48 protein-coding genes and 3 tRNA genes are annotated in these 52,152 nt (G+C 56.7%); 27 read left to right on the forward strand and 24 right to left on the reverse strand.

The genetic code is table 11. The features are described from left to right. Positions 1-57 precede the first annotated feature (57 nt). The 5 genes from CSQ86_RS04285 to CSQ86_RS04305 all read right to left on the reverse strand — a co-directional run bounded on the left by CSQ86_RS04285 (position 58) and on the right by CSQ86_RS04305 (position 3,312). On the reverse strand, positions 58-1,197 hold the full coding sequence (locus CSQ86_RS04285; RefSeq protein ID WP_100493892.1) for a 4-hydroxybutyrate dehydrogenase: 1,140 nt from the start codon (positions 1,195-1,197) through the stop codon (positions 58-60). Positions 1,198-1,286: 89 nt separating this feature from the next. Further along, on the reverse strand, positions 1,287-1,685 hold the full coding sequence (locus CSQ86_RS04290) for a DUF1304 domain-containing protein (protein WP_100493893.1): 399 nt from the start codon (positions 1,683-1,685) through the stop codon (positions 1,287-1,289). Between the two features lie 110 nt (positions 1,686-1,795). Then, positions 1,796-2,065 carry a type II toxin -antitoxin system TacA 1-like antitoxin gene (locus tag CSQ86_RS04295; RefSeq protein WP_165773744.1) on the reverse strand — a complete coding sequence of 90 codons (270 nt, stop codon included), beginning with the start codon at positions 2,063-2,065 and terminating at the stop codon, positions 1,796-1,798. A 255-nt stretch (positions 2,066-2,320) separates the two neighbouring features. Next, the gene (locus CSQ86_RS04300) at positions 2,321-2,716 is read right to left on the reverse strand and encodes a hypothetical protein (protein ID WP_100493895.1); all 396 of its coding nucleotides are present in this window, start codon (positions 2,714-2,716) and stop codon (positions 2,321-2,323) included. Between the two features lie 50 nt (positions 2,717-2,766). Then, a complete protein-coding gene (locus tag CSQ86_RS04305) occupies positions 2,767-3,312 on the reverse strand; it encodes a hypothetical protein (RefSeq protein WP_133119263.1) in 546 nt (181 codons plus the stop codon). A 191-nt stretch (positions 3,313-3,503) separates the two neighbouring features. Here CSQ86_RS04305 and CSQ86_RS04310 point away from each other — a divergent pair, with 191 nt between their 5' ends. After that, entirely contained in the window at positions 3,504-4,916 is a 1,413-nt protein-coding gene (locus CSQ86_RS04310; protein WP_165773745.1) for a DHA2 family efflux MFS transporter permease subunit, read from the forward strand. Between the two features lie 48 nt (positions 4,917-4,964). Then, complete coding sequence (locus tag CSQ86_RS04315; RefSeq protein WP_100493898.1) at positions 4,965-5,984, forward strand: lipocalin family protein; 1,020 nt, start codon at positions 4,965-4,967, stop codon at positions 5,982-5,984. Between the two features lie 262 nt (positions 5,985-6,246). On the opposite strand, the gene CSQ86_RS04320 is transcribed toward CSQ86_RS04315, so the two are convergent. Further along, positions 6,247-6,627, reverse strand: a complete 381-nt coding sequence (locus CSQ86_RS04320; protein WP_100493899.1) for a hypothetical protein — start codon at positions 6,625-6,627, stop codon at positions 6,247-6,249. Positions 6,628-6,808: 181 nt separating this feature from the next. Between CSQ86_RS04320 and CSQ86_RS04325 the strand changes: the two genes are divergently transcribed. Together CSQ86_RS04325 and CSQ86_RS04330 are read left to right on the forward strand one after the other, a co-directional pair. Further along, a complete protein-coding gene (locus tag CSQ86_RS04325) occupies positions 6,809-7,444 on the forward strand; it encodes a sugar O-acetyltransferase (protein WP_420838165.1) in 636 nt (211 codons plus the stop codon). A gap of 94 nt (positions 7,445-7,538) precedes the next feature. After that, positions 7,539-8,666, forward strand: a complete 1,128-nt coding sequence (locus tag CSQ86_RS04330) for a zinc-dependent alcohol dehydrogenase (protein ID WP_100493901.1) — start codon at positions 7,539-7,541, stop codon at positions 8,664-8,666. A 111-nt stretch (positions 8,667-8,777) separates the two neighbouring features. Here CSQ86_RS04330 and CSQ86_RS04335 read toward each other — a convergent pair whose 3' ends face one another. The 6 genes from CSQ86_RS04335 to CSQ86_RS04360 all read right to left on the reverse strand — a co-directional run bounded on the left by CSQ86_RS04335 (position 8,778) and on the right by CSQ86_RS04360 (position 15,874). Further along, on the reverse strand, positions 8,778-9,695 hold the full coding sequence (locus tag CSQ86_RS04335; RefSeq protein WP_100493902.1) for a response regulator transcription factor: 918 nt from the start codon (positions 9,693-9,695) through the stop codon (positions 8,778-8,780). Between the two features lie 118 nt (positions 9,696-9,813). Then, positions 9,814-10,503, reverse strand: coding sequence for a hypothetical protein (locus tag CSQ86_RS04340; protein WP_100493903.1), 690 nt, complete (start codon positions 10,501-10,503; stop codon positions 9,814-9,816). A 20-nt stretch (positions 10,504-10,523) separates the two neighbouring features. Beyond that, positions 10,524-11,792, reverse strand: coding sequence for an ABC transporter ATP-binding protein (locus tag CSQ86_RS09900; RefSeq protein WP_240542359.1), 1,269 nt, complete (start codon positions 11,790-11,792; stop codon positions 10,524-10,526). Between the two features lie 244 nt (positions 11,793-12,036). Further along, positions 12,037-12,348, reverse strand: a complete 312-nt coding sequence (locus tag CSQ86_RS04350) for a transcriptional regulator (RefSeq protein ID WP_100493904.1) — start codon at positions 12,346-12,348, stop codon at positions 12,037-12,039. After that, positions 12,335-12,961: a hypothetical protein gene (locus CSQ86_RS04355; RefSeq protein ID WP_100493905.1), complete on the reverse strand. Its 627-nt coding sequence runs from the start codon at positions 12,959-12,961 to the stop codon at positions 12,335-12,337. Before CSQ86_RS04355 ends, CSQ86_RS04350 begins: the two co-directional genes overlap by 14 nt. Before the next feature lie 201 nt (positions 12,962-13,162). Continuing rightward, positions 13,163-15,874, reverse strand: a complete 2,712-nt coding sequence (locus CSQ86_RS04360) for a DNA gyrase/topoisomerase IV subunit A (protein ID WP_100493906.1) — start codon at positions 15,872-15,874, stop codon at positions 13,163-13,165. 250 nt (positions 15,875-16,124) lie between these two features. On the opposite strand from CSQ86_RS04360, the gene CSQ86_RS04365 reads away from it, so the two are divergent. Next, complete coding sequence (locus tag CSQ86_RS04365) at positions 16,125-17,390, forward strand: alkaline phosphatase family protein (protein WP_100493907.1); 1,266 nt, start codon at positions 16,125-16,127, stop codon at positions 17,388-17,390. Between the two features lie 86 nt (positions 17,391-17,476). On the opposite strand, the gene sepH is transcribed toward CSQ86_RS04365, so the two are convergent. Next, on the reverse strand, positions 17,477-18,604 hold the full coding sequence (sepH, locus tag CSQ86_RS04370) for a septation protein SepH (RefSeq protein ID WP_100493908.1): 1,128 nt from the start codon (positions 18,602-18,604) through the stop codon (positions 17,477-17,479). Positions 18,605-18,752: 148 nt separating this feature from the next. On the opposite strand from sepH, the gene CSQ86_RS04375 reads away from it, so the two are divergent. From CSQ86_RS04375 to CSQ86_RS04385, 3 genes are all read left to right on the forward strand, one after another. Next, the gene (locus CSQ86_RS04375) at positions 18,753-19,046 is read left to right on the forward strand and encodes a DUF4193 domain-containing protein (RefSeq protein ID WP_033890131.1); all 294 of its coding nucleotides are present in this window, start codon (positions 18,753-18,755) and stop codon (positions 19,044-19,046) included. Continuing rightward, positions 19,046-19,528 (forward strand): dUTP diphosphatase, encoded by a 483-nt coding sequence (dut, locus tag CSQ86_RS04380; RefSeq protein ID WP_100493909.1) that lies wholly within the window; start codon positions 19,046-19,048, stop codon positions 19,526-19,528. Before CSQ86_RS04375 ends, dut begins: the two co-directional genes overlap by 1 nt. A gap of 131 nt (positions 19,529-19,659) precedes the next feature. Further along, entirely contained in the window at positions 19,660-21,984 is a 2,325-nt protein-coding gene (locus tag CSQ86_RS04385) for a RelA/SpoT family protein (protein ID WP_100493910.1), read from the forward strand. Positions 21,985-22,079: 95 nt separating this feature from the next. Here CSQ86_RS04385 and CSQ86_RS04390 read toward each other — a convergent pair whose 3' ends face one another. From CSQ86_RS04390 to CSQ86_RS04405, 4 genes are all read right to left on the reverse strand, one after another. After that, on the reverse strand, positions 22,080-22,619 hold the full coding sequence (locus CSQ86_RS04390) for a peptidylprolyl isomerase (protein ID WP_100493911.1): 540 nt from the start codon (positions 22,617-22,619) through the stop codon (positions 22,080-22,082). A gap of 80 nt (positions 22,620-22,699) precedes the next feature. After that, positions 22,700-23,779, reverse strand: a complete 1,080-nt coding sequence (locus CSQ86_RS04395; protein ID WP_100493912.1) for a hypothetical protein — start codon at positions 23,777-23,779, stop codon at positions 22,700-22,702. Positions 23,780-23,902: 123 nt separating this feature from the next. Continuing rightward, positions 23,903-24,658 carry a nitroreductase family protein gene (locus tag CSQ86_RS04400; protein WP_243387613.1) on the reverse strand — a complete coding sequence of 252 codons (756 nt, stop codon included), beginning with the start codon at positions 24,656-24,658 and terminating at the stop codon, positions 23,903-23,905. Between the two features lie 72 nt (positions 24,659-24,730). Then, on the reverse strand, positions 24,731-25,666 hold the full coding sequence (locus CSQ86_RS04405; RefSeq protein WP_100493914.1) for a DMT family transporter: 936 nt from the start codon (positions 25,664-25,666) through the stop codon (positions 24,731-24,733). A gap of 233 nt (positions 25,667-25,899) precedes the next feature. Between CSQ86_RS04405 and CSQ86_RS04410 the strand changes: the two genes are divergently transcribed. Further along, complete coding sequence (locus tag CSQ86_RS04410; protein WP_100493915.1) at positions 25,900-26,304, forward strand: pyridoxamine 5'-phosphate oxidase family protein; 405 nt, start codon at positions 25,900-25,902, stop codon at positions 26,302-26,304. Between the two features lie 80 nt (positions 26,305-26,384). Here CSQ86_RS04410 and CSQ86_RS04415 read toward each other — a convergent pair whose 3' ends face one another. Then, positions 26,385-27,659, reverse strand: coding sequence for a THUMP-like domain-containing protein (locus tag CSQ86_RS04415; protein WP_100494259.1), 1,275 nt, complete (start codon positions 27,657-27,659; stop codon positions 26,385-26,387). Between the two features lie 73 nt (positions 27,660-27,732). On the opposite strand from CSQ86_RS04415, the gene CSQ86_RS04420 reads away from it, so the two are divergent. From CSQ86_RS04420 to tsaD, 11 genes are all read left to right on the forward strand, one after another. After that, positions 27,733-28,581: a histidine phosphatase family protein gene (locus CSQ86_RS04420; RefSeq protein WP_100493916.1), complete on the forward strand. Its 849-nt coding sequence runs from the start codon at positions 27,733-27,735 to the stop codon at positions 28,579-28,581. 136 nt (positions 28,582-28,717) lie between these two features. After that, positions 28,718-29,668, forward strand: coding sequence for a magnesium transporter CorA family protein (locus CSQ86_RS04425; protein WP_100493917.1), 951 nt, complete (start codon positions 28,718-28,720; stop codon positions 29,666-29,668). Positions 29,669-29,674: 6 nt separating this feature from the next. After that, a complete protein-coding gene (locus CSQ86_RS04430) occupies positions 29,675-30,550 on the forward strand; it encodes a transporter substrate-binding domain-containing protein (RefSeq protein WP_100493918.1) in 876 nt (291 codons plus the stop codon). Between the two features lie 42 nt (positions 30,551-30,592). Then, positions 30,593-33,556 carry a leucine--tRNA ligase gene (gene leuS, locus CSQ86_RS04435; protein ID WP_100493919.1) on the forward strand — a complete coding sequence of 988 codons (2,964 nt, stop codon included), beginning with the start codon at positions 30,593-30,595 and terminating at the stop codon, positions 33,554-33,556. A gap of 267 nt (positions 33,557-33,823) precedes the next feature. Beyond that, positions 33,824-34,435, forward strand: a complete 612-nt coding sequence (locus CSQ86_RS04440) for a ComEA family DNA-binding protein (protein ID WP_240542362.1) — start codon at positions 33,824-33,826, stop codon at positions 34,433-34,435. After that, positions 34,432-36,129 (forward strand): ComEC/Rec2 family competence protein, encoded by a 1,698-nt coding sequence (locus tag CSQ86_RS04445; RefSeq protein ID WP_100493920.1) that lies wholly within the window; start codon positions 34,432-34,434, stop codon positions 36,127-36,129. The genes CSQ86_RS04440 and CSQ86_RS04445 overlap by 4 nt, the downstream gene beginning before the upstream one ends. A gap of 32 nt (positions 36,130-36,161) precedes the next feature. Beyond that, positions 36,162-37,133 carry a DNA polymerase III subunit delta gene (holA, locus tag CSQ86_RS04450; RefSeq protein WP_100493921.1) on the forward strand — a complete coding sequence of 324 codons (972 nt, stop codon included), beginning with the start codon at positions 36,162-36,164 and terminating at the stop codon, positions 37,131-37,133. Between the two features lie 12 nt (positions 37,134-37,145). Continuing rightward, entirely contained in the window at positions 37,146-37,700 is a 555-nt protein-coding gene (tsaE, locus tag CSQ86_RS04455) for a tRNA (adenosine(37)-N6)-threonylcarbamoyltransferase complex ATPase subunit type 1 TsaE (RefSeq protein WP_100493922.1), read from the forward strand. 140 nt (positions 37,701-37,840) lie between these two features. Continuing rightward, entirely contained in the window at positions 37,841-38,650 is an 810-nt protein-coding gene (gene tsaB / locus CSQ86_RS04460) for a tRNA (adenosine(37)-N6)-threonylcarbamoyltransferase complex dimerization subunit type 1 TsaB (RefSeq protein WP_100493923.1), read from the forward strand. Continuing rightward, complete coding sequence (gene rimI / locus CSQ86_RS04465) at positions 38,650-39,198, forward strand: ribosomal protein S18-alanine N-acetyltransferase (protein WP_100493924.1); 549 nt, start codon at positions 38,650-38,652, stop codon at positions 39,196-39,198. Before tsaB ends, rimI begins: the two co-directional genes overlap by 1 nt. Before the next feature lie 6 nt (positions 39,199-39,204). Then, positions 39,205-40,248, forward strand: coding sequence for a tRNA (adenosine(37)-N6)-threonylcarbamoyltransferase complex transferase subunit TsaD (tsaD, locus tag CSQ86_RS04470; protein WP_100493925.1), 1,044 nt, complete (start codon positions 39,205-39,207; stop codon positions 40,246-40,248). A 14-nt stretch (positions 40,249-40,262) separates the two neighbouring features. Here tsaD and CSQ86_RS04475 read toward each other — a convergent pair whose 3' ends face one another. From CSQ86_RS04475 to CSQ86_RS04495, 5 genes are all read right to left on the reverse strand, one after another. Continuing rightward, complete coding sequence (locus CSQ86_RS04475) at positions 40,263-41,315, reverse strand: LacI family DNA-binding transcriptional regulator (protein ID WP_100493926.1); 1,053 nt, start codon at positions 41,313-41,315, stop codon at positions 40,263-40,265. A gap of 75 nt (positions 41,316-41,390) precedes the next feature. Further along, positions 41,391-43,724, reverse strand: a complete 2,334-nt coding sequence (locus tag CSQ86_RS04480) for a beta-galactosidase (RefSeq protein ID WP_100493927.1) — start codon at positions 43,722-43,724, stop codon at positions 41,391-41,393. A gap of 78 nt (positions 43,725-43,802) precedes the next feature. Continuing rightward, on the reverse strand, positions 43,803-44,801 hold the full coding sequence (locus CSQ86_RS04485) for a carbohydrate ABC transporter permease (protein WP_165773747.1): 999 nt from the start codon (positions 44,799-44,801) through the stop codon (positions 43,803-43,805). 58 nt (positions 44,802-44,859) lie between these two features. Continuing rightward, complete coding sequence (locus CSQ86_RS04490; RefSeq protein ID WP_243387673.1) at positions 44,860-45,810, reverse strand: carbohydrate ABC transporter permease; 951 nt, start codon at positions 45,808-45,810, stop codon at positions 44,860-44,862. A gap of 183 nt (positions 45,811-45,993) precedes the next feature. After that, positions 45,994-47,310: an ABC transporter substrate-binding protein gene (locus tag CSQ86_RS04495; protein ID WP_100493929.1), complete on the reverse strand. Its 1,317-nt coding sequence runs from the start codon at positions 47,308-47,310 to the stop codon at positions 45,994-45,996. Positions 47,311-47,601: 291 nt separating this feature from the next. On the opposite strand from CSQ86_RS04495, the gene CSQ86_RS04500 reads away from it, so the two are divergent. Beyond that, positions 47,602-48,546, forward strand: coding sequence for an AraC family transcriptional regulator (locus CSQ86_RS04500; RefSeq protein WP_100493930.1), 945 nt, complete (start codon positions 47,602-47,604; stop codon positions 48,544-48,546). Positions 48,547-48,596: 50 nt separating this feature from the next. Here CSQ86_RS04500 and CSQ86_RS04505 read toward each other — a convergent pair whose 3' ends face one another. Next, positions 48,597-49,469, reverse strand: a complete 873-nt coding sequence (locus tag CSQ86_RS04505) for a LysR family transcriptional regulator (RefSeq protein ID WP_100493931.1) — start codon at positions 49,467-49,469, stop codon at positions 48,597-48,599. A gap of 169 nt (positions 49,470-49,638) precedes the next feature. Between CSQ86_RS04505 and CSQ86_RS04510 the strand changes: the two genes are divergently transcribed. From CSQ86_RS04510 to CSQ86_RS04535, 6 genes are all read left to right on the forward strand, one after another. Next, a complete protein-coding gene (locus CSQ86_RS04510) occupies positions 49,639-50,499 on the forward strand; it encodes an AzlC family ABC transporter permease (RefSeq protein WP_243387615.1) in 861 nt (286 codons plus the stop codon). After that, positions 50,499-50,834 carry a branched-chain amino acid transporter permease gene (locus CSQ86_RS04515; RefSeq protein WP_100493932.1) on the forward strand — a complete coding sequence of 112 codons (336 nt, stop codon included), beginning with the start codon at positions 50,499-50,501 and terminating at the stop codon, positions 50,832-50,834. Before CSQ86_RS04510 ends, CSQ86_RS04515 begins: the two co-directional genes overlap by 1 nt. 47 nt (positions 50,835-50,881) lie before the next feature. After that, a complete protein-coding gene (locus CSQ86_RS04520) occupies positions 50,882-51,691 on the forward strand; it encodes a PhzF family phenazine biosynthesis protein (RefSeq protein ID WP_207761553.1) in 810 nt (269 codons plus the stop codon). A gap of 153 nt (positions 51,692-51,844) precedes the next feature. Then, positions 51,845-51,917, forward strand: a tRNA-Asn gene (locus CSQ86_RS04525). Positions 51,918-51,960: 43 nt separating this feature from the next. Further along, positions 51,961-52,033 (forward strand) — tRNA-Asn (locus CSQ86_RS04530). A 43-nt stretch (positions 52,034-52,076) separates the two neighbouring features. Further along, a tRNA-Asn gene (locus CSQ86_RS04535) sits at positions 52,077-52,152 on the forward strand.

The following is a 52,152-nucleotide window of genomic DNA, read 5'->3' on the forward strand; positions in this document are numbered from 1 at the left end:
CTCCGTAGGTGAAACTGGAGACAGGCCTGCGTAGCGTATGACTTTATGTTTTGCGGCTCAGTACAGCTCTTCGAAGATCTTGCGCACGCGGGCGGCGTCAAGCGGCACGAAATTGTTGCGCATCAGTCGCGCCTGCGTGGTCATCACGCGCTCGGTGAACTCCGGCAGATCCTCACGCGTCACGCCATACTCGTGCAGCGCCTTCTTCGGCAACAACTGGTTGATGAGTGCTTCCAGCTCGTCGTACACGTTAGCCACGTCGCAGTCAAGTAAATCGGCGAGCACGGCGTTCAACTTTGCGATTTCACCATCCGACTTGATCTCCATATAGTTGCGCAGCACGCCGGTGAACATCGCATAGTTCGATTCGCCATGCGGCACATGATATTTGCCGCCCAGCTGGTAGCTCAGCGCGTGCACGGCCGCACAGCCGCCGGTATCGAAGCTGATGCCCGCGTAATCGGAAGCGATGAGGAAGTCGTTCATCAGTTCGTTGCGCTTGGCGCGGCGCTCGCTGCTGCCGGTCGGGCCCGCTGCGACGATGGCCTTGTAGCCGTTGACAATCATCTTCATGGCCTCATAGCCGAACAGACGTGTGTACGGCGTGGAGTTGGGGGAGAGCGTGGATTCAACCGAATGCACCAGCGCATCCAGAGAGCTCGTCATAAAGACATGATCCGGCAGACCATAGAGCAGTTCGGGAATGAGCACGGCGTGGTCGGCGAACATCTCCGGGCCAGCAATGCCTGCCTTGCAGCCGAGACGTGTGCGATTGATGGCGGCGATTTCGGTGACCTCGCTGCCGGTGCCGCAGGTGGTGGGCACCAGCACGAGCCCAACCTTGCGCTTGAAGTCCGGCAGGTTGTCGATCACATCGTCGATGCTGGCGCCGCCGGCCACGGCCACGATTTTCGACATGTCCATCACCGCGCCGCCGCCGATGGCGACGATACGGTCGTAATCGAACTGGCCGGCATCCTGGATAATCGCGTCGATCATCACATCGGTTGGCTCTTGATTGCCGTACTTGTCCACCAACAGCACGTTCGCACCATTGAGATACGGCTTCAAGAATGCGTCATGAATCATGCCGATGCTGACCACCAGGTCGTTCGGGCCAAGCTCGAACGCTTCAGTGAATTCCTTGACCGTGGCGAACTGATAGATGTCTTTTGGCCCTACGGTGAGCATCTTCATGGTGCGATCCTCCGTTGTCTGGATGATGTTCGGATATTGCGCCCGATGCTAATCCCGGTTCATGTCAGTGATGTTGCCTGTTGTCGTGATTACAGAAGAGCGGAAACAATGAGGAAGACAAGGGAAAGGGCTGGCAGAGTGAACTGTTTGACGGCGGCTGCGCGCTTGTCCGGACTGCCGGTGAACAGTACCATTGCGGCGAGCACCATTGATGCTGTGCCAGTTGCCATCAGTGTGATACCGATGGTCTGTTGAGTCTGCTGACCGAGCAGGGTGACTACTGCGCCGGCTACAGCCATAATGCCGAGGAACAAATTGTAAAACCCTTGATTGTAGGCCATCTCCTTGGTCGCTTCGGCTTCTTCGGCCGAGGTGATGGAGAAGGTTTTCATGGTGCTCGGTTTAGTCCATCGGAATGATTCCAAAACGAAAATCAACACATGCAGCAGGCCTGCCAGCACAGCGAAAACACAGGATGCGATAAGCACGATGATATTTCTCCTCTCTCAATTTGAACGGCATAAGTCTAGCAATGATGCACACTGGGATAGACTAAGAAATGCTCATCAAACACATGGGATTGGAAGAAAAAAGAAGGTCAATTCCATTGTGGATTTCTTGTCATCAGTTCGTTGACTGCAGCAGATGTGGGAACTTTCAGTGCTGCCATGAAAATGTCGAATGATGCGGAGTCCAATTGCAAGGTTGTCTCATTGTTGATTTCGTAGCGCGCTGCATCAATAAGATGTTGTGCGGCCCATTGAGAGAGTGTCAAATCGGTCAGTGAGGCGGCGTGTGCGATTAGCGCATATCGTTCATCGGTGAGAGGAATGCTTAATTGCGATGTTTGTTGTTGGTCTGTTGTCATCACGTTCTCCATTATGCAGTGAAATTGGTAAATGGTGATGTTCCTTTCAAACTAGGCAATAGTTGCTTAGTTTGAAAGGTGTGGTAAATCCGTTAGCCATGATTGCTTCCCTAGTTAGAATGTGCAGGTCGTCGATGGCACGCTCAAGTCAGTTGACTTGGGAGAAGTGCATCAAGATGCAACATTGTGAAAGCCATTACGTCAATTAATTAATGATTCTGATTCGACTGTTTGGGATGACTGAGTAGCCCCTTGTTATTTTGAAGGGTTGATTCGCTGGTTTTCGAGGACTTCATTAGGTGTGTTTTCGTTGCAATGACGCCGTTTAGACGACTTTCGTGAGATTTCGCTGATTGCTGCTGATTTCGTTGTTTTCCGCGGTCGCTGTGTCCCGGTTGTGTCTGCATCGGTTCCAGTGCTCCCCAGTCGAATGCGACATAATGACTGAGGAGCACTGGAGCCGGCGGCGACAACGGCGGCGACCTGGCTGTCGCCCTTCAGCAGCACGGGGATGAGCAGTCCCATGACGATACCGACAAGCTGGAAGACCGCCAGATGCCAGCCGGTCCGGTCGGCGGACACGCCGAAGGAGACCTCGATGGTGGGCAGCCAGGTGACGCACACGTAATAGTTCACGGATTGCAGCCCCATGATGAGAGTATCCGTGTGATGATGCCGTTGATTCGTATAGGGGGTGTTCGTTATCGTCCGTCGGGGATCTGAGCGGCGATGGCGTTGAGGTTTTCGGCGACCGCCGCGATGATCTCGTCGTCGCTTTGTCCGCCCTCCAGCTTGAGCAGTCCGAGCGAGTGGAGCGTCCCGGCGATGGAGAAGACGGCGGCGATGCGCTCGCGCTCGTTCGCCGCATGGGCGGAATACCGTTCGACGAGCATCGACTCGATCTTGCGGAACATGACTTCGGGGCGGTCGCCGAACAGGATGCGCAAATCGTCGATCTGGCTGTCGACGTCCGGTCTCCAGCCGTTGAGGAACGCGAGCGGATCGGACAGGATCTTGTCCTTGGCGGGGTAATGCTCCAGCATCGCGTCGATGGTTTCGTCCTCGAGTTTGTCGTTCAGGTCGTAGACGTCGAGGTAATGCTTGTAGAACGTGCTCGGGTTGACAAGCGCAAGGTCGCAGATGTCCTTGACCTTGACCTTCGATACCGGAACTCCCGATGCCCGCAGGCGCAGAAACGCCTCGCGGATCGCCTTGCGGGTCTTGACGATGCGTAGATCGGTCATCATGCCCCTTTCGTCTGTTCGTTTGCCGGTGGCGTCATTCCCTCGCCGACCATAAGCCGAGTGTTATGCGACGATTCGGGCAAATCGTCGCATAAGCGAGGAATGTCGCATATCGGTGGTTGCCGTCCGTTGCGTTTCGATGATAATTGATGCTCGTTGAATAATCAACAACTATTGTTTATCGGAGTGTTATTGTGAAACTTGGCATCAACAGGAAACAATGGATCATGGTCATCGTGCTGCTCATGGGCACGTTGCTGGCCGTGCTCAACATGTCGGTGGTCACGCCGGCGTTGCCGTCCATCATGAAGGACCTCGGCGTGGACTCCACCACCGTGCAGTGGCTGTCCAGCGGCTATTCGCTGGTCGAGGCGATGGTCATCCCGCTCGCCGCGTTCCTCATGGGACGCTTCTCCACCCGCAGGCTGTTCATCGGCTGCATCTCATTGTTCGCGGCCGGCAGTCTCGTCGCCGCGTTCGCACCGACCTTCCCCCTGCTCATGGTCGGCCGTGTGTTGCAGGCCCTGTGCACCGGCGCCATCATGCCGATGGTCACCGCGGTGATCCTGCTCGTGTTCCCCAAGGAAAGCCGAGGAACGGCGATGGGCATCACCGGACTGGTCGTCGGCTTCGCCCCGGCGCTCGGCCCGTCCATCTCCGGCGTGATCATCGACTCGTTCGGCTGGCGCACGCTGTTCGTCATCATGGCGGCAGTCTCGCTGATCGTCATCGCATTGGCCGCCGTCTACCTGCGCAACTTCGACGGATTCCAGCCGGGCGCGTTCGACCCCGTCTCCGTGCTGCTCTCCTCGGTCGGCCTGGCATGCCTGCTGTACGGACTGTCCACGTTCACATCCACCGGCAACATGGCGCTCACCGTCGCGCTGATCGTCATCGGCGTACTGCTCGTCGCCGTGTTCGTACGCCGACAGCTCAAGGCGAAGGAACCGATGCTGCGCGTCGGCATCCTCGACAACCGCACCTACGCGCATTCGGTGATCATCGTGGCATGCATGCAGGCGGCCCTCATGGGATGCAACGTCATGGTGCCGATGTTCATCCAGACCGTGCTCGGCGCATCCGCCACCGCCAGTGGGCTCGCCATGCTCCCCGGCGCCCTCATCGGCGCATGCTGCGGCATCGTCTCGGGCCGCATGTTCGACAAATACGGTATCCGCAAGGTCGCCCTGCCCGGCCTGACGGTCATGACCATCGGCGGCGTGCTCATGGCTCTGCTCGGCGCGGACGCCTCGGTCATCCTCACGGCATGCGCCTACACCGTGCTCTACGCGGGACTCATGTTCGCCATGACCCCGGTGAACACCTGGGGCATCAACGCGCTCGACAACGAAAACATCGGACACGCGCAAAGCGTCACCAACACCGTCGGACAGATCGCCTCCTCGATGGGCACAGCCCTCATCGTATCCATCTCCGCACTGTCCACTACCCTCGCGCCCACCGCCACCGGACACGCGCAATCCATACTCGGCTCGACGCTGGCATTCGCCGCCATCGCGGTTATCCTCGCGGCCGCCCTCGTCGCGGCACTTCTGGCGACTCGAACGCACCGAGGCACGACGAAACGGACTCTCGTCGGACAGTGACCGAAACGACAACGCATCAACAGACACGGAACCAAAACGAAACGAGACATGATGAACACCACGAACAACTCGCTGACCCACAACATCCGCACCTTCCACCACGGCACCGAACCGCTGGTGGACCCCATCCGGGACACTTTCATCCGCACTGACAAAGCCGGCAACTCATGGTTCTGGGTCGGCCATTTCGAGACGGGCGGCCACACCCTTGACTTCATGTACCACGTCAGCGTCCTGCAGCTCTCCAAATACCTGCCGGTGCGCATGATCAACAGCGTGCTGTCCATCACCGATGAGACCGGACGCATCTACCGCCACGAAGACCGCTTCTACAAGGTCAGGCGAGGACAGGTCGCAGGTCAGGGACTGCACATCCACACCGACAAGGACGTCATCGAAGGCGACCTCGACAACATGCGCATCGCATCGGCCATGCCGGACGGATCCATCTACCTCGACCTGCACGGCACCGGATACCCACTCTACAGCCTCGGCACCGGCTACTTCCAGATCGCCGGGGTACCCAACTACCAACACTCGTTCCCGCACATGGCGGCCAAAGGCGTCATCACCCTCGACGGCCAACGACACGAGGTGGAGGGAATGGTATGGATGGACCGTCAGTTCGCCGGCATGCCCAAAGGCAGAAGCCTCAAGGACGGCTACAACTGCAAATGGCTGTGGATGAACCTCTGTTTCGACAACGATCCCGACGTGATCAGCCTATGGGGTGTAACCGAACTGGCCACCGGCAGCGAACATTGCTGGGCCAGCGTCCTGCACCAAGACGGCACCCAATCTTCCGCCGGCGTCGATCCGATGGCCGGAGACTCCTTCAACGTGTGGGAAAGCCCCGTGACCGGCATGAAATACCCGACCGGATGGAATATCTCCATACCCGAATGGGACGCAAAACTCACCGTCACGTCCATCATGGACGAACAGGAAATCGCCTCGCCGAACCCCTCCGGCCGCAAATACGAAGGAGCAAGCCAAATAATCGGCACCTACCGAGGACACTCGGTGACGGGCCACTGCTGCCTCGAACTCGTCGGCGGATGGAACTGACAACACCAGCTTGCCTTCCTGAATCAACCAGCATCGGACCAACTCCGTCGACCCGCCGAAGAAAAAACCGACGATCCTGTGAACAAGGGATTCGGGATGGATACTAAATAACCTTTAGGTTGGTTCCCACACAAGAAAAAGCCCGTCTCGTGCATGGCAACACGAGGCGGGCTTAAATCATTGAGTGTATTCGGCTTCATGGTCTTTGCTAAGCTTGCCGCTGAGCGCAGGGGGCTGATGTTGGCCAGTTTTCTTAGAGTCCCTACAGCTCAATATCCTGCGCGAGGATGTTGACGGCGTCGGTTTTGTGCTCGATCCACCAGGCGGCGTCATCGCGGCGAAGCACCTGTTTGCGCAGTTCGGCGAAAGCGTCGCGGTCCTCAAAACGGGCATGGGCGGCGAGAATATCCACTTGGTTCAGCGCTCGCCGGCGAATCGGTTCGGCGCGATCGCATTGCGCTTTGCTGCCCCATAATGTGCAGAAACCATCCATCCTGTTGTCCTGCCGGCTGGCGTTGCCGATGCATGCCGCGCATAGTGATTGCTCCACCTTGCGCACACGCTGTTCCACGATTACATATGGGCCGTCCACGTTGATACGTTCCTGATGTCCGCATGCATGCGTAATCAATCTCCAAGCCATAACGCCACCTCAACTTTCAGGCAACCATTCACTTTCATAGGTATAGAACATATGTTCTATACCTATATGGACATTTGTTCGAATGAGTTTAATGGTGCGGTCTGAAGATGTTGCGCGTGCCGCTCGGCTATCATGAAGAGAAGTTCGGGCCGTAGAGGGCTCGGAGAACTCGGCAATTGCAATGAAGCAGGAAGGTAAGCGTATGAGCGTGCCGCAGGAAGTCTTGGATGTGCTGCATTCGGGCGAGGTGTATCTGTGGAACAGCGAACTGATGGATGCTGCGCAGCAGGAGCAGCGGGATATGCTGCGTAGAACCAATGAATTGCCGGCTACTTCGCCGGAACGAGACAAGCTGCTGCACGAGTATTTCGCCGAAATGGGGAAGGATACGTGGATTGAGCCGCCGCTTCGCGCCAACTGGGGTTGCTCCACTCACTTGGGTAGCTTCGTGTATGCGAACTTCAATCTGACGCTGGTGGATGATGGCGAAATCTTCATCGGCGACCATACGATGATTGGTCCGAACGTCACGCTCGTCACCACCGGCCACCCGATTCGCCCTGACCTTCGAGAGAAGCTTGCGCAGTTCTCCGAGCCGATTCATATCGGTCGCAACGTATGGATTGGAGCAAACGTCACCGTGCTGCCGGGAGTCACCATTGGAGACAATTCCGTCATCGGAGCGTGCAGCGTGGTCACCAAGGACATTCCCGCCAACTCGGTGGCGGTTGGCGCCCCGTGCCGTGTTATGCGCGAAATCAACGAACATGACCAGGAATACTACTGGCGCGATAAGCGCATTCCGGAAGGGATGTAGCGTGTTTTCGTAGGTGTTGATGCGGCGTTCTGCAGGGCAATCGGACTAATGTAACCAAGTGAAGGCATTCCCTCATCACAAAGGAGTTATGACAATGTCCGAACCAACCATCCCCGCAGAAGGCCGTGTCGCTGTATTAACGGAGCCCAAGCACATTGACGTGCGCACGCTCCCACTGCCGCAAATCAACGATGACGAAGTGCTCGTCCGCGTTGAAGGCTGCGGCATCTGCGGCACCGACCAGTCCGAATACCGTGCCGACCCGTTCGGATTCGCTCCCATCGTGCTCGGCCACGAAGCCACCGGCGAAGTCGTGAAAATCGGCAAGAACGTCATCACGGATTACTCCGGCAAACCGCTTAAGGTAGGCGACAAGATCGTCACCGGCCTGCGCCCATGCGGCCACTGCGCCATCTGCAAGCGTCGCGCCGACATGATCCATTTGTGTGAAAACGGCGAAATCCACGGACTCATGCCCGGCGAAGACCACTTCTTCAACGGCTGGTATTCCGACTACATGAAGTGCAATCCGGGCGCTGTAATCTTCAACGTGAACGACATGCCCGACCGCGACCTGCGCATCCTAATCGAACCAGCCGCCGTAATCGTGCACGCAGTGGAGGAGGCCAAGAAGATCTACGATTTCAAGCATGGCTCCCATGTGCTGGTCCAAGGCTGCGGCCCGATTGGCCTGCTGCTGGTCGCTTTGCTCAAGACCTACGGCATTCGCAACATCGTAGCCGTGGATGCCAAGGAAGCCCGCCTTGAGATGGCCAAGAAGCTCGGCGCCACCGCCACCGTGAACTTCTCCGACTATGATTCCGTGGACGCCGCAGCCGATGCCGTGCGTGAAGTCACTGAAGGTCTCGGCGCGGAAATGGGCTTCCAGTGCACCGGTTCGCCCGCGGCCGCGGCAGCTTTGTTCAAGTACATTCGCCGTGGGGGCTCTTACTGCGAGGTCGGTTTCTTCACCAACACCGGCGATGCTACCTACAATCCGCATCTGGACGTATGCCAGAAGGAGATCAAGCTCACCGGTTCCTGGACCTATCAGGCCGGCGACTGGCTGGAGGCGCAGGAATTCCTCAAGGAAGCCAAGGACCGTGGCTTGCCCGTCATGGATCTGGTGACTAACGTGTTCCCGCTCGACCAAATCAACGAAGCGATGGAATACGCACTCAGCATGCAAGGCCTCAAGATTGAGGTCGTGCCCGAGCTGTGAGGCAGTAGCACTACCTTCAGCGTGACGATGGCGTCTCGCGATTAAGTTATTCATAAGCAACTTGATCGCAAGCACGCCATCGTATTCAGCGGCGAAAATCAGCTGCAACCGCTACCGAATGCGGTAATTGGAACCACGCTGGGTCATGATGAGGCCCGCGCGCGTGAGCTTCTTATCCAACGTATACAAAGCATTACGCAGTAAGCCCTGCTGCTCAAAATACGGTCCGCCAACAAGCCCTACAAGTTCCTTGGTATTCACGAACTTGCCATCGGCCTTGACCAACGCTTCCAGCAGGCTGTATTCCAAACGGGAGAGCGTGATCGGACTATGTGTGGACGCATAGTAGGCCCGGCGATGGGTGGTGTCCAGTGTGAGATTGCCGCGAATGATCATTGCGGGGGAGTCGGCTGCGAGTGCATTTACATACGAGAGCAGTTCGGTATCGGAGAACGGTTTGCGCAGCACGGCATCCGGTTGATTATCGTTAGTGTGCCCGGCGCTGCCGCTGGATTCACTGGATTGATTGGATGCAGATGATTCGGTCGATTCGGTTGACGTATCCGGCTCAATCGGCGCGTACTCATGTGGTAGCGCTCGCCAACGGTTACCCTCACCGGTTGCGCGGCTCAGCGGGGTAGTGGCAAGCAGCAGAATTTTCAGCGAAGGATCGGTTGTGCGCAGTTCCGCAACGAAATCGTCGTGTGGCGGTTCGACCAGATCCTCGTCGAGCACAATCGCATCATAAGGGATTACGGGTGCTGCATCGGCATCGTTTGCGGCTTGGAATTGCGTTGGGGCAGCGTTCTGGACAGGAGTGCCAGTTTGCGCAGTCTGAGTCTGATTGTCGGCCGGCGCTTCGGTGTCGATTTCGGCCTCGGCTACAACCTGCCCTTGCTGTGCTGCGATAATCGCATGCAATGTCGCTTCCTGGGTGCCGGTTTGGTCAACCTCATGCTGTGCGCCTAGCAATGTGCCGCGAATGGCGCGGGCAAGCGGCTCATTCGATGCGGCGACCAGTAACTTCATAAGACACCTCCTATGTCGCCCAGTGTAAGCCGAGGTATGGCAGAGGTTCCGGATGCCGATATCATCCAGAACCCCTTGCCTAGTCTAGGCCGGAATGTGGTTGATCAGAGAAGCGTGATTACAGAATGGGCCGCAACGTCATAGGATAGCGGCGATGTGTGGAAACAATGGTGAGTGAAGCGGCAAGGATGCCGAATGCAACCAGCATGATGAGCGCCCAAGTCGCAGACGTCATCAGCGTCACAATCATGAATACCAGCATTGGCACAGAAGAAACTAGTGAGATTACCGAGAATGAGCCGACCGATGCCGCATGCGAGGCGAGCAATATTTGCTCCCCTGCGAAAGCAATTACAGCTGGGGTAAGAACAATACACACGATTTTAGGGATTGCATTGTTATTCCAATGAACCAATCCGCCCCAAGCCAGATAACCGAAAATACTCAGCGACATGACTTCGGCAATGAGCATCGGCAACAGGCTTTTGGCGACGCAATACTGCAGCATCGGTCGGCCGGAAGCGCGCCATGTCTCCATAGTGCCATCATTTTCCACTGCAGCCGACAAATCCATCTCATTGGGATTGGCCATCAGCGTGCATATTGCCAATTCACTGCCCAAAAACCCATACCACGGCGCGAGCGTCTGTGCCGCGGATAATCCATCTATGGTGGCGGGGTCCGCTGGGGCACTCATGGAGAGCACGGCGAGCGTCACCGGAATAAACAGCCAAAGACCGATGCCGAACGCCTCATACAGTGGGTTCTTGCGTAACAAGGTCCAATCTTTCCAAAACATTGCTTTCATAAAAAAGACCTCCTTGATGACTATTTGCTGATGCCAAAGTTCACATTGCTACGTTCGTGGCCAAGTGTGGCGGCCTGTTTGAATGCGTCGATGTTTGGGAAATCGCTGATATCGCAATCTTTGACGAGGTGCTTGTTATCGAGGATGATGATGCGGTCGGTGACTTCCCAGCAGTATTCCAAATCGTGCGTGATGGTCAATATCGTGCGGCCATTCGCCTTGAGCTGCTTCATCAAGTCGATAAGTAGTTGGCGGGTGATCGGGTCCACTGCATTGGTTGGCTCATCCAGCAGGATCAGCTTCGGGTTGAACAGCATGCCTGCCACGATGCCTGCGCGTTTCCTCAGGCCGCTGGAAAGATCTTTGACCTTCTTATCGAGATGCTCGCCCAATTCAAACGCCTGTACCATCGGGAGTTCCTCAAGATGCTGCATGTCGAGAGGATGCGGGTTCTCGTGCGTGGCGTAAAGCATCGAACGGAACTTGAGATTTTCGCGAATGGTCATCGTAGGGGAGAGGTTGCCGGAATCGCTCAACTGAAACACTTCGTGCATCGAATGAAATACGTTGCTGTTGATTGCCGCGGACCCATGCCACGGTCGCAACAGACCGGTGATAATGCCGAACAATGTGGTTTTGCCCACGCCGTTATATCCCAGAATGCCCAGCGATTGGCCGGCCGGCACGTCGAGATTGATGTGTTCCAGCACAGGTTTGCGGCGCTTGTAACCGAACGTCATATCCGTGACGCGGATGGCTGATGGATGATTGGCATCGGTAGCGTTGTTACTCGGTGTGAGGGTGGAGCTGGTCATGAATAGAACCTTTCCTTTGATGCAAATGGACCAGAGATAGAGTGCGAATGCCATCAGTGTGGGCGTGAATGCGCTCGCCATTGCTTGCGGAGTAAGGATTGTTGGGTGCAGCGCCGGAGCGATGGCATAGGTGAATGCAGTGAGTATTGCGCTCGCTGCGGTGATGGGGATGAGCGCCCACACCAGTTGCGCGATGATGTATTGGCATAGCGGCCGACCGCAGGCTCGCACGGTGAGAATGGTGCCATTGGCGAGGTCGCTGCGAATGGCATCGATGGAAAGTGTAGGTGCCAGGCAGATGCCTAATGTTGCGACGGCGAATTGGTACATGGCAGTCGCCGCTTTGCCTTGCATGCCGAGCAAGGGGATTATGGTAATGCACAGCATTGGCATGGCAATGGCGATGATGATGACGACTAACATTGCGGTGTTGTGGCGGAGCTGTTGGAAATCCTTGTAGAAGATGGCTTGCATAGGTGCCTCGAATTGGTGTAATAGACCGCACTTGGGTGATTTTGAGTAAGCTTGCGCCCGGCCACGCGTGCAATGGTGTTTTTTGGGGTATGGCTTGCGCTGAGTACTTAGCTTCTCTCCCTCCGGCACTGCGTGCTCATGGGCTCGCCGTCGCTCGTTACATCGACTACAAACAGTCCACTGGACTGTTTGCTTAACGCCGATGTCCTATCAGAAGGAGGCAGAAGGGAAACTAAGAAAAGAACTATTGGCCGGCGACGATTTGGCGTAAGGCGGCTACATGGGATTGGAACGCCTGCTCGCCCTCTTGGGTGAGTTTCACCCAAGTGACCTTGTAGGCTTTGCCGCCCTCTCCAGTCCTCTTATTGAGCTGAACGTAACCATGCTCGGCCAGTGTTTTGAGGTGTTTGGAGCACGTGGCATCGCTGATTTCGAGCGTATCGCGCAGCACATCGAATCGCATCGTGCCATAGGTGTCAAGTAGGCCACAGATACGCAATCGAATCGGAGCATGAATGACTTCGTTGAATACCGGTTGCGGATTATCCGATGTCATGATGCGCTTCCGTTGAAGAATCGAGGGCAGGTAACTCGGGAGCAGTGCGCTGTTGCAATGCGCGGACGGTTTCGTCACATTCCCATGCTTCCATAGCGCCATTGATAACCGCACCAACCAATGTGACTGCCACGGCTGACCACCATGCGGTGGTGGCGAATCCTACGGCAAGTGCCAAAATCGGTGGAATGAAATTGACGAAGAAATGCACGGCAATCGCAATCTTATAGCGGTGGCTCCGCATCGCAGGTTTTGGCGCCTGCCATTGTGGGGCGATGCCTTGGCGACGGCTATTGAGCAGGATGGCCGTAGTGAGAAGCAGCAGACTTATCGCCAGCAGAGCGGCCACAATCCATATGGGATTCCATGGCAGATTGAATCGGTTGAACCATGCTTGTGGGATGAGCCAATACGTGAATGTGAGCAGACCGAATACGATGGCGATCCAAACGATGTTGGATGTGCGACGGGCCGCATAGCCGGTTGCGATTTTCGCGCGATCGGTATCGAGCGCTTGCAAGGCATCAAGTGCGTCCATCGCTTGCTGCTGATTGCGGGCATGGTTGCTAGAGCGTATTTGTTGCGGCTGTTGCGTCTTCTGCGTGTTCGCCATAATGACCCCTCTCACGCGGATTGTGGTTGGCAGGAATAGCCAAACCTCTTTCCGCTACGGAAAACAGTATCACTTTCCATGATGGAAAGAGGTTTGTGCGTGTCGGGGTATATGGGTCTATTGTGAGGACTCCTCTTAGTCAGCTACGCTGACAGCTCCCCTCAGGGGAGGGGAGCCAAGAAGAAATGGTTATTCGGGAAATCAGCCGATAAAGGCGATGGAAGCGGCGAGATCCACGCCGGAGCCATCGCGACGCATATCCGGCTTCGGCAGTTCCACTGCGGTTCCGGACGAGGTGGCCGCGTTGAGCGGGTAGAGGCCCACCCATGCCAGAATCAGCGTGTTCTGCCCCTTGAGGAAGCGCTGCGAGCGTACGCCGCCTGTGGCGCGACCCTTGGTCGGATACATTTCGAGCGGCGTCACCTTGGCGGCGCCATTTTCGGTACCAGGCAGGGCATCCTCGTCGCCGGCCACGGTGAGCACCACCGCACCGGAGGCCGAACTCAAGCCGTTCTCGCCTTCCTCATACGTCCATGCCACCTTGCCGGCCGGCACCACGTTGAACGCCATCACTTGCGCACCGGCAGCCAGTTTGATGCCTGCCATACCGCCTGCGGTACGACCCTGTGGACGCACATTCTTCGCCTCAAACGTCAGAAGCGAAGAATCAGAGGAAATGAACACCAGACGATCATCGTCCTCGGCGGTGGCGGCGAACACCACTTCATCGCCTTCCTTCAGGTCGATGACCGGCCAGGAATCCATCGTGGTGGGCGCTTCGCGGTTCCAACGCTTGACCACACCGTTGCGCGTACCAATGGCCAGCGAGGGGAGTGGAGCGGACTCCGTGGAATCACTGCCGTTATCATCGTCGCTCTTCGGCTGCTCCATGGCGATGGCGGTCACCACATGCTCGCCTGGAATCGGATCGGTGGATTCGGTCATGCCAATCAGCTCGTCGGCCTGAACGCCACCAGTCAGCGTCAATGTTTCCGAAGCGGGCAGCGCTGGCAAATCGACCACATGAGCCAGCACCAAGCGACCTGCGGAAGTGATCAGCGCAAACGTTGCCTGCGTGGAGGTCGGGAAGATCGTGGTGATCTGATCGTTCGGCTGGCGCTTATCGGATGCGGAACGCGCATGATACACATCCAGCGCGCTCGGTGTGGTGCGGGCTATCAGACCAGTGGCGCTCATCATCACCACACAGGGCTCATCATCGATCTTCAATGCGCCGGCCAGCGCGTTCTCTTCACCGCTCTTCTTCGTGGCCTTGGTGGCGGCGGCCACATCGGCTGCGGCGGAGGAGATCGTGGCCGCGGACTTGGCAGCCTCAAGAGCGGACTGGGCAAGTTCGGACGTGCCGGAACCATGTGCGGCAACCGGGGTCAGCGTACCATCCGGGTCCACGTCCAGCAGCACCGTGCGGCGCGGGGAACCCCACTTGGCCACGGCCTGGTCCATCTCATCGGTCACCACCTGATCCAACGCTTCGGCGGAAGCGAGAATGCGGGTGAGCTCCTCGATGCTTTTCTTGAGGTCATCGCGTTCGGCCTCAAGCTCGATACGATTCATCTTGGTCAAGCGGCGCAAACGCAAATCCAGGATGTACTGGGCCTGCACATCGTCCAAATCGAATACGGCCATCAAACGAGTCTTGGCGGCATCCGCATCATCCGAAGTGCGGATTACCTGAATCACCTCATCGATGTCCAGCATGGCCAAGAGCAGGCCTTCGACCAGATGCAGACGCTCCTGAGCCTTCTTCTTGCGGTATTCACTGCGGCGACGAATCACCACGCGGCGGTGGTCGATCCATACCTGCAGCATTTCCTTTAAGCCCATCGTGTGCGGGCGGCCATTCACCAACGCCACATTGTTCATGGCGAAGTTATCCTGCAGCGGCGTGTGCTTGAACAACTGCACCAGCACGGCATGCGGGTCGAAACCGGTTTTGATCTCAATCACCAAACGCGTACCGTTATGGCGATCAGAAAGATCGAACGCGCCGGAAATGCCTTCCAGCTTGCGGTTCTTCACACCATCGGAAATACGCTCGATCACCTTCTCTGGGCCCACCATGTACGGCAGTTCGGTCACCACAATCGCCTGCTTGCGGGCGGTCACATGCTCCACATGCGTGGTGGCGCGCGTAGTCAGCGTGCCACGGCCGGTCTCATAGGCTTCGCGAATGCCGTTGCGGCCCAAAATCGTGCCGCCGGTGGGCCAATCCGGGCCTGGCACATAGCGCATCAGCTGTTCGAGCGTGGCTTCAGGATGAGCCATCAGGAATTTGGCGGCGTTCACCACTTCGCCCAGATTATGCGTGGCAAGATTCGTGGCCATGCCGACGGCAATGCCTGAACCGCCGTTGACCAGCAGATTCGGAATCGCAGCCGGCAGCACGGTCGGTTCCTTGAGCTTGTTGTCGTAATTTGGCGTGAAATCAACCGTATCCTCATCGATATCGGCGTTCATGCCGAGCGCGGCCGGAGCAAGACGGGCCTCGGTGTAACGGGAGGCTGCCGGACCATCATCAAGCGAGCCGAAGTTGCCGTGTCCATCTACCAGTGGCAGACGCATCGCGAACGGTTGGGCCAAGCGCACCATCGCCTCGTAGATAGCAGAATCGCCGTGCGGGTGCAGCTTACCCATCACCTCGCCAACCACGCGGGCTGACTTCATATACGGGCGGTCCGGGTTCAGATTCATCTGACCCATCTGGTAGACGATACGGCGTTGCACCGGCTTCATACCATCGCGTGCATCCGGCAAAGCGCGCGCATAAATCACCGAATACGCGTACTCGAGGAATGATTTGCTCATTTCCTCATTGAGCGGCGTCTCGACGATATGCTCCTTGATCTTGCGCGGATCATAAGTCTGCACGGACGGTTTGCGGTGTGATGCCATGAAACTCCCTTTCAAACTCGCCCTATATTAGCAGTGCCCCTCGCATTGCTCATGACGATACCGCAGCGAATCATTCTCAATAAGAACAGTGCGGGGATTATTGCCGGCAAACCGCACATGATGATCAGTAGAAATGTTGAAATATAGCCGATTAAAGCCATGTGCGGATGGAGAGACTTTGTGCGGTTTCCCTACACGCTTCTTATTGAGAACCGTTCGTTGCGGGGGCGGTGGGGTTACGATAAACCTTATGACTGTCGAAACGCCGGATATGGATGAGCTGCTGCGCCTGATACCCACCGTGACCTATGGAGATGACGCCACAGGCTCACGCGGAGGAGCCCTGCACCTTTCCGCCGTGCTGCCCGCCCTATCCAGCGCCATAGGCCATCCGACCGCCACGCCGGTGCATGCTAATCCCAAAGCTTGCCAGCAGGCGCTGGGCTTCCCGGACGTCACCTCCGCCATTGTGGTGCTTGTGGATGGCCTCGGTTACTGGAATCTGGCCATGCGGCTCGGCCATGCACCGTATCTGCGCTCATTGATGAATGACACCGCCAACCAGCGTCCTATCGCCACTTGCGCGCCCAGCACCACAGTGGCCGCCATGGCCGCGTTCGGCACCGGTACCTGCCCGGGATTGACCGGCATGGCCGGCTACACGCAGCTGGAGCCGGAGCATCATACGCTGATTCAGCTCATCCAGTTCAAGGACGCGTTGGCTCCGAAGCCCGCCAACCCACATATTCCAGTACCGCCGATGATCGATCCGCTCACTTTGCAACGGGAACCCACGGTTTTTGAACGTTTGGGCGCCCAAGGAGTGCGCGTCACCAGTTCGGGACTCCCTAAATTCGCTGGTTCGCCACTCACCGAAGCGGCTCTGCGCGGCACCGATTATCGAGGCAATGTGACGCCGCGCGATCGCGTCCTGGCCGCCGCCCGTGCCGCCCGCGAACCGGGATTGACCTACCTGTACATCCGTGATGCCGACAAGGTCGGTCATAATTATGGATGGGATTCCGAGAATTGGGTGGCAGCATTCGAACATATCGATGCCCAGCTCGCGCTGTTGCACCGCAGTGCACCTCACGGTACGTTGATCGTAATCGTGGCCGATCACGGCATGGTGCAGACCGACATGAGCCAGCGCGTAGACATAGCCGAAGACCCACAGCTCACGCAAGGCGTGGAATTCGTAGGTGGCGAGCCTCGTTCGCTGATGCTCTATGCCGAAGCCGGCGAGAATCCGGAGACTATCGCCGAACGTTGGCGTAATCGTCTGGGGGAGACGGCTCTGATCAGGACCAAGACGGAAGCGTTCGCCGATGGATTGTTCGGCCCGGTGGATGAGCGGGTGAAGCCGATGATCGGTGATGTGATTGTACAGGCCTCCGGTGCCGCGACCTTTGTGGATTCGCGTACACAGAACGATAAGGCCACGCATCTGCCGAGTGTGCATGGTTCGCAGACGCAGTTGGAAATGGAAATACCCTGCTTGATTGATATGGCGTGATCATTACCGCAGCTGCCGGGTGGCATCGAGCATTGTATTTGATTCGCTTGATGCCACCCCCGACAATTACCGGTTACTCGGTCGTATCAGTCGCCGAACAGAATCTCGTCCCAACTGGGCACGGCGGAACGGCCTGAACGTCGCTTTGCGGGCTTGCTGGCGGCCGCAGCATGCGACGTGGCCGTGGATGAGGCGTCTTTGGCGCCGCTGTCGTCGATGGCATCGCCTTGGGTCCCGGATTGCGGAGCAGAAGCAGCGTCCGTAGAACCTGTTTGCTGACCTGCCAATTTCACAGGGCGCAACGGATTGATCATGCCCGCGCCCGCAGGAGCGGAGCCTGAAAGCGCAGTGTTGCCGGTGGCAGGCTCGCCGCTGCTTGTTTCAGAGACGGCAGGGGCCGCCGCTCCGGGAATCTTGACCGGTGGCATCGAACCGGAAACGGAGAAATCAGGCGTGCTCACTCTAGTGGATTCCGCAGTGGCCGCGGCCTGCGGCAGGGCCGCCGGAATCGACGGCTTAGGTGCCGCCCAGGCGCTCACCGCGCGTTCGATACGTGCCGAACGCACTGAATCGCCGGGCAATGCCGGTGTCGGCAATACGCGGGCGGCCGACTTGGAATCATCGGCGGAACTATGCTCGCCAAGCAGCTTACGAGCCGCGTTATTGAGACACACCACCGAATTGTCATGCATGTTCCATGTCCATTCGGCATGAATCTCACGGCCGGCCGAGGTGAAGATAGCCACGATGCGCCATGGCTCAAGACCGCGACGAGTGGACTTCCAAGTCACGGATTCCATACCGATCGAGGCGGAAGCCAAAGTGCGTTCCACCAGTTCGTTGATGGTGCGTACACGGCTATCCTTCGGTGCCGGCACGGTGAGGAACTGTTCGATGGCATACTGCTTTTCGGTTTCCACGGCCGCGGAGAACCGACGCACCAACGTTTCGCTCAAACCGTAGCGTTCGGCGACGCGGGAAGGGTCAGCGCCAGCACGAATCAGCGACTGAATCTGAGAAATGGGCAACGTGGTCTGCTCATGAGGCTGAGTGGGCTTCTGCGTTTCGCTCTTGACCTGTTTGGCCTCGAGAATCGCACGTTCAAGCGTGTCGTCAAGGCTGATGGCCACATAGCGGTCACCTACAGAGAACACAAGATCCCCCGTATCGCTGACACGCTCAAAATGGGCCTTTTCAAGCCGATTCTCAGGCATATGCACACCACTTTCCTTGGCAAAGACATTGCTATATTCCAGTATGCCCCACGTGTCGAACTTTACATGTATTTCAAATCGTGTACCCTATGGCCGAGTACAGCGCGGTAATACGCGCGGTAAATAGATGTAAGACGAAAGGACCATGATGGCTCAGGATTATGATTCCCCACGTAACAAGGACGAGGACGAGGAATCGCTGCAGGCTCTGGGAAAGTCCGCGCAGAACTCCTCGAGCGATATCGACGATGACGAGAACGCCATCGCCGAAGACTATGAGCTGCCGGGTGCCGATCTGAGCAATGAGGACTCTTCGGTGACCGTCATCCCGATGCAGGGCGACGAGTTCATCTGCTCTCAGTGCTTCCTGGTCAAGCACCGCAGCCAGCTCGCCTACATGGACGAGGATGGCCAGCCGGTGTGTGAGGAGTGCGCCGCCTGATGGGGTTCGACGCAGCTTACAACGAGCCCGAAAACACCGAGGTGCTGGTCAAGTCGCTTGATCTGGAGCATCCGGCGGATTTGAACTATGCGCATGCCGGCGATGCCGGAGCGGACTTGATCACTACGGTTGATGTGACGTTGAAGCCGTTTGAACGTGCGCTGGTACCGACTGGTGTGGCCATCGCATTGCCGGCTGGCTATGTGGCTCTCGTGCATCCGCGCTCTGGCTTGGCCGTCAAGCAAGGCGTCACCGTACTGAACGCTCCGGGCACCGTGGATGCGGGCTACCGCGGCGAAATCAAAGTGCCGCTGATTAACCTTGATCCGGAACATACTGTTGAATTCCATCCGGGTGACCGCATCGCCCAGCTGGTGATTCAGCGGTATGTGGAAGCCAAGTTCATCCCGGCCGAGACATTGCCCGGTTCCGATCGCGCCGAACGCGGTTTCGGTTCGACTGGCGTGGCCTCCAAGAGCTGAACGTTAGGCGGAGCCGAAGAAGGCTGAATAGCTGAATCAGGCTGAGATAGGTAAGACCTCGCCGCGGAATATATGACGTGGCGAGGCCCGATGCGTGGCTACAATGTAAGTCACATTGGGAGGTGGTTGGCATGTCGGAAAACGAAAGCGAGCAGTATGCCGCCCGCAAATTGGGCTGCGAGATCAGCGCCGATCCATTGAACCCGCTTGAGCCGATCAAGCAGGTCTGCAAGGCCCATCATCCCGGTGAGGACCTATCCATCCTCGATCGCGCCTACAAGCGCGCGGTGATTCAGCACTCCACACAGCGCCGCAAGTCCGGTGAACCCTACATCATCCACCCTCTCGCGGTCTCCCAGATTCTTGCCGATCTCGGCATGGGACCCTTGGTGGTGGCCGCGGGCCTGTTGCATGACACGGTGGAAGACACTGATTACACGTTGGATCAGTGCCGTGCCGAATTCGGCGATACGGTGGCGGGTCTGGTCGACGGTGTCACCAAGTTGAGCCAGCTTGAAGTGGGTGATTCCGCACAGGCGGAGACCATCCGCAAGCTTGTGGTGGCCATGAGCCGCGATGTACGCACTCTGGTGGTCAAGTTGGCGGACCGCGTGCATAACGCCCGCACCTGGCGCTATGTGAAGACCTCCTCCGCGCAGAAGAAGGCTCGTGAAACTCTTGACGTGTACGCGCCGCTCGCCAACCGTCTCGGCATGAACGCCATCAAGACCGAGCTGGAAGAGCTGAGCTTCAAGGTGCTTTATCCGAAGATCTACAACGAGATCGTGGTGTTGGTGGCACGCCGAGCTGGTCAGCGCGACGTCTATCTGAAGCAGATTCTCGCCGAAATCAACGAGGATCTCTCCGAACAGCACATCAAGGCCTATGTGACTGGCCGTCCGAAGGATTACTTCTCCATTTATCAGAAGATGATTGTGCGCGGCCATGATTTCGCCAACATCTATGATTTGGTGGGTGTTCGCATCATCGTCGACACCATTCAGGACTGCTATGCGGCGCTTGGTGCCGTGCACGCGCGGTGGAACCCGGTCCCCGGTCGGTTCAAGGACTACATCGCCATGCCGAAGCTCAACATGTACCAGTCGCTGCATACCACCGTGGTGGGGCCCGGCGGCAAGCCTGTCGAGATTCAGATTCGCACGTGGGACATGCATCGTCGTGCCGAATTCGGTATCGCCGCCCACTGGAAGTACAAGGAGAACGGTCAGGCAGGACGTGCGTTGAGCTCTCCGGACAAATCCGATCGCAAGCGTGGCGAGAGCGGGCAGGAGCTTTCCGAAGCCGACAATCTGAAGTGGATTCAGCAGCTCGCCGACTGGACGTCCGAGACCCCGGACTCCAATGAATTCCTTGGCTCGCTCAAGGAAGACCTTGGTTCCGCGGAAGTTTACGTGTTCACGCCGAAGGGCAAAATCGTGTCCCTGCCGGCCAAGGCCACGCCAGTCGATTTCGCTTATGCCGTGCACACCGAAGTGGGCCATCGTACGATGGGCGCACGCGTCAACGGACGTCTGGTGCCGCTCGACACCACACTCGACAACGGCGACACTGTAGAGATTCTGACTTCCAAGTCCGATACCGCAGGTCCTTCCCGTGACTGGCTGAGTTTCGTCAAAAGCCCGAAGGCCCGCAATAAGATTCGTCAATGGTTCTCGAAGGAACGCCGAACCGAGGCCATCGAGGAAGGCCGCGACGAGCTGACACGCGCCATGCGCAAGCGTAACCTGCCGGTCAACGCCCTGCTGACTCCTGAAGCATTGGTGGGTGTGGCCGTCGACCTGAACTTCCCGAACGCCGACGCTGTGTTCGCCGCAATCGGCGATGGGCAGATCTCCACGCAAAACGTCATCTCGCATCTGGTCAAGGATGCTGGCGCCGACGAGGTGGATGAGGAGGTGGAGCAGGAGGTCCTGCCGCTGAAGCCTGTCGAGCGCAAGACCTCGTCCAGCTCCACCGGCGTGTCCGTCAAAGGCGTGGGTGATGTATGGATCAAACTGGCACGCTGCTGCATGCCGGTGCCGGGTGATCAGATCATCGGTTTCATCACCCGCAACCAGGGTGTGTCCGTGCATCGCACCGACTGCCAGAACATGATCGATTTGAAGGCCAAGCAGCCCGAACGCGTGGTGGAGGTCGAATGGACCAGCACCAAGGGTCTGTTCATGGTCAAGATTCAGGTCGAGGCGTTGGACCGCCGCAACCTGCTTTCCGACGTGACACGCGTGCTTTCCGACCATGGTGTGAACATCATCTCCGGCACGATCGCCACCGGTTCCGATCGTGTGGCCACTAGCCAGTTCAGCTTCGAAATGGCCGATCCGCAGCATCTCAACACGCTGCTTGCCGCAGTGCGCAAGATCGACGGCGTTTTCGACGTCTACCGTCTGACCGGTGCCAAGGAATCCGCGGAACCGCGTTTGCGCAAGATGAAGTAAGGAAACGCAAAAGCATAGAGAAAAGCCTGTGACTGATTCACATTCAGCCACAGGCTTTTTATGTTGCTCTTAGTCGTGCAGGTCAGTGAGGAGCGTCACTCGGCCACGTCCACGGACAGGATCACGGCCGGCTCCAGCGGACGATCCATCGGATCGGTATCCAGAGCCTCAAGCGCATCCACGACCTTCTTGGAAGCCTCATCAGCGACCTCGCCGAAGATGGTGTGGTGACCGTCCAGCCACGGGGTCGGCACGGTGGTGATGAAGAACTGGGAGCCGTTGGTGCCGTGAATCTGGCCGTCGCGACCGCGACGCAGACCGGCGTTCGCCATGGCCAGCAGATACGGCTTGTCGAACTTCAGGCTCGGGTCGATCTCATCGTCGAACTCGTAGCCCGGGCCACCGGTTCCGGTGCCCAACGGGCAACCGCCCTGGATCATGAAGTCCTTGATGATGCGGTGGAAGGTCAGGCCGTTGTAGAACTTGCCGTGAGACGGCTGACCGGTGTACGGATCAGCCCATTCCTTCTCGCCGGTGGCGAGACCAAGGAAGTTGGCCACGGTGTTCGGGGCCTTGTCGTCGAACAGGTTGATGGTGATATCGCCCTCAGAGGTGCGCATAATAATTTGTGTCATAAGTTCCTATGGTACATTGCCCCACACCAATGCGCGCGGAGCATAGGGCCCCTGGCCGGTTCTTGGCTATATCACGCGCATCACTTGACCGTGCTGAAGCTCGTATCTTCCGCGCTGCCGGTATTCGATGTACCGGTGGAGCCTGAAGTCGTGCCGGAGGAGCTGGACGACGATGACGATGACGATGAGGAGGAGCCTGAGGACGAGCCGCTTCCCGTGGAACCGGAGTTAGTGCTATCAGTGGTGTTGCCGGAGGAGCTGGAACCGCCTGTGGAGCCCGAAGCGGAGCCGGAGTTGCTTGAGCCATTGGAATTCGTCGAATTGCTGGAATCGGATTCGCCTGTGGTGTCGGAGCCTGTAGAGCTGCCGGTGGAATCCGAGCCGGTGGAATCCGAAGCGCTTCCGCTGATATCGGTTGATGTACCGCCATTAGAGCTGGTAGTGTCTGATTCGTTGTCGCTGCTACCGTATTGCGGCTTTACGGGACCATTGTTTCCGCTCTGCGTATTGGAGCCGGAGTCGCTGCCGGAATTATCGGTGTTCTCGGATGATGTGGTGGGGGAGACCAGGTCGGAGACCACGGTATCGGTGCCATGACCTTGCGTGACGAGCATCACGATGCCGGCCGTCACTGCAACCGTCAGCAAACCAGAAACCAGGGTGACGATCACGGCGACGCGCTTCGGGTCACGGCGGCGCTTGCGTAATTCGCTGATTGAATACGTATGTCCATCAGCCGGACGGGATACGATCTCACGTGGCTTGCGGGACGGGACCGCATCAGACATGTCAGAGTGTGTTATGCGAGGCTCGCTCGTGCTTTCGGCATCGTTGGGATCATTGCCTTCCTCGGAAGAGGATTCATCGGTTGCGTCAACGTCACCAGATGCATGTCCGGGAGCGGTTTCTTTCGATTCGTCGGTCTCGATGCCATTGCCATCGCTTTCGGAACCGGAAATGGTTTGCTGGAATTTCTCGCTGGAGGCTTTGATGATGTTCTGATAGATGTTCGTAGCCACCACGGAGACGATATAACTGGCTGCGGCGCCGATCACTGAGCCGGCGACACCGATTTTCGCAGCCAGCAGGAACGAGGTGACAGCGGCAAGCGTGCCTGCCACTATCGAGGAAAAGGAAAGACCTTGGAAAAACTTCTTCACAACCTAAGACCGTAGGCTATTGCGCTGAAGTATTGCTGGAGGCGCGGTGAAAGCCGCAAAATACTTACATGAGAACCCAAAATCTTCACATGTGAGCCATTCGACCATATGTCAGGATATATGTCATGCCCAAGTGAAGTGCTCGGTTCCTGCTCCAAGCTCAAAATGCAGTTTGGCGATGCCGAGACAAATGCGTGACTGCACGCCGTCCAATGCCTCGGCCTTCACGGTGCATCCGTCTTCCAACAGTGTGAACCGTACCGGCTGCTTGCCGAGCGCGCTAGGGGCAAGTGCGACAGCTTCAATGCCATTATGGAACCATACGGGAGCTCCGGCATAGGTGCCAATGGCATCGGCTACCGGACCGAGCTCCTCCGCCGGTTTGCTGCGATGCGCACGGCCAGGGCGTGCTCCGTGGCCGAGCGCGATTGCGGCCGGCATGCGTTGACCCTTTTCAAGGGTCCAAAGTCCCTCATGTTCGGTGGCTTCATGCAATACCACCCATGAGGTGTCTAAGCCGAACGCCACGGCATGCAACGCCAGAAGTTCACCTGCATAGCCGATCATTTCGTCTAAATCATCAGGTGCATCCGCGTCATCAGGTCCAATGAGCGCAATGAGATTGTGCACCCCGGCAAAACGGCCGTAATGAGTCGGGCAACCGCCGAACGCGTCATCGGCATCATGGATCAATTGGATGGACAGCCCATGAGTTGCATTCAGTTCATCGATAATGCCGGACAGTACGCCGATTTGTTCCGCCGTCATTGGCTCATCGGTGAAGTTGCGAACGGCGTGGCGTTCCTTCATGGCCTCAAGCAGATTCATGATGTTCCTTTCGATGCGTGCCACTAATGCTGCGACGGACATGTTCATCATAGATGAACAGATGATATTGCCTGACGCTCAGGAATCGTGAACACTAGCCGGCAACCATGGTTTGGAGTCGGATTAATTGCGGTGCAGCGAATGCTTGGTCGGTTTGATTACGGACATCAGCACTGCCGCGAAAATCAGCGCGAAGCCGACCAGGGAACTCCACATGATGCGTTCTCCCCAGAACAGCGCGGAAAACGAGACCGCAAACAGGCTTTCGGTGCACATGATGATGGAGGCCTGCGAAGCGGGCACATGCGCCAATCCGATGTTCTGCATGATCTGCGCGCTCATCGTGGCGCCGAGGAACAGATACAGCACGCTGGCCACCACCGAAGGGGCGAGCCAGCCGCTGTCGGGTGCCGGTTCGGTGATGATCGCGCCAATAAAGAACAATACGCCGGCCACCGCGAATTGCACGAAGGTCAGTGCTATCGGATCGAATCGCTTGGCATATACGCCAAGGTAGGTGAGATTGAAGGAGAAGATGATCGCCGTGGCGATGGTCAGCCAATCGCCCACACCGAGCGAAAGCGAACCACCCGGTTTGAGGGAAACGAATCCCACGCCGATCAGGCATACGATGCCGGCGATCAGATTGATGATTTTCGGCTGGTTTTTGGACACGATCCAAGTGACAAATGGGGTCAGCACACAATAGGCGGCGGTAAGGAACGCGCTGCGACCGGGATCGATGGTCTGCAGGCCGGTGGTCTGGGTAACCATCGTGCCCCAATAGGTGACTCCCACCACCAACGCCGGCACAATGATCTTCGGCGTGAGATTAGGAATGATGTGCTTATGGAACAGTGCGAGCATGCACATGCAGGCGCCGAACATACGTATGGCCATCAGCCATTGCGGCGGTATGGCCTCCATGGCGAATTTGGCGAGCAGATAGCTGCCGCCCCACAAGGCGGCGCAGGCAAGTAGCATCAGACGTGCCAGATTCGGCGGGAACGAACGAGACCAGCGGCTTTGCAGCTTGCTGAAACGCTCAACCAAACCCATGACGCACCTCTGTCTGACTCCGTGTCTCCCCGGGTCATAGTACGGGCATGACCAGCCAAAATCGAAGGGTATGACACCCAACCAGAGTGTTTGGGGAAAGATACCGCTTCTGACGCGATATGAGGAGACTTGTTATGCAAGGTGAGGTTACTCACAGCGAACATCCGGGCGGTTGGCGTGCCGGTTCGCTAATCTTGGAAAAGGTATTACACGCTGTTAGGAAAGGACTTGCCATGGCAGTCATTACCCCGGAAATCAAGGAATTCGTGGCCAACAACCTCGGCTTCGTCTCCACCATCTCCAAGGACGGTGAGCTGGATCTCGGCCCGAAGATGTCTCTGTTCGTGCTGGACGACACCCACATCGCCTACCATGAGCGCACCGCAGGCCAGACCTACGAGAACCTGAAGAACGGCTCTCCGCTGGTCATCGCCTTCGCCAACCTGGAGAAGAAGCAGGGCTACCGCTTCCGTGGCAACGTGACCCTGCACTCCGATGATGACATCTATGAGGCCCAGGTCAAGGTTGCCGAGGAGAAGGGCACCAAGAAGCCGGCCGTGATTCCGGTGCTTGAAGTCACCGAGATCCAGAACCTTGCCTCCGGTCCGAATGCCGGTAAGACCATCGTCAAGGACTGAAATCCGACCGCCACTACTCAGAACCGCGTTGGCAATATGATGTAAAGCCGCCTTGCCTTATCGGGCAGGCGGCTTTTTCGTCAGGCTTTCACCGTGACGATGACGATGTGGCGTCCGGTTTCATCGGTGGTGGCGAACAGGTATGACTTGCCGCCGTCCTTGAGCTTGAGTTTTTTGCGCAACGTGTTGACCGACATCGGGAAGTTGCGCACGGCGATATTGGCATGGGTCAGTCCGGCGAGTGAGGATTTCAATTCCTTCTTATTCATGCTGGCCACGGATTCAATGGCGAATGACCGACCGGGAAAATCTTCAACACGTTGTTCACTGATGAACAGGTGGCTGTTGGGGGCAATCATGGTGACCGGGAAGCGCTGCGCAATCACGTCAAAACAGCCGGCCTTCATGATCGAGGCGTTCGGCTCATAGAGGTATTGGGCCTCATCGACAACGATGCCGCCGGTTTCCGAAGTCTGAGCAAGATTCGCGGGCGATGCGGAAGCATCGTTGTCATCTGGCGCGTCATACTCCAAAATCTGTTCATCATTAATGCAGAACAGATGCGGTGCCGGGCAAATGCCTCGCCGAAGCACCAACAGCAATTCCTTGCATTCGTTGCCGGTGGATACAATATGCACCTCATGCACGGAGCCGGCGAAATCATCCACCGTTTTGTGCCAATCCAACATGGGGGAGAGTTTTACCATCACCACAGGAGCCTTCAACAGCAGCTGGCTCTTCAACGCCAAAACATCCGGTGTACAGTCGGCGATTGCATACGTGCGTGAGCCATGACTGTCACGACGCGCAGGGTCAAGGAAAATCAACGAAACGGAATCAAGGCTGCCCAATACCTCAGTGGAATCGCCATTGACGACTCTCGCCGATTCCAGGCCGAGTAGCGGGAAATTATGGCGTGCGAGATCGCAGAGATTCGACTGGCGCTCCACATAGGTGGCATTATCGAATACCCGTGCCATATAGGAGAAGTCCACGCCGAACCCACCGGTCAGATCGACGAGCGACGTGTGCTGCCGGGGCATGGACGCCTCCAATGAGGCTGATTCGCAGGAACCACCCGCAGCTTGCGCGAGCAATCGTGTGGCCAATCGCGCCTTGTATTGGGCGGTGAATTGGGAGGAACATTGCTCCATCGGCACCTGAGGCGGGAAAATCAGCCTTTCGCGCTCCGCCCATTCCGAGAGCTTCACGCGTGCGCGCTGCCAGCCGGAAATCTGCTCCAATGCGAATGGCAGGTCCACCTCGCCGCCGCGTTTGGCATGCAATGCCAATTCACGCACATCCTCATCACGATGCTCGGCGATGAACGCCCACGTCTGTTCGGTAATCTCCACGTACGCCATTGTACGGGTGATTGCTCGTCTCCATAGGTCATGATGTGATGAGTATTAGTCGAAGGAGGCTCACATGATCGACGAAGTAGTGATGCTGCGCCACGGACGTACGCAATACAATCTCCAACATCGACTGCAAGGCCAGATCGATGTGCCGCTCGATATCGTGGGCCAATGGCAGGCGGATCAAAGCGGTTATGCGCTTGCCAGCCGATTCTATTGGGCGAAAGTCAACCGTCTGGCCACCCATCCCGAGTCGATTGCCCAGCCTCCGGCAGCCGCAGCCGAACGCACTGATATCAACCAGTATTGTGAAGCGCCAGCCGCCGCACGCCGCATGGTGGTGATCTCCTCCGACCTGTTCCGCGCCCAGCAGACGGCCCATGCATTCGCCGATCTGCTAGGTCTTGAGGTTACCTGCGACGCCCGTCTGCGCGAGCGGAGTTTCGGACAGTGGGAAGGACTGACCCGGGAGCAGATCAAAGCCATCGATGCTGAAGCCTACGCCTCATGGAAACGGCATACGGGTGGTGAAACCCGATATGGCGTGGAAAGCCGCGCCCAAGTGGGCGAACGCGGTGCCAAAGCCGTGCGGGAGCTGATTCAGGACCCGCGATACGCCGATGACGAAACCTCCACCACAATGATGCTGGTCGGCCACGGTTCATGGATCACGGCCACCATCGCCAATTTGCTTGAACTCGACCCAGATGGCATGAATGCACTTGGCGGCATGCGCAACGCCTGCTGGTGTCGACTCAAGGTACGCCACACCATCAACGGGCAACCAGCCGATCGGCCATTGTTCGAGCTCGAGGAATACAACAAAGCACCTGCCATCGCGGACAGTGCGGACTGGGAGAACGGACCGGCCGACCTGCGCGGCTCCAGCATGCCTGATTGGTGTCCCATCATCTGGTAAACGTGTTTGAACAGACGCGCGGCCAGTCCCGCAAACCGCGCCGCGGCGCAAATTCGCATGGTGGGTCTAGACTAATCACGGTTTTGAACCGTACAGCGATAGAACATAGGAAAGCGCGGAAGGCGGGTGAGACGGCATGCTGAGAATCTTCAGCTCAATCAACAACCAAGTGGAGCAGATCGAAAAACCGGAGAACGGATCCTGGTTATGTTTGAGCGAACCGACCGATGTCGAGCTCGCCACCGTCGCCTCGCAAACCGGTATCGACCTCGCCGATTTGCGCGCCCCTCTGGATGATGAGGAACGTTCTCGTGTGGATGTGGAAGACGATTACACGATGATCATCGTCGACATCCCCACCGTGGAGGAACGCGGTGGACGCGACTGGTATGAGACCATCCCGTTGTCGATCATCGTGACCGAAAACCTCATCATCACCGTCTGCATGCAGGACACGCCCGTGCTGCACCCGTTCATGGAAGGCACGATTCGAGGATTCAACACGTATATGCGCTCGCGCTTCATCTTGCAGATCCTCTACCGCAACGCCACGATGTATTTGCGATACCTTCGTATCATCGATCGCGAAAGCGACAAGCTGGAACTGAAGCTCCGACACTCCATGCAGAACCGTGAGATTGTAATGCTCATGGAGCTTTCCAAGACCTTGGTGTATTTCACCACATCACTGAAGTCAAACGAAATCGTGATGGAAAAGCTCACCACCCTGCAGCGCATCAAGCAGTATCCGGACGATGAGGACCTGCTGGACGACGTGATCACCGAAAACAAGCAGGCAATCGAGATGGCCAACATCTACAGCGGCGTTCTTGCGAACATGACCGATGCCTTCGCTTCGATCGTGTCCAATAACCTGAACAACGTGATGCGTATCTTCACGATTATCTCCATCACGCTGTCTATCCCAACATTGATTTTCTCCATGTATGGCATGAACTTCCAGGAAGGCATGCTTGGCATGCCGTTGAGTGATAAGCCGTGGGGTTTTGCGGCCATCATCATCATCTCCATTGCGCTATCCGTGGCGGTCACCTGGTTCCTGACCCGTTCGCGCATGTTCAAGTAAAGCCCAATGCGAATCAAGCGCACGTGTGCAGCAGTGGCAGCCATTGCGATTTCAGCAATGTCGTTGGCCTCCTGCGGCCAGATTCAGGTCACTACAGTGTCCGGTTCCCCGGAAGGTCCGACGATTGCCGTCGGCGTGTCTGCTGACGAGCCAGGCATAGGAGTGTGGCATGACGGCACATATGAAGGATTCGATGTGACTGTGGCCAAATATGTGGCTGCTCGTCTGGGCTATGCGAACAAGCAGATCGTTTTCAAACAGGTGCGGCCGGAAAGCCGGCAATCCATGCTGAATAGTGGGCAGGTTGATATGGTGGTCGCCTCATGGCCGATCACTGAAACTTCCAAGAACGTTGTGGACTTCGCGGGCCCATATCTGATTACGGGCACAGGCCTGTTGGTGCGTTCCCGGGATAGTCGCGTATTTGCGGACTCAGTAAAGCCGGATACCGTCGGCGATGTGGGCCAACACAGTATTTGCGCAGTGCAGGGTGATGAAACCGTTGATTTGTTCCGCGTGCGGCACCCTGATGCCGTGATTCAGCAGCGGGACAGTTACGCGCAATGTGTCACCGCATTGCAGGCCGGTTCCGCGGATGCCATCGCCTCCGATCTGGCGATACTGGGTGGGCTGCAACAGGCCAACGGTTCACGATATACCACTGTGCTCGAAGACGCCGGCACCGTGCAATCGGGTATTGTGCAATATGGCATAGCGGTCGGCAAAGGCACTGAAGAACTCGCTGGAAAGATCGCGCAGTCGTTGCAGGACATGATTGCTGATGGCAGTTGGGATGCCGCACGAGCGGTTCTGAAGAAGCAGACCCAAGTCGACATCAAGCTCAATGGCAGTCCTGCGGCCATTGTCTCGGATGCTGAATGATGTCGACGAACGTGTCCAGTTACGCGGCTACCTTGCTGATTTATGAGTGACAACGAGAAGAGCACGCAAACTCAAGAGCCCAGCTTCCGCTATAACGCTGAACTGGCGCAAACCATCGAAAACAAGTGGCAGAAGATCTGGGATGAACGAGGCACCTTCTGGGCAGCCAACGTCAACGGCGATCTGAAGGACGGTAAGGGCCGCAACGCCGAAGGCCGCACCGCCTACTTCGCCATGGACATGTTCCCTTACCCATCCGGCAAGGGCCTGCATGTGGGCCATCCGCTCGGTTATCTGGCCTCCGACGTGGTGAGCCGCTACCACCGCATGAAGGGTGAGAACGTGCTGCACGCCATGGGCTATGACGCCTTTGGTCTGCCCGCCGAACAGTACGCCGTGCAGACCGGCCAGCATCCGCGCGTAACCACCGAGGCGAACATCGCCAACATGTCCCGCCAGCTGCATCGTATGGGTTTGAGCTTCGATAACCGTCGTACGTTTGCCACCATCGATCCCGGTTATGTGCGCTGGACCCAGTGGATCTTCTCGCGTATCTACGAATCCTGGTACGACGATGAGGCCACCAACCCGTCCGGTACCAAGGGCTCCGCACGCCCGATTAGCGAGCTGATCGCCAAATTCGAATCTGGCGAGAAGACCATCCCCGGCCATGAGACCGACGGCAAGGCGTGGGGAGACCTTACCGAAGCCGAGCAGCAGGATATTCTGAACGACTTCCGCCTGGCCTATATCTCCAAGTCCCCGGTCAACTGGTGCCCGGGCCTGGGCACCGTGCTCGCCAACGAAGAGGTCACCGCCGAAGGCAAGTCCGAGCGTGGCAACTTCCCGGTGTTCCAGCGTGAACTGCGTCAGTGGTCGATGCGCATCACCAAGTACGGTCACCGTCTGATCGAAGACCTTGATGGCATCAACTGGCCTGAAAAGGTCAAGCTCATGCAGCGCAACTGGATCGGCGAATCCCATGGCGCATCCGTGCATTTCGAGGTACCCACTGCCGACGGCGTCAAGGACATGGAGATCTACACCACCCGTCCCGACACCTTGTTCGGCACCACGTTCGCCGTGGTATCCCCGGAGCATGACCTGCTCCAGTACGTGCCCGCCGAGTGGCCTGCTGACGTGCCGGAAGCCTGGAAGGGCGGTTACGCCACCCCTGCCGAAGGCATGAAGGCCTACCGTATCGCAGCTGAATCCAAGACCGCTAAGGACCGTGTGGATGAAGGCGGCGAAAAGACTGGTCTGTTCACTGGTCTGTATGCCATCAATCCGATCACCGGCGCAAAGCTGCCGCTGTTCACTGCAGACTACGTGCTGATGGACTACGGCACCGGTGCCATTATGGCTGTGCCTGGCGGCGATCAGCGCGATTACGATTTTGCTGTGAAGTTCGGCCTGCCGGTCATTTATACCGTACAGCCGCTGCCGGAATCCGGCGATGATTTGGCCAACTATGAGGGCAAGGCTCCGTTCGTCTCCCACGACGGCATCGTCATCAACTCTTCTGTGGATGCCACCAAGGCCAAGGGCGACGCCCTGAGCTTGAACGGTTTGCGTGTGGATGATGCCATTGCCAAGGTCAACGCATGGCTTGAATCTGCGGGCGTGGGCAAGGGCACCGTGTCCTATCGTCTGCGTGACTGGCTGTTCTCCCGCCAGCGTTATTGGGGCGAACCGTTCCCGATCGTTTACGGCGAGGACGGCACCCCGCATCTGCTGCCGGATTCCGCACTGCCGATCAACCTGCCGGACGTGCCGGACTACGAGCCGCGCACCTTCGACCCGATGGATGCCGAATCCAACCCGGAAGCTCCGCTGAGTCGCAACGAGGACTGGGTCAAGGTCGAGCTCGACCTGGGCGACGGCAAGAAGACCTACTATCGCGACACCAACACCATGCCGAACTGGGCCGGCTCCTGCTGGTACTACATGCGTTACATCGATCCGACCGACACTGCTCACATGGTGGAGAAGGACGAGTTCGACTACTGGATGGGTCCGAACCACAACAAGTACTCTGGTGACGAAGGCGGCGTGGACCTGTACATCGGCGGTGTGGAGCATGCCGTGCTGCACCTGCTGTACTCCCGCTTCTGGCACAAGATCCTCTTCGATCTGGGCTACGTGGACTCCGCCGAACCGTTCCACAAGCTGTTCAACCAAGGTATGATCCAGGCTTACGCCTACACCGACGATCGCGGCCAGTACGTGCCAGCCGATGAGGTTGTCGAAGGCCCGGCCGACGCTTCTGGCGAACCAACGTTCACATGGAACGGCGAGCATGCCAACCGTGAATTCGGCAAGATGGGCAAGAGCCTTAAGAACATCGTGACCCCGGACTTCATGTACGAGAACTACGGTGCCGACACCTTCCGTCTGTATGAGATGAGCATGGGTCCGCTGGACGAATCCCGCCCGTGGAACACCCGCAACGTGGTCGGCGGCATGCGCTTCCTGCAGCGTCTGTGGCGCAACGTGATCGACGAGACCACCGGCGAAGCCCATGTATCCGAAGACACGCCGGATGAGAAGACCCTGAAGCTGCTCAACAACACGATTGCCGAAGTGACCGCGGAAATGGAAGGCATGCGCCCGAACACCGCCATCGCCAAGCTCATCGTGCTCAACAACCATCTGACCTCGCTGAAGTCGGTGCCTCGTGCCGCTGTCGAGCCGCTGATTCTGATGCTCGCTCCGATCGCCCCGCACATCTGCGAGGAGATGTGGAACAAGCTCGGACACCCTGAGTCCCTGTCTGCTGAGCCATGGCCGGTGGCTGATGAACGCTACGTGGGCCACGACACCGTGACCGCCGTAGTGCAGATCAAGGGCAAGGTGCGTGCCAAGCTCGAAGTGCCGGTGGACATCGACCCGGCCGAATTGGAGAAGAAGGCGCTGGAGGCCGTGGCCGAACGTCTTGGTGGCAAGGAGCCTCGCAAGGTCATCGTCAAGGCACCAAAGATCGTCTCCATCGTGCCTGCCGAATAAGACGGATACGGGGAATGTGGATAACTTCATAAGCTAGAACCACATACCCCGTTTCAGCTGGACAAATGCCCATGAATCCCTCAGCGTGGATTCATGGGCATTTTCCGTATCAGACGCGTATCGTCCCCCTCCACGGACAGCAGACTGCGTAGACTCGCAGATCTGGACGTCGCCATGCCTGAAATCCGGAACGAATCTCCCGCCCGGATTGATAATGCAGCTGTCCTACCGCCTCCGCCACCGGGACATGACGCTATTGAGCCGCCAATGAGCCAGACGAAACAGAGCATCGAGAACAATCAGCGCAAACAGGCATTGTCTTCGCTGATTGGTGTGCGGCCTGCCGACAGCGTTATGGAAACCGATCGTCCTCATAAGCTCAGAGACCGGCCTCGATTGGCGTTGACCACCGGCCATACACTGGTGATCATACTGTTGCTGGTGGCGGTATTGGGATTGAGCTTCACGCTCATCGTGCAGCAATCCATGAACCTGACGGCACTTGCTCAGGGCGAGCATCCCAACGCATTGTCATCAACCAATACGGAGAATATCGACGGCGAATCGATCGACAACAGCGATGACCGGCTGCCGGATTCCTCCTCCAATGCCGTGCCATCGCCTGAGCAGTCGCATCCTGAAGACACGAGCGATGCCGATCAGCCAGCTCAACAGGAATCCGATTCGCGCATCAATATCAATACTGCGTCGCTGGACGAGCTTCAAACCATTACTGGTATCGGACCGGTCACCGCACAACGCATCATCGACCACCGCAAGTCAATCGGACGATATACATCAGTGGATCAGCTGTTGGACGTTACCGGTATCGGATCGAAAACGTTGGAGAAAATCCGCGGACAGGTGCGTGTCGAATGAGCGCGGATCAAATACTGCGGGAGCAGGGAAGTCGCGACTGGCGCTTACTGTCGGTCGCCGCTACAGTATGGTTTTCCAGCCTGGCCTCCCATCAAGCGTTTGCGGTATGGGCAGGCGGCGGCATGCCGGCAATCATCATAGTAATGATGACGATTGCGGTAGCCGTATCGTTGATTGCCTCATATCTCATGCTGCGCGGTAGACGATGGTGGGCTGGGTCACTCACTGTATGCTGCGTAGCCGCTAGTGTGGCCGGCATGTCGGCGGTTACGGCAGACACCGTAGCGTGGTTCGATCCCGTGTCAGTCCAATCCAGAGTAGTTGATCAATCACCGATTCAAGTGGAAGGCATGGTCACCACACCGATACTGGTATCAGACCAACGCTCATATGACTGCCAAGTCGACATGCGACTGGCACTCATACAAACATCTCGCGGCGAGCTGAAAACCTCCGCTCGCGTACGCGCCTACGCAACGCACGATGATTGCAACGTTTTGCATCGGGGAGGCACCTACCGATTCCTCGGTATGCTCCGGCAAGCGGAATACGGTCGTATGCCACTGTGGATAATGATGAACAGCACAGACGATTCCGCGCGGCATACAATAACGGCATCACGTGCGCCACCTTGGCATTGGCGGATCATAACGCATATGCAGCAGTCGTTCTTCCGCGTCACCAAACGGCTCTCTGAACAGGGACGCGTGCTCGTGCCCGGATTGACGATGGGCGTGCTTGGCCAGGATTATTTCGACGCCGAATCGGAAGGCATCTCACCCATCGACGGCACCTATGCGAACATGATGGAAGAACGTTTCCGCATATCCGGCATCATGCATCTTATGGCCGTCTCTGGCGGACATTTCGTATTACTGGCTGCACTGGTGCGTCGCATATGCAGATGGATGCTCGTCGACAGACGTGTCTGCGCCCTGCTGGTAGGCGGCGCGTATGTAGGCCTGGCGCTTATCGTGTTCCCTGGCGACTCGGTCACGCGGGCGCTCATCATGGGGATTATGAATTCCGCCGCTTATGCAATGGGGCGTAGGCCGCAAGCGTTGAGCGCCTTATGCTGCACGGTTATCGGATCAATCATTCTGATGCCCGATATGTCGCACAGTTATGGTTTCGCCTTGTCTACTGCGGCCGTCCTAGGCATCGTTGTATGCGCGAATCATGTTGAGCGGGTACTCAATTACGCAATGCCGTCAGTTCTGGCGCGGACTATGGCCATGACCATATCGGCGCAACTGTTCACCTTACCTATACAGGTATTGATGGAGCCACAGCTGCCGCTGCTTTCAATTCCGGCGAATCTGCTTGTGGCGCCATTCGTCTCCCTAGCCACCATCGCCGGTCTGCTGGCGTTGAGCTGTGCATGGTGCGCTCCATGGCTGGCGGTGCAGTTGGCGCGGGTCGCTTCGGTGGGAACCTTGATTATGGAGCGCGTCTCCATATGGGTGGGTGACTCGAACGTGGCCGTCATGCCTTGGATGGATGGCATATTCGGTGCGATACTCATTGCGCTCACAGAAGCCGCAATGACGATTGCATTCGTGCTGTTCTCCCGTTGGCTACGACGTCTGCGCATCGAATCGGGCATGCCGGGCGAGCGGTTCGGCTCATATGCCAGCCACAAAGTACGCATCAGCCTATGGTGGAAGGAAACGCTCACCATGTTGTTGAAGTGAGCTTGTCCAACCTGTGTGGGGAGATGGAGCCTATGGCCAGATCAGCAGCACATGCAACGGTAACCGTGGTTCCCGGAGGAGACTCGTACCTGAACACCTCACGAGTCAAGGAACTCTGCGCCCAAGCACTGAAAGCACGCCCTGACGCCGAACTCATCGAACTGGACGCCACCAATGCCGACCAATACGCCTTCGACGAGGCGGTTAGCCCATCCCTACTTTCCGACGTATCCGTGGTGCGCATCGACAACCTGCAGAACGCGGACGAGAAATTCGCCGAAGCGCTGATTTCCTACACCAAGCAGTCCGTGAAGGACCCTGCATCAGCCAGCGTGGTGATTTGCCAGCATGAAGGCGGGGCAAAAGGCAAACGTGTACTCGATCAGCTCGTCAAAGCCGGCGCTCGCAAAGAGGATGTGCCTGATCTGAAGAAGCCTGACGCTCAGCTGAACTTCGTCTATAAGGAGTTCGAGAAGCGTAAGCGCCGGGTTGACCCTGCGGCTGCGCAGCAACTCATCGCCGTACTTGGTGGCAAAACCGGTGAACTGGCCGCCATGTGTGAGCAATTATGCTTCGATTTCGATGACAATCCCGTTGGGCTGGAGCGCGTCAACCAATATCTGACGGCCAATCCGCAGGTCACCGGTTTCGCCGTGGCGGATAAGGCTATGGAAGGACGCACCGCGCAGGCGATCGTCATGATGCGTTCCGCAGTGGAACAGGGCACCGACCCCATTGCGCTTATCGGCGCATTGGCCATGAAATTGCGTACTCTGGCCAAAGCCGCCGCCGTTAGATCCGGAACAATCTCCCAAGCGGAAGCTAAAACCAATCCATGGGTGCTGCGTAATGCCACCAAGCAGCTCGGCGGCTGGACCTCTGCTGGATTATCCCACTGCATCCGCATGCTCGCATGGGCGGATGAGCAGAGCAAAACCAATGGTGGCGACCCGCTTTATGCATTGGAACGCTGCATCGAAGACATCAGTCACAAAGGACGATAGGATCCGTTATCTATGAACAAGCAAGTCATTGAAGCTCCCACTAGCGAAGCCATGCAGGAGCTCGGTAAACGAGTCGCCTCACAGATGCAAGGTGGTGATGTACTGCTCCTGTCCGGCCCGCTCGGCGCCGGCAAAACCACGTTCGCCCAAGGATTCGGCGCAGGACTTGGCATTACCGAACCCATTGTCTCGCCAACGTTCACCATTGCGCGTGAGCTGAATGGACGGTTTGCGAATGGTGAGCCGGCGCATCTCATCCATGTGGACGCCTACCGTTTGGGAGGCTCCTCCTATGCTCCAGGGCAGGATGCCATTGGTCGGCTTCTTGATGAACTTGAATCGCTGGGATTGGATGAGGAACTCGAGGATCCCAGCGAAAACACGGTGATTCTTATGGAGTGGGGCGAACAGATGGCCACCGCATTGGCCAGCGAACGTCTCGAAATCCATATCGACCGCCCGTTGGAACATGCACAGGATGAACCGTCGGCAGAGCTCACCAGCAACGGCATGCGCACCGTCACTTTCGTGCCGGTCGGCGCGCGATGGAAGAACTTCAACCTGTAAACCGGTCAGTGCTTGACATGTAGTGAGCGGATGGCGTGAGTGAAGCATGCGTGTCATCCTAAGCCGGCTGCGTCCATAGACTCCTCGATGTACACTCTCTAAAGGTTTCACTGAGAAGTTCATGCATACGAGGAGAGCACATGGGTTGCACGCTGGTGATTGACACGTCATTCGGCTCAACGGTAGGCGTTGTAGGGCATAAGCCCATCGTTGAAACGGATTCTCGCACCCATGTGGAAAAGTTGCAGGTCAACATCGCGCGAGCGGTGAACGAGGCAGGCTATCAGCCATCGGATATCAGCACCATCGTGGCAGGTGTGGGGCCTGCCCCCTTCACCGGATTGCGAGCAGGTATCGTAGCCGCCAAGGCGCTGGCGTTCGCCACTGGAGCCAAACTATTGGGACAGAATGTTCTGGAACCACAAGCGCAATGGAACCTTATCCGCCGAGGCAAGGCCGGTACACTCGGCGATTCGTGCGACCTCCATGTGCTCACGCTGGCGGTCAATGATGCACGCCGCAAACAGCTGTATTTCGAACTGTGTGCGGTTCCGCTTACCGGAGAAAAAACTGATGGGACGATGCTTGCCGAGCCACTTATCGCAATGGATATCGATTACCCGGAATCCATTGTTGAGCGTGTCAATCAAGCCGCTCGGGAATACCAGCAGGCCGTTGCCGGCCATATTGTGGTTGATGTCGTCGGCCACGGTGCGCATAAATATGCCTCCATTCTCGAACATATCGAGCATTTAGGCGATATCGAGGAATCTTCCGTACTCGATCAAGGCGAGCAGGGCCTGTCCATTTTCGCGAGTGAAGCCCTGCTGAACGCCGAACGCAAACCTGACGCTCTAGTCGAGCCGTTGTACTTGCGTCGTCCGGACGCCGAGATTCCAGCTCCGCTCAAGCACGTACTTGGGCATGAAGGTGCGGAGCGTACCAACTGATGTTGATTGACGCGAACGAACTTGGCCATGAACGCGCCATCGCCGCTATGCGGTCTTTGGAAGTGGAACTCTTCGGCAATCATGCGTGGAGTGAAGCCTCGGTACGTCAGGAAATAGAAGGCGAAGGCCGCACCTACATCTTTGATGCGGATAGCAAAGCCAATACGATTCGAGGCTTCGCCGGCTATTGGTATGACGGCGAAGACGCGGAAATCATGGATGTCGGCGTCGGCAAGACATATCAACGGCAAGGCATCGCGCGCGCTCTGATGACTGAGCTCATTGCACGGGCACGTCAGCGGGGCGCGCGGCGCATGCTGCTCGAGGTCAGCGTCATCAATGAGCCGGCCATCGCTTTATACAAAGGCTTCGGTTTTGAACGTATAGGACTACGCAAACGGTACTACCAGCCTGAAGGTATCGATGCCTACGTCATGGCATTGGACTTTGAACCGCGCATTATTGGCTTCCAAAGCGCAAGCGGCGGCCCAGATAATGACGCAGCGGATAACGAACGTACAGACGAACCATACGGAACAGAACGGTAAGGAATCATGAGCGAACCAATCGTACTGGGCATCGAATCAACCTGTGACGAAACCGCAGCTGCCATCGTGCAAGGGCGCACGCTGCTGTCCAACGTCGTGGCCTCCTCGATGGAGGAACACGCGCGTTATGGCGGTGTGATTCCCGAAATCGCATCCCGCGCACATGCTGAAGCATTCGTGCCATGTGTATCCAAAGCACTTGCCGATGCCAACATGACCTTGGCAGATATTGACGCTATTGCCGTTTCCGCGGGACCGGGTCTTGCGGGGTGCCTTGCTGTGGGTGTTTCCGGAGCCAAATCGCTGGCCTGGGCGGCGAATAAGCCAATCTACGGCATCAACCATGTGATTGGGCATATTGCGGTCACCCAACTGCAGTTCGGTGCGTTCCCGCCGGATACTCTGGCGCTGATCGTCTCCGGCGGCCATACATCACTGTTGCATGTGGAGGATATGCCTCGCAAGATTGACGTGGTGGGCACCACGCTGGATGACGCGGCAGGGGAGTGCTTCGACAAGGTCGCGCGCCTGCTGGGCTTCCCGTATCCAGGTGGGCCGCATATCGACCGTCATGCCCAGAACGGCGATCCGCATGCCATCAAGGTGCCGATGGGATTGACGCAAGGCAAGGCCGGGGCTGCGCACCCCTATGATTTCAGTTTCTCAGGTGTCAAGACGGCTGTGGCACGCTGGGTTGAGGGCGAGCAAGCCGCAGGCCATGAGATTCCAGTGGATGACGTATGCGCATCGCTGGCCGATTCAGTGGCCACCGTACTGGCGCGTAAGGCTATGAAAGGCTGCGAACAGTACGGTTCCAACACGTTGATTGTTGGTGGTGGTTTCTCCGCCAACTCGCAGCTCAGGGCCAAGTTGCTGGAATACGGTGAGCGTTACGACGTCGACGTGCGCATCCCGCAGATTAAGCTCTGCACCGACAACGGTGCTATGGTGGCCATGCTCGGCGTGAACTTGGTCGAAGCTGGTATAGCGCCTAGTGCTCCCGACTTCCCAATCAACTCTGCCATGCCATTGACCCAGGTATCGATGTAGGTGGGAGGCCGAGGTCATCGTGTGGATTTTCGAATGATGACCTCGGATTGAGTAGTAAGTAGCTCCGGTGAGCTGACGGTGCCGCGGATACGGCCAATCAGGCGCTCCACTGCCGTGGAAGCCACCCAGCCTAAACGTGAATCCATGCTTGTCAAAGGGATCTGCAGATATGCGTCCTCTTCGATATTGTCGAATCCTATTATCTGGATGTCGTCTGGGATGGAAATTCCGTTGATGCATGACACGGATATTGCGCCGATTGCTAATTGGTCGTTCAGCGCGATTATTCCGTCAAATGGGATTTGGGTATCAAGTAGGCGTTGCATGGTGCGGGCTCCCATGCCGATTGTCCAATTCTGCCCAGTAATGCCGATCAGTTGAGGATTGAGAGTAAGACCACGCTTCCTGCTTTCTGTTATGATGCCGCGCATACGAAGTTGGTAATTGCCTTCTTCTGCTTGCAACAATGTGGTTTCGTCATAGGCAGCACGAGCGCCTATAACGGCAAGTCTGGTGGAACCATGATCATACAAGTATCCCGCCGCTTTGGCGGCTGCCTGCATATCATTCGGTGTAATGTGGTCGACAATGCCCCATGTGGTGCGCGCGCCAACCACAGCAAGAGGAAAATCCACCTGCAAATCTTCCGGAGAAATATCTTCGACTTCGCTCATGGAGAGGATCATGCCGTCGGACACGGTGGAATTGAAACTGCGCAGTAGATCGCGTGCGCTGCCTGACGACCCGTGCTCATAGGTGGAAACGTACACGGAATAACCGTGTTGCCGTGCAGCATCGATAACCCTGTTGGCAAGCTCGGCTAGATATGGTGGAGTGAGCGTGGGGATGGCAAGAGTGATGAATCCTGTGCGCCCGCGACTCATATTGCGTGCCGCCATATTGACCTTGTATCCCAGTTCTTTAATGACTGCTTCAACATGTGTTCGAGTCTTCTCGGACATGCGCCCAGTGCCATTGATGACATTCGAAGCGGTTTTGAGTGAAACTCCGGAGGCTTGAGCTACTTCGCGTAAAGTCACTCGATTCCTGTTTGTGCGCGCAGCCATGTTGTGCTCCTTGGGAGAATAAGAATTCGGTTCTATAGCCAACCGTTCAACGGTTGGCTATAGAACTTTGCTGGTTTACCAGCGCTTAAGCGTGTACTCGTATATCGGTGTGATGCCGACGGAGTGGATTTCGCTGGTCTCCTTGTCGACTTTCTCGCTTCGAGCCGCCATCGGGGAGTCCACGTCCACACTCACACCTTCCTTGAGTGGTGTGATGTAGAGGGTCATTGGTCCTTCGGCAAGCTGTTGTGTGAACTCATGCAGACCGATTTGCCAGACGTCTCCGTTAGCGAAGTTGTCGTGAACCATATCGCCATTGAAGAAGGCGGAACCGATATCTCCGGTGTACTTCACGTCCACCCAGGCGTTCTTGAGACCGTCAAGATCCTTTGGATTGATGCTTAGCGTCCAGCGAGTCTGGGATTTGCGTTCGAGCTTGAACGGGACCTTGGCCTCCGCGCCGCCGATCGAGTATATGCCGAAGCCGGATTCATCCGTGCGTAGGGGTTGCAAGCCATTGCCGGTCAGCACGTCCGCTGGCAGCGCATATACATTGCTCTTAGCTTCGGTGGTCTCAAAGCGTATGCCGTGCTCATCAGGAATCACCGCGCCTTGGGCAATGATGAGTGCTTGCTCGCAACCATCTTCGCCAGGCATACCGCCCGCCAAATTCACGACGAACAGTTCGTCCGCGTGCGCGCGGTCGAGCACGATAATGTCGACCTTGGACCCGTCCTGCGTCACCGTAAAGCGCTCAATCGGGGCCATGGGGTCGCAACGGTATTCGTTGCTACCTTGAGATGTGATTGCACCATAGGCGAACGTGAAGGTTGATTCCGGCATGCCAGTTGGCTTGACGAATACATAGAGAGTTTCGCCATCCACGGTTGCGCGAGTGACGGGCTGTGCGGTTGCCTTGGTGAGCGTTACTCTACGGAGAGACATATTGAACGGTAGTATGCAGTTTTCATCCGCGGCAATACCTATATTGTCGAACGTCACAGGAGCTGCACCGTCAGAGAATTCAATGGTGATGGTTTCATCACTGCGGGGCGGCATATGCACATGATCCTGGAAGTTGTCGATGAACACGAACCCGGAGTGATTCGCCGCCCGCACTGACCAACGCAATGGCTTGGTATCGGTGGGGTCGATTTGGTTTTGGCCGATCGGCAGGGCGGGAATCATTGGTGTGAGTTCACTTTCGAACGAATGAACGAAGGTGTGGAGCACTTTGAGGCGGTTATAGGACTCACGGGTCTGAGCAAATTCGCCGAGCGGCGCTTGAAAGTCGTAGGAGATCTTCGGACACTGGCCTTCATTCATGAACCCACCCTCACGCTTAGGGTTCGTGCCTCCTTTGATGACGTAGTAGCCCAGGAAGTTGCAGCCAGATGCGGTTTTAATGTTGGCCATTGCGTCCACGGACTTCCATGGCAAGATGAATCGATAATTGTATGAGCAGAACATGCCGCCGCCCATCTCACAGCAGACGTAGGGATAGCTTTCGGGCGTGTAATTCATCTCAAACATATCGTACTTGGACTCTGCCATATGCTTGGAGGAGTGGAAATCCTGGTAATCGTATTCCAGGGTAGCCGGATGTTCGCCGCTGTTCGGCCCATAAAACAGCCATGGGCGGTACGGGTAGCCGCCCCACATCGGGATGGCGGAATCAGTGGTCACCGCATTGCCCCATGCGGTGGCCGTGTAAAACGGAGTGTCGAAACCGTACTTCAAAGCCAATGTCTTGAGAGCATTGAGATATGCTTCGCCGCTGGTGCCGCTATTCACCCATTCGTTGGCCACTCCGGTGGTGCACTCCCATGGTGCGGATGAATGCTCGTACTCGTTATCGAGCTGGGTGGCGATGATTGGGCCTCCATCCTTGAACATGAGGCCTCTAAGCTGCTCGCCGACATGGGCGTAATAGTCATCCACCGCTGCAAGGAATCCAGGGTCATTCTCACGCACTTCGTATGGCTGGCCATATAGCCAATCAGGCAAACCGCCATTACGAGTTTCGGAATGCACGAACGGTCCGATACGAGCTACGCACCACAAACCATGCTTGGCGCATAGTTGTACGAAACGACGTAGGTCGCGTTGGCCGGTGAAGTTCCATTCGCCCTGATGTTCCTCATGATGAATCCAGTACACGTAAAAGGAAATGACGTTTACGCCCATCATCTTGAGTTTGATCAGTTCATCCTCCCACTGCCATGCTTCCACGCGGGAGAACTCGAATTCGCCCATAACCACGAATCGTGGTTCGCCGTTCACGGTCATGTAGTAGTTGGTGAAACGGATTTCATTGCCTTGTGGATCTCTGTTGGCGCCGTAATAGCGTTCCGGAATACCGGTGAATGGAGGTGTTGTTACGTCGACGGTTACAGTATGCGCAGACATGGCTGTCTCCTTATTTGATGTAGATAATGCCGGAGAACCGTAATCGATATCATGCTTGTTCTCCGGCGCTAGAATCTTTTATTCCTTGACGGCGCCTGCGGCGAGGCCGGATTGCCAGTACTTCTGCAGGCACAGGAAGGCGATCACCAAGGGGATGATCGTGATCAGGGAGCCGGTGATCACCAGGTTCTGGATCGCCTGGCCGCCGGCCGTGCTGGCTTGGTCCTTCCACTGGTTCAGGCCGATGGTCAACGGATACCAGTCGGCGTCCTTCAGCATGATCAACGGCAGGAAGTAGTTGTTCCACGTTGCCACGATCGTGAACAGGGCGGTGGTCACGATGCCGGGGGCCAAGAGGGGCAGGCTGATGGTCCAGAACGTGCGGAACTCGGACGCGCCGTCCACGCGCGCCGCCTCCAGGAGTTCGGTGGGCACGGCCTGCTCGCTGAAGATCCACATCAAGTAGAGGCCGAACGGGCTGATCAGCGACGGGATGATCATGGCCCACGGCGTGTTCGTCAATCCGAGCTTGGCGAACAGGAGGAACTGCGGGACCGCCAGGGCGATGCCCGGCACGCTGATGGAGCCGATGATCACCGCGAACACGGCCTTGCGGCCCGGGAAACGGAACTTCGCCAACGCGTAGCCGCCCATGATCGCCAGGAGGGTCGCGCCGCCGGCGCCGACGACCACGTAGATCAGCGTGTTGACCAGCCAACGGCCGAAGATCCCGTTCTGATACGTGAACACGGTGGCGATGTTGTCCCACAGGGCGAACGTCTTGCCGAAGCCCAAACCGAACGTGCTGGTGAAGTCGGCCTGGGTCTTGGTGGCGTTGATCGCCAGGTAGACGAACGGGAACAGGCAGTAGACGGCGAAGATCGCGCACAGGATCGTCATCAGGGTCGAGCGGCGCGGGTTGTTCACGTTCGCGAACCCGGCCTTCTCGCTGCGCTTCCTCTCGGCCGCCTCGTCACGGGCGATCCTCTTCTGACGCTCCCTCTCGGCCCTCCTGGCCGCCTTCTCCTGAGCCCTCAACTCCGCCTCAGTCAAACGGGCACTCGTTGCTGCACTCATCAGATACGCTCCTTCACAATCACAGTCTCAGTCATTCCATCAATCAACGTCAGGCGCGTCACTTCATCTGCTCCTTCATGCTGTTGAGCTGGACCGCGTAGGCGATGGCCATGGTGATCACGGCCATGACGATGGCCAGGGCCGCGGCGTAGTTCGACTGGTTACCGGAGAAGCTCAGGTTGTACGCGTACATGTTCGGCGTGTAATACGTGGTGATCGCATTGCCCGGCACCATGTTCTGCAAAATGGAAGGCTCATTGAACAGCTGGAACGAACCGATGATCGAGAAGATCACCGTGATCGCCAGCGACCCCTTCAACTCCGGCAGCTTGATCGACTTGACGATCTGCCACTCGGAAGCGCCATCGATCGAAGCCGCCTCATACAGGGAATGCGGGATCGTGGAAAGGGAGCTGTAGAAGATCAGCATGTTATAGCCAACGAATTCCCATGTCACTATGTTGCCGATAGAGATCAGCAGCACCGAGGGGACCATGACGTCAAGATTCGTGCCGAATAGGTCGTTGAAGCTTCTCACCAGGCCATATTTGGCGCCATACATGAATCCCCAGATCAGGGTGGAGACCACGGCCGGCACCGCGTACGGCAGGAACGTGGAAATGCGGAAGAACTTCGTGCCATGCAGTTTCATCGAATCGATGGCCAACGCCATCGCGGCCGCGAGGAACAGCATGATCGGCACCTGCACCACTGTGAACAAAGCCACACGACCCACCGAGCTCCAGAATTGCATGTCACTCATCAGTTTTGCGTAGTTGTCGAATCCGACGAACTTAGTGCCACCGATCATCTGCTTTTTGAAGAAACTGATGTACACCGCATATACGATTGGGATGATGAACACGAACACGAACACCGCGGCGAATGGCCACATGAACTTCCATCCACGCCAATCCGCCTTATGCTTGTTGTCTCTTGCCGTCTTGGAATGCTGATTTATTGTCTTGAAAGAGATAGCTGATGATGTAGCGGTCTTGCCCGATATCATTGGTTGTGCGGAGATTATCTGCGGTGACATGCTTGCTTCTTCCTTAAGGATTGGGAATCGTTCAGTGCCTGGTCCGTGTCTGCGGAGGGGCATCAAACATACAAAGAGCGGGGATACTGGGGCAGCATCCCCGCTCATAATCGATTGATATCTATGAACCAAGTATTGCTATATCGCCATGAATCACTGGTTGCTGACGGTATATCCCTGATCGGTGCCGTAATCGGCCAGGGTCTTCGCGTACTTGGCAAGCGCATCCTTCAACGTCGTCTTACCTTGGAATGCTGGAACCACGTCGTCTCCGTACTTGGACTGGGCGAAGGAGTTGTATGGCAGATACTGGAACTTGCTTACCTTGCGTTCCGCAGCCTCGGCAAGTACCTTGTTGACTTCCTGCCTGCCAAAGTACTCATTCTTTTCGGATTGGAAGGAAGGATCCTCGAGCAGCTTTTTTGTGGCCGGGAACGTACCATGATCCGCCATAACCTTGGCGCCGTCACCGTGGGTCAGGAACTCCGCAAACTTGTAGGCGGCGGCGGTGTTCTTGGACTGTGCTGTGATGGCGAGAGAAGATCCTCCGTCCTCGGAAGAGGCCTCTTCGCCATCAGTCCATTGAGGCAACTGTGCGACTCGCCAGTTACCTTTGCCTGCGGCGGCACCGGTCTCAAGATCGGTGGGCATCCAGGCGCCGATGCTCAGCGTTGCAGTGGTGCCATCGCCGAGCGAGCGATACCAGTCATCGGACCAGTTGGTGATCTTCGGATTGATGAGATCCTCATCGATGAGCTTCTGCTGGAATGCAACATATTGTTGCAGTCCCTTGTCGTTCATGTTGATGGTGATGTTCTCGCCGTCGACTTTGAATGGTTGCGCTCCGGCCTGCCATGCCTGGGCGAGGAACGGCTGGTAATCGATACTGTTGGTGATGTAATAATCGCCACCAAGTGCGCGCACCTTCTTGGCGGCCTCGTAATAGTCGTCCCAGGTCTTTATGGATTCGCCGTCTACGCCTGCTTTGTCGAATGTGGCCTTGTTGTAGAAGAACACTTCCGGGCTGGAGTCGATTGGTAAGGCGTAGGGCTTACCCTCCTGCAGCATCTTAGCCCACGGGCCGGCTGCGAAATCGTCTGCGAACTTATCGGCGCCAAACTGCGAAAGATCAATGACGCTACCATCCACCACGAATTGTGGCACAGTGGCATCTTCGAGCATGATGACATCGGGGGCACCCTTGCCGGCGGCTATGGCGTTCTGCAGTGCGGTGGCCGTGTCAGCGGCGGTACCGGTGCTGCTGTACTTGACAGTGATGTTCGGATTGGCCTTCTCAAAGGCGTCGATGGTCTCCTTGATGCCGTTGCCCCAGCCCCAGAACACAATCTCGCCTTTGGCGTTCGCAGTATCGGTATCCACCTTGGCTGTGCTGCTATTGCCGCATGCGGCAAGTCCTACAAGTGTAGTGATGGCCGCCATTGCCGCAACTGCCTTTTTCGCATTACGCATTATGCGTCTCCTTCTGTACCTTCCGTAAAGACCGTTCTTTACGGGCGTTGCTCGGGTACGTACCGTTTGGTACACCGCCGTACCAACGTCTCAAACGATATACCGCTGTACCAATGAGGACAAAATCCCTTAAAACGCCTGATTTTGCAACGTTTTTCCGACTTTTTCTCTATGCGATAAGGCTTCAAAAAAACGACATATATCACATATAAACCGACAATAGGTGATATCCTTCAGGCAGGAATAATCATCTAGCACCGGTCCGCAAATATCTGTGGAATTTGAAAGGTCTTGGTTACGCAACGTTTTACTCTGCACAGGCGCCACGTCGTTCCCGCCATTATTCATCCAGTTGAAAAGGACGTCATTTCTGAGGAGTCGACGTTATTGATCACTGCTCCATCCTCCGACGCACGGAGTAATTTGCTTGTTCCGTTGCGCATAGGACGGTTCGCCTACACGTCAGAGTTCCGCCTCGAACGGCAGCGGTTCGACAGTTTTCTGTTGGGGGTCGTGACTGAAGGTACGCTTCATGCGACGATTTGGGATGATGGGGAGGCTTTGCGATATGACGTGCACCCGGGTGATGTCTTTTTGTTCGACACCTATCGTCGGCATGAGGGAAGCACAAGTGCCATAACCAGAACCAGCATGATTCATTTCGACGGCATTTCCGCGCGCATGTACTACGAGTGTATCGTTGCCGCGGCGGGCAATGTATTTCCTCTCGGCAACATTTCGTACATGGAAAATGCCGTCGATATGCTGATGGATGCCTACACGCAGAACAGTCCGCAGTCGGACATCATCGGAGCTCGCATACTCACCGATCTATTGACCGATTTGGCGCTTCTCCCTACATTTCACGGTAATGACGATCTACTAGCGGTTAGGGAAAGCGTCAGGTTCATTGATGGGCATTTTGCTGAGCGAATCACCGTTTCCGCGCTTGCTCAGCGTGCGATGATGAGCGAGCGTCAGTATCTGCGCAAATTCAGAACAGTGACTGGTGCCACACCATATGCGTATCTTGTCGCACGCAGAATCGATGAGGCGAAACGCCTGCTGCTTTCGTCATTCATGCCGGTTCAGGAAGTGGCTCATGCTGTGGGGTATCCCAATGCCAACGCGTTCGCCTCGGCATTTAGAAGCAGAACCGGCGTGACACCAATTGACTTCCGCGGCAACGCGAAGTCTGGCCTCGCGCTCGATCGGCGCGGCGGGTCAGCGTGCTGATTGAGCGCGGTGCAAAAATGTATGTACGGGCCGGAATAGCTCCTTGTGACTCAGGGCAGCGTTTCGATATTGCGCTGAATGTGCTCGACAAACCGTCGGGAAGCGAGTGGCAGACGATTCCAATCAGCATAAGCGATGGCCATGGTCCGTTGCACTGGTGGATCAGTGGGCTTGAGCGCAAGTCGGTAATTAGTGCGGTGCAAAATGAGCTCGGCGAGAATGCTCACGCCCAGTCCGGCCTCGACCATGGTCATGATGGAGTAGTCATCGTGGATTCGTAGTCGGACGTTCGGCTTGAGTCCCACGGATGCGAATGCTTCCAATGGTTCCGAATAATGACCTTCCTCAAGCAAAATCATCGGTTCGCGCGCAAGAGCCTTCAACGGCACGCAGTCGAGTTGGGCGAGCGGATGATCGAGGGGGAGCACGGCGAGCATTTCACCTTGTTTGATGGTGATGGTCTTGACTTCACGCGAAGCGGCAGGATTGATGAATCCGAAGTCGATGGTGCCGTTGTGGATCCATTCTTGGATGGTGGTGTAGTCGCCTTGGTGGAGCGTGAATCGTACGTTCGGATAACGCTGCTGGAAGCTACTGATCAAGCCGGGTAACCAGTGGGCCGAAATGCTGGCGATGGTACCCATGCGAATCACGCCGGTGTCGAGCCCGAGTATCTCGGCGGTCTTTTCTCTGATGCGCAACCCGTCTTCGACATACCGTTCGATAAGCGGGTAGAGTTGTCGGCTTTCCTCGGTGAGTGTGCAGCCATTGCGTTGGCGGTTGATGAGTGTGATGCCGAGTTCTTTTTCCAGCGAGGAGATCATTTGACTGATGGCGGATTGGCTGCAGTGCAGCTCATCCGCGGCCGCTGAAAAACTGCCATATTCGACGATGTGCTGCAAGGCGAGATACCGATTATCCATAGAGTATAAGAATACCTTATGAATGTATAAGATATTCTTGTTTTACTTATCGTACTTAGTACGCTTACAATTCCTGCCATCGTTCGCTCGGAAGATGCGCGGACGGTTGGGAGGAAAGCGCATCGTGAATGTTGGCATGGAACCACATAGGGAAGCAGCAGTGCTAGCCGTGGCGTTCAAGGCCGCGCTTCCCTTAACTTCGCCGATTGCAGTAGGATTCCTGTTCCTTGGCGGCTCATACGGGTTGCTTGCACACGCCAAGGGATTCTCGCTGTGGTATCCGCTCGCCATGGCGTTCTTCATTTTCGCGGGGTCCATGGAATTCATCACCATCAACCTTCTGCTTTCCGCATTTGCGCCGGTGTCTGCGTTCCTGCTCACGCTCATGGTCAATGCCCGTCATCTGTTCTATGGGCTGTCGATGCTGGGTAGGTTCCGCGGGCTCGGCTGGAAGAAGCCTTATCTGATTTTCACGATGATCGATGAGACGTTCGCCATCAATTCCAGTACACAAGTGCCGCTAGGGGTGGATCGTGGATGGTTTATGATGTTCGTCTCGATGCTCAGCCGTGCATATTGGCTCGGTGGAACTACTTTGGGCTGGCTGGTCGGCGGTCTACTGCCGTTCAGTACTCACGGTATCGAATTCGTGCTTACTGCGCTGTTCCTTTCAATTTTTCTTGATCAATGGATGGGAGAGAAGCATGGGGAAGGGGCTTCGGCAACTGTTGATTCCGCCTCTTCCGACTTGCGTGAAGGTGGGAATTCGTCGTTACGGGTTCGGTCTCCGGAACCTGTTGGTGCATCGTTGATGCCGGATTCTGTTCGCCGCCATCTGCTGGCGCTTATCGGTGTGATGGTCTCGGCGACATGTTTGATGATGTTCGGCCCGGAACGATTTATGATTCCGGCCATGGGCGGAATGTTGGCGCTGTTTCTGGTATTGCGAACATGGCTGGATGTCTCGGCAAGTGGTGTCGGTCCGGACGAAGGCTTGCATTCCGGGGATATACAGGAGAAGAGTGTCTGATGACCATGGCTGTTTGGCAGGCCGTTGTCACCATCGGCGTGGTGTCACTGGGCACTCTGATTACTCGGTTCTTGCCGTTCATCGTATTTCCCGACTCAAAGCAGCCGCCGCAAACCATCGAATATCTTGGCCGAGTGCTGCCATATGCGATGACTGGTCTGTTAGTCGTGTACTCGTTGAAGGACATGACGCTGTTTGTCGGTGCGCACGGCGTTCCCGAGGTCATATCGGTTCTCGCGATCGTGGTGTTGCACTGGTGGAAGCGTGACATGCTGCTGTCTATCGCCGGGGGCACGGTGCTGTACATGGTGCTTGTGCAGCTGGTGTTCGTGTGAGGATCTGGATATCGGATGTCAGGTGGAAAAATGAGAGGAATATTGTTGTGGCAATAAAACAGTATGTGGTGGATGCTTTCACTGATGAGGTGTTCAAGGGGAATCCTGCGGCGGTATGTTTGCCGGAAGCGTGGCCATCCGATGAACTGATGACGCATATCGCTTTGGAGAACCGGTTCTCCGAAACCGCGTTTATCGTGCGTGAGCCGCAAGGCTACCATCTGCGATGGTTTACGCCCGGCGGTGAGATTGACCTCTGCGGCCATGCCACGCTGGCCTCGGCCTATGTGGTCATGCATTTTGTGGAGCCGGATGCTGACGAAGTGGTATTCCATACGCTCAGTGGCGACTTGACGGTGACTCGTCGGCAGGATGCGATTGGCGGTGAGGTATTCGTCATGGACTTCCCAGCTTATGATTTGGAGCCGGTGTCGGTTACTGATGCCATGGAGCGAGCCTTGGGCGTGCGACCTGTTGAGGCGTGGCTCGGCCGTGACTTATTGTGCGTGCTGGATGATGAGCAAACTGTGCGCAATCTTCATCCCGATATGGCGGCGCTGCGCAAGCTCGACGGACTGCTCGTGAACGTCACCGCCAAAGCCGACTCAGATACGGGTTTTGACTGCGTGTCCCGTTCCTTTGCTCCGAAGCTCAACGTTGTAGAAGACCCCGTTTGCGGGTCTGGGCACTGTCATGTTCTACCTTACTGGAGTCGTCGTCTTGGCAAAACCCATCTCACCGCATACCAAGCGTCCCGGCGTGGCGGTGTCATCCACGCTTCCGTCGGCATGGGCCGTGTCAATCTGGGCGGGAGCGCCGCATTGTTTTCCATTGGGGAGATATTGCCCGGTGCCTGATGCGTTTCATTCAGATAAGTTGGTGATTTACGGGGAACTCTGATTCCGCGAAATTCCGCGCGACATGCCTACATGCGTGTAATTTGCATTATTATGAAATGCATGTAAGATATGTGACTTGTGCGCGAGAGAAATCTCAAACACAACAGCCATTCCTGCGTAGCTCAGTTGGCAGAGCATCCGACTGTTAATCGGACGGTCGCTGGTTCAAGCCCAGCCGCAGGAGCTCACCTGATTGGGTAACTCCGGTTGGGATGAAAATTGAATATTCCTGCGTAGCTCAGTTGGCAGAGCATCCGACTGTTAATCGGACGGTCGCTGGTTCAAGCCCAGCCGCAGGAGCTCACCTGATTGGGTAACTCCGGTTGGGATGAAAATTGAATATTCCTGCGTAGCTCAGTTGGCAGAGCATCCGACTGTTAATCGGACGGTCGCTGGTTCAAGCCCAGCCGCAGGAGCCA

The sequence above is a fragment of the Bifidobacterium felsineum genome (assembly GCF_002802915.1).
GTDB lineage: Bacteria > Actinomycetota > Actinomycetes > Actinomycetales > Bifidobacteriaceae > Bifidobacterium > Bifidobacterium felsineum.

Excerpts from the sequence above, each read along its gene's own strand:
- CSQ86_RS04490 (WP_243387673.1), bottom strand. The coding sequence starts at position 45,810 with ATGATATCGGGCAAGACCGCTACATCATCAGCTATCTCTTTCAAGACA.
- CSQ86_RS04485 (WP_165773747.1), bottom strand. The coding sequence starts at position 44,801 with ATGAGTGCAGCAACGAGTGCCCGTTTGACTGAGGCGGAGTTGAGGGCT.
- leuS (WP_100493919.1), top strand. The coding sequence starts at position 30,593 with ATGAGTGACAACGAGAAGAGCACGCAAACTCAAGAGCCCAGCTTCCGC.
- CSQ86_RS04365 (WP_100493907.1), top strand. The coding sequence starts at position 16,125 with ATGACTGTCGAAACGCCGGATATGGATGAGCTGCTGCGCCTGATACCC.
- CSQ86_RS04305 (WP_133119263.1), bottom strand. The coding sequence starts at position 3,312 with ATGATGACCGATCTACGCATCGTCAAGACCCGCAAGGCGATCCGCGAG.
- tsaB (WP_100493923.1), top strand. The coding sequence starts at position 37,841 with ATGGGTTGCACGCTGGTGATTGACACGTCATTCGGCTCAACGGTAGGC.
- CSQ86_RS04410 (WP_100493915.1), top strand. The coding sequence starts at position 25,900 with ATGGCAGTCATTACCCCGGAAATCAAGGAATTCGTGGCCAACAACCTC.
- CSQ86_RS04285 (WP_100493892.1), bottom strand. The coding sequence starts at position 1,197 with ATGAAGATGCTCACCGTAGGGCCAAAAGACATCTATCAGTTCGCCACG.
- CSQ86_RS04405 (WP_100493914.1), bottom strand. The coding sequence starts at position 25,666 with ATGGGTTTGGTTGAGCGTTTCAGCAAGCTGCAAAGCCGCTGGTCTCGT.
- CSQ86_RS04315 (WP_100493898.1), top strand. The coding sequence starts at position 4,965 with ATGATGAACACCACGAACAACTCGCTGACCCACAACATCCGCACCTTC.
- CSQ86_RS04350 (WP_100493904.1), bottom strand. The coding sequence starts at position 12,348 with ATGACATCGGATAATCCGCAACCGGTATTCAACGAAGTCATTCATGCT.
- tsaD (WP_100493925.1), top strand. The coding sequence starts at position 39,205 with ATGAGCGAACCAATCGTACTGGGCATCGAATCAACCTGTGACGAAACC.
- CSQ86_RS04475 (WP_100493926.1), bottom strand. The coding sequence starts at position 41,315 with ATGGCTGCGCGCACAAACAGGAATCGAGTGACTTTACGCGAAGTAGCT.
- CSQ86_RS04330 (WP_100493901.1), top strand. The coding sequence starts at position 7,539 with ATGTCCGAACCAACCATCCCCGCAGAAGGCCGTGTCGCTGTATTAACG.
- CSQ86_RS04400 (WP_243387613.1), bottom strand. The coding sequence starts at position 24,658 with ATGATGAACATGTCCGTCGCAGCATTAGTGGCACGCATCGAAAGGAAC.
- dut (WP_100493909.1), top strand. The coding sequence starts at position 19,046 with ATGGGGTTCGACGCAGCTTACAACGAGCCCGAAAACACCGAGGTGCTG.
- CSQ86_RS04445 (WP_100493920.1), top strand. The coding sequence starts at position 34,432 with ATGAGCGCGGATCAAATACTGCGGGAGCAGGGAAGTCGCGACTGGCGC.
- CSQ86_RS04425 (WP_100493917.1), top strand. The coding sequence starts at position 28,718 with ATGCTGAGAATCTTCAGCTCAATCAACAACCAAGTGGAGCAGATCGAA.
- CSQ86_RS04440 (WP_240542362.1), top strand. The coding sequence starts at position 33,824 with ATGAGCCAGACGAAACAGAGCATCGAGAACAATCAGCGCAAACAGGCA.
- CSQ86_RS04505 (WP_100493931.1), bottom strand. The coding sequence starts at position 49,469 with ATGGATAATCGGTATCTCGCCTTGCAGCACATCGTCGAATATGGCAGT.
- CSQ86_RS04295 (WP_165773744.1), bottom strand. The coding sequence starts at position 2,065 with ATGACAACAGACCAACAACAAACATCGCAATTAAGCATTCCTCTCACC.
- tsaE (WP_100493922.1), top strand. The coding sequence starts at position 37,146 with ATGAACAAGCAAGTCATTGAAGCTCCCACTAGCGAAGCCATGCAGGAG.
- CSQ86_RS04340 (WP_100493903.1), bottom strand. The coding sequence starts at position 10,503 with ATGAAAGCAATGTTTTGGAAAGATTGGACCTTGTTACGCAAGAACCCA.
- CSQ86_RS04320 (WP_100493899.1), bottom strand. The coding sequence starts at position 6,627 with ATGGCTTGGAGATTGATTACGCATGCATGCGGACATCAGGAACGTATC.
- CSQ86_RS04495 (WP_100493929.1), bottom strand. The coding sequence starts at position 47,310 with ATGCGTAATGCGAAAAAGGCAGTTGCGGCAATGGCGGCCATCACTACA.
- CSQ86_RS04390 (WP_100493911.1), bottom strand. The coding sequence starts at position 22,619 with ATGACACAAATTATTATGCGCACCTCTGAGGGCGATATCACCATCAAC.
- CSQ86_RS04515 (WP_100493932.1), top strand. The coding sequence starts at position 50,499 with ATGACCATGGCTGTTTGGCAGGCCGTTGTCACCATCGGCGTGGTGTCA.
- CSQ86_RS04335 (WP_100493902.1), bottom strand. The coding sequence starts at position 9,695 with ATGAAGTTACTGGTCGCCGCATCGAATGAGCCGCTTGCCCGCGCCATT.
- CSQ86_RS09900 (WP_240542359.1), bottom strand. The coding sequence starts at position 11,792 with ATGCAAGCCATCTTCTACAAGGATTTCCAACAGCTCCGCCACAACACC.
- CSQ86_RS04360 (WP_100493906.1), bottom strand. The coding sequence starts at position 15,874 with ATGGCATCACACCGCAAACCGTCCGTGCAGACTTATGATCCGCGCAAG.
- sepH (WP_100493908.1), bottom strand. The coding sequence starts at position 18,604 with ATGCCTGAGAATCGGCTTGAAAAGGCCCATTTTGAGCGTGTCAGCGAT.
- CSQ86_RS04420 (WP_100493916.1), top strand. The coding sequence starts at position 27,733 with ATGATCGACGAAGTAGTGATGCTGCGCCACGGACGTACGCAATACAAT.
- CSQ86_RS04385 (WP_100493910.1), top strand. The coding sequence starts at position 19,660 with ATGTCGGAAAACGAAAGCGAGCAGTATGCCGCCCGCAAATTGGGCTGC.
- CSQ86_RS04375 (WP_033890131.1), top strand. The coding sequence starts at position 18,753 with ATGGCTCAGGATTATGATTCCCCACGTAACAAGGACGAGGACGAGGAA.
- CSQ86_RS04325 (WP_420838165.1), top strand. The coding sequence starts at position 6,809 with ATGAAGCAGGAAGGTAAGCGTATGAGCGTGCCGCAGGAAGTCTTGGAT.
- CSQ86_RS04480 (WP_100493927.1), bottom strand. The coding sequence starts at position 43,724 with ATGTCTGCGCATACTGTAACCGTCGACGTAACAACACCTCCATTCACC.
- rimI (WP_100493924.1), top strand. The coding sequence starts at position 38,650 with ATGTTGATTGACGCGAACGAACTTGGCCATGAACGCGCCATCGCCGCT.
- CSQ86_RS04430 (WP_100493918.1), top strand. The coding sequence starts at position 29,675 with ATGCGAATCAAGCGCACGTGTGCAGCAGTGGCAGCCATTGCGATTTCA.
- holA (WP_100493921.1), top strand. The coding sequence starts at position 36,162 with ATGGCCAGATCAGCAGCACATGCAACGGTAACCGTGGTTCCCGGAGGA.
- CSQ86_RS04300 (WP_100493895.1), bottom strand. The coding sequence starts at position 2,716 with ATGGGGCTGCAATCCGTGAACTATTACGTGTGCGTCACCTGGCTGCCC.
- CSQ86_RS04355 (WP_100493905.1), bottom strand. The coding sequence starts at position 12,961 with ATGGCGAACACGCAGAAGACGCAACAGCCGCAACAAATACGCTCTAGC.